Below are 56,005 nucleotides of genomic sequence, written 5' to 3' on the forward strand. Positions count from 1 at the left end.
TCGCAAGCTGCGCCGCGCTCGCCTGACTGTCGAGCTTCACCAGCTGATCGGCCTGTTCCTCGACGATCAGGTAAAAATTGATCGCGTAATAAAGTGCCGACCATGCCGCGAGGATCGTGAAATCAAGAAACAGCGTCCCGATGATCAGGCTCGTCGCAAATGGCGTGGTCGGCCGGTTGATCGTTGAAAACACCCAGGCATCGATCGTGGCATAGAGCAACGTCGCCAGCACGACCGCCGCCACCGATGCCCCCCAGGTCACGATCCGCGCCCGGTTGATCACCAGCCGGTACACCACCGCCAGCATCAGCGTCAGCGAATAGCCGGTGACGACATGGATCAGCAGCGGAACGAGGAATTCGAGCGGAAACCCGTTGGAAAAGCCCGAAATGGCGCGCAGGACGAGATACCCCGCCCAGCCCGCCGACTGGAGGTTCCAAAACGCCCTGTTCTTGTCGTCGAAGAACGGCTTCTGGGACAGCCCGATAATTGCCATGGCCACGCAATATGCGATTGTGATGGCTACGGGAAGCGCCCGATTGACCCGCCCATGGGGCTTTTTGTCACACTTGTCTCATCGCGGCCACACGCGCATAGCAACCACCTATGGGTGGGGTTCGGGCACGTCTGATGCGGGATAACAGGGCGGTGGCGCTCTGGATTTTCACCTGTGCGCTCCTCCTCCGCATCCTGATCCCCGCCGGGTGGATGCCCGATACCGGGATTGATGGCCGCGTACGGATCACCCTGTGTACATCCACCGGGCTGGTCGAAGCCTATATCGACCGAAACGGTACGCTCCACGACAAATCGTCGAAATCCGAACCGCGCACCGATCAGCCCTGCTCCTTCGCAGCACTCGGCATCCCGGTAGATCCGCCCATCCCGGCGGCAAGCGCGATACCGCTGCTGGTGCCCACGCATTTCGGCGTCATCCGCCCTTCGGCCGTCGCGGTCGGACGTGGCCTGGCAGCACCGCCCCCACCGGCGATCGGACCACCCAACCTCCTTTGAAACCCCGGTGGCGCCCGGCACGCGGGCGCACAGCTGTTTTCAAAGGAAATCATCCAATGTCGAAAATTGTCCGCGCGCTTTCGGGCGCGTCCGTTCTTGCGCTTGCCTGCGCCGCATCGCCCGTCCTTGCCGACGATGACCAGCCGATCATCGTCACTGCCCAATCGACTGAAACCGCCGAGCAGGAAATCACGCGCACGCCCGGTGGCGCGGATCTCGTATCTGCGGCCGCCTTCGAAAACCGGGTTGCCGTCACGCTGCGCGATGCTCTCGCCATGTCGCCCGGGGTCTATGCGCAGCCACGCTACGGGCAGGAAATTCGTCTTTCCATCCGGGGCTCGGGGCTCAGTCGCGGCTATCACATGCGCGGCATCACGCTGTTGCAAGACGGGGTTCCCATCAATCTGGCCGATAACAGCGCCGATTTTCAGGAACTTGATCCGCAGATCTTCCAGCATATTGCCGTCTATCGTGGATCGAACGCCCTGCGCTTCGGCAGCGCCACGCTTGGCGGCGGGATCAACGCGGTAACGCCAACCGGACGGACCAGCCCGGGCTACGAGCTGCGACTTGACGGCGGTAGCTTCAACACACTGGGCACCAAGGCTGCCGCAGGCTTTGCAGACGAGCATGCCGATGCCTGGCTCGCGATTACTGCGGACCGCTCCGATGGCGATCGTGCCCATTCGGATCGCTCCGCGCTCCGCTTCAACGGCAATGTCGGGCTTCGGCTGGGCGCGCGCGTCGAATCGCGCTTCTATGCCACGATCAATCATGTTCGGCAGGACATGCCCGGTGCTCTGACGCGCGAGGATGCCATCCACCATCCCGGCATGGCCCTGCCCAACGCTATCGCCATGGATCAGGCGCGCGACGTCGATTCTCTGCGCCTGCAAAACCGCACCACGGTCGCGCTCGGCGCCGGCACGCTGGAGGCGGGGCTGTTCTATAATGCCAAGCAGCTCCACCATCCGATCTTCCAGCTGATCGATCAGAAGTCGGAAGATTATGGTGCCTATGCCCGGCTAGCGCTCGCCGGCAATCTCGCCGGAATGGATGCGGAGGCCATCATCGGCGGCACCGCGCGTTTCGGCCATATCGATGCCCGCCAATATCTGAACCTTGCGGGCAAACGCGGCGCGCAAACGTCCGATGCCCGGCACGAGGCACAAACCCTCGACGGCTATTTTGAATTCCGTTTGAAGCCCGCCGCCACGCTCAGCCTGATTGCTGGCGGCGCCTATATCCACGGTGAACGCAACATCGCGAATTTCACCCGGCCGAATATGGGCGGCACCGCCAGTTTCGATCGCTTCGCACCGAAATTCGGTCTGCTTTACGAACCCGCACAGAATATTCAGTTCTACGCCAATTACAGCCGCTCGGTCGAACTGCCCGGGCTGACCGAACTCGCGCAGACGCAGGTCGGCGGGTTAACCGGTTTTGTCGATCTCGCCCCACAGCGTGGCTGGACCTTCGAATTCGGGACGCGCGGCGAAAGGGGGCTCGCACGCTGGGATATCACCGCCTATCGATCCGACCTTGAAGGCGAACTGCTCCAGTATAATCCTGATCCGATCAGCATTCCGGCGATCCCTTCGGCAACCTTCAACGCTGGCCGCACCCGGCATCAGGGTATTGAGGCGGCCTTGGCGCTCCAACTCGCGCCCTTTGCCCTCCTCACCCAAAGCTATCAGTTCAACGATTTCCGCTTTCGTGGGGACAGCCGATACGGGAACAACCGCCTGCCCGTTCTGCCCCAGCATCTCTACCGCGCAGAACTGCGTCTCTGCACGGCGGAGCTCGCGCTCACACCCCGGCTGGAATGGGTGCCGCGCGGCGCCTGGGCGGATTATGAAAATACGACCCGTACGCGCGGCTATGCGCTGATCGGCCTCGGCGCCGAGGCAGTGGTACGACCGGGCGTCACGCTGTTCGCCGATGCGCGCAATCTCACCAACAAACGGGCCATCGGCGATATTTCAGCCGTGGTGACGGCAACCGATGCATCCGCCATCTATTATCCCGTCGAACGGCGCGCGCTTTATGGCGGCGTGCGCATGCGCTTCTGAGCCTACCTGCCCGTCTGGTAGCCTTTTGCAACCGGACGGGCATCGGGCTATCTTCGGCGCAAACAGATCCGGAGAGGTGCCATGAACGACGCGTCGCATGATCGTGCCCGTTTTACCGCCATGACCGAAGGTACGCAGGCGGACTGGCAGATCATCGCCAGCCACTTCGTCCCCTTCGCGGCCTCAGGCGGCAAGCGCATTCTCGATCACCTCCGCCTGCTCGATGGCGATTTCGGTGGCTTCCCGGTAGACCGGCTCCAGCATTCGCTCCAGACCGCGACCCGCGCGCACCGCGATGGGCGGCCCGATGATTATGTGGTGATGGCGCTGATCCACGATATCGGCGACACGCTCGGCGCCTATAACCATCCCGATATCGCCGCCGCGATCATCAAGCCCTTCGTGTCGGAAGAACTCCACTGGATCACCGCGCAGCACGGCGTGTTCCAAGGATATTATTTCTTCCACCATCTCGGCATGGACCGCGACTTGCGCGAGAATTTCCGCGGCCATCCGCATTTCGAGGCCTGCGCCGAATTCTGCGAGAAATATGATCAGGCTGCCTTCGATCCGAGTTACGACAGCGCCCCCCTCAGCTTTTTCGAACCGATGGTGATGTCCCTCTTCGAACACCCCCAGCAAAGCCTTTACGCGCGCGTGGTCGACAACGCGGCCTGACCTGCCCAAAACAAAACCGCCGCCCCTTTCGGGACGGCGGCCTTGCTTGGTTCAGCCCTGATCGAGATCAGAAACCGACGACCAGCGACCCCATGAAGGTGCGCGGTGCGCCAATCTGCACGAACGGAACGCTCGAGTTGTTCAGATTGCCGTCGAAACCGCCGACATAGAGCTTGTCGAACACGTTCGAGAGGTTGAACTGGAAATAGGTCTTGTCGTTCAGGCCCACGAATTCCAGCGGAACGCGCATGTCGAGGTCGACCAGCGTATAAGCCGGCGCGGTTGCCGAGCCCCATGCCGGAAGAACAACGTTTTCGTCATTGATATAGCGCTTGCCGGTACGCTTTGCCTGAACGCCGAGTTCGACCGGACCAAGCTTGCCCTGAATGCGGCCACCCAGCGTATAAACAGGCGCACCCGATTCACGCTTGCCGGCGGTTTGCGCGAAGACCGGCGCGCCGTTGCTCACGCCCGTCTGAACGTTGTCCTGAATTTCCGATTCCAGATACGAACCAAAGACATAGATCGAGAGATCCTGGATCGGCTGGTACGAGATGCTGGCATCGATACCGTATTTCTCGACGGTGCCGAGGTTACGATAGATGTTGCGATCCAGTTCGGGATCATAGGCGGCAGCCAGGCGATCCTTGTACTTGGTGTACCACAGGGTCGCTTGCGCCTGCACCTTGCCCGCGCGATAACGCAGACCGAGGTCGAAATTGTCGGTGGTTTCAGGCGTCGGGTTCGCCTGATCCGTGTCGGCAGCATAGAAGAAGGAGTTGTACAGGTTGTCCGTGCCGGGAACTTGAACGCCCTTCGAATAGCTGGCAAATGCGCTCCAACGCGATGCGAAGTCATAGACGAGGCCAAAGTTCGGCAGCACATCGTCATATTTGAATACGCGGCGCTGCGGGCCCTGCACGGTCGGCTTGGCAGCAGCGTAAGCGTCGTCAGCAGCAGCGTTACCGCCGAAGCAATCAACAAAGCCGGTCACGCTGGTGGTGAAGCAATTGTTCGTCAGATCGCGCTTGAAGAACGGAATCCGGACGCCTGCCGTCACCGTCAGCGCATCGAAAAACTTGCCGCGATATTCACCCGAAGCCTGGTTCAGGATCGCATAGGACAGACGGTCACGCTTCTGGAGCGCATAACCGTTCACGTCGAGCAGCGGGTTGTTGACCGGGAAAACGTCATGCGGAACGCCGTTGGCGCGGTACAGCAGGCCGGTTTCACCGGTTTGACGGTGACGCGCACGGTCGAAGGTATAGGCCGCACGAATAGTGTGGTTATCGTTGATATCGTAACGCAGCGAAGCGATCACGCCGTAACGATGGGTCTGGGTCTGGCTGGGCGCCAGCACATTGACAGTGTCGAGCGTGTCGCCGTCACCATTCAGATCGACGCCGCCGAAATAGGGCTTGCCACCGATATAACCGACCGTCGGACCGCTTCCCGTTGCCGCGAATTCGCGTGCATCAACGGTGCCACCACCATTGGCCTTGGTATACTGGTAGCTGGGATCAACCGTCAGGATCAGGCCGTCGGTCAGTGTGAAGCGCGACGAACCCCGAATGTTGCCGGTGTTCGACGGGTTATAACGATAGTCGAAAGCCGTGCCGCACGAGCCAGCCGCGTCAGCTACGCCAGCGGTGCCGGCGGGTGCTTCACACTTCTCGAATTCGTAGAAACGCTCATCCTTGGTCAGCGGGAAGCGATCAGGAACGCCCAAATTCGCGTCGCGACGCAGGCGGACCGAGCCGAAGAAGTTGTTGCGGTTTTCGTTATAGTGGCCGGCAACCGAGACGAAGTCGCCATTGCTGCCGATCGGCTGATAGACGCGCGCGTTGTACTGCTGCTTGTCGATCTTGCCGATGTTGTTGAAAACGGTGTCGTTCTCTGCATGGCTCGCCGAGAAGAAGGCGCGCGTGCCGAACTTGGTGAAGGTGCCGGTATCGACAAGGCCGAACACGCGGAAGAAGCCATATTCACCGGCCGAACCGACCAGCTTCACGCCGAATTCTTCCGACGGGGTGCGCGTGCGGTAGTTGACGGTCGAGCCCGAAGCCGATGCGGTCGGGCTGTCAACGTCGGTCGAACCCAGGTTGACGTTGACCTGATCGATCAGTTCGGGGTCAAGCTGCTGGTTCGAATAGATCGAGTAACCACCCGAGTCATTGAGCGGAATGCCGTCAAAGGTCTGCGAGATACGCGTATCGTCGAAACCGCGGATCGTCATCGTGCCGCCGGCCGAACCGAACGGGTCGTTGTTCTGGAAGCTGACACCCGGGAGCTGGTTGATGATGTCGTTAACCGACTGGCCGGGTGCCTGACGCGCCAGGAATTCCTGGGTCAGCACTGCCTTGGCCTTGGCGGTATCGGGGGTAAGAACGCCCGCAACGCCCTTGTCCACGCTCGCACCGGTAACAACGATTTCATCCGAAAAATCGATCGAGCCCGTCGACTGCGCGAATACCGCGCTCGGCATGATCAGGGCAGCAACGGCCGCCCCGTAATAAAAGCTCTTTTTCATTTGCTTCCCTCTTTGCGAATCGAGTCGCTTGCAAAAAACGCAACAAAGTTCCGGGGCGCTGCACTGCAGCAATTCCGACACCCCTAGAAGCCCGAAAAAGTTTCAGTTCCATGACAATGAGAAGAATCTACAGAGGTGATGTATTATTGCCACATGGTGGAATATTATAATAATTGCCGTTTGAGCGGCCATCCTTGGAGAAATGTAAATTTATGAAAAACGCTGTTTTTTATGAATTTTAAATAAAAAGAGGCGCAAAATTGCGCCTCTAGAAAAACCCGCGAAATTTCCGTTCAAAAATCGACTGCGATGCCCTTTAGCTCCCAATCCCCGTAGCGAACCGGATTGATCCCCAACGGATCTTCTCCTTCCGCACCTGCGGGTTTCGGATCAGGCTCGGGCACCGGCGGACTCTTGGACAGATGGGCAGGCGGTTTTACATGCGGCGGGCGCTGTCCGGGTTTCATTTGACAATTCCTTCATGCGTGCAGAGCGAAGGCAGCACCGTTGAAGCGCGCCACCCTTTTCCCCACATTGGGCGGTGAAGGAGAAAAGGCAAGTGAACGGCTTCAAGACGACGATGCTGCTGGCGGCGATGACGGCGCTGTTCATGGCACTGGGCTTCACACTCGGCGGCAGTTCGGGTGCGGTGATCGCATTGGTCGTAGCCGCCGGCATGAACCTCTTTACCTTCTGGAATGCCGACAAGATCGTCCTGCGCATGCATGAAGCGCGTGAGGTAGATGGAGCGAGCGCTCCAGAATTTTACAACCTCGTCCAGCAACTTGCCGTCCGCGCGCAGTTGCCCATGCCCCGCGTCTATATCATCAACAGCCCACACCCCAACGCGTTCGCCACCGGCCGCAATCCCGAAAACGCCGCCGTTGCCGCAACCACCGGCCTGCTGAATATGCTCAGCCGAGATGAAGTGGCGGGCGTGATGGCGCACGAACTGGCGCATGTGAAAAATCGCGACACATTGATCATGACGATGGTCGCGACGATCGCCGGCGCTATCTCGATGCTCGCCAATTTCGGCATGTTCTTCCGCTCTGGCGACAATCGCGGCAATATGCTGGCTACACTTCTTGCCGTCTTTGTCGCGCCCTTCGCCGCAATGATCGTCCAGATGGCGATCAGCCGGACGCGCGAATATGGCGCGGATCGTGGTGGCGCCGAGATATCCGGCAATCCCCGCGCACTGGCTTCCGCACTCGCGAAGATATCGAACGGGGCCGCGCATATCCCGAACCCCGTGGTCGAGCGCAATCCCGCGGCCGCGCAACTCTATATCGTGCCCGCGCTTGCCGGACGGGGCGGAGACAGCCTCTTTTCCACGCACCCCGATACCGGGAATCGCATCGCCGCGCTGGAAGAGATCGCCCAGGAAATGGACCAGGTTTCTGGCGCTTCCAAAGCACGCTCCGCAAGTGCCGTCCCTTCCAGCCGCCCGGCCGCTCTGCGTCCCGGCGCCAGCGTTCCCCGATCGCACGGCAAGGCCGGCCCCCGCGATCCTTGGCGGCGTAGAAACGGCTAGCCTGACAGCGTTCGTTGCGGTGCTATCAATGAAAAAGGTTCACCCGCGTCCTGTTACCGGCTAGCAGGCAGCGATGTCTGACACGCCTCGCGCCCGAACCGCCCCCCGCAAGCCCGCTCGCCCCGGCGGTCAACCCGCCCGTGCGCCTGGCTTGCCGGCGCGGCGCGCCGCATTGCGCCTTCTCGACGCCGTCGTTCGCCGCGGGCTGCCGCTCGAAGCCGCGCTTAGTGCCGCGACGCAGGGCATCGACCGCCCCGAAGACCGCGCACTAGCCCATGCCATCGCGGCCGAAGCACTTCGCCGCCTCCCCGATCTCGACGCACTCATCGACAGCGCCACCAGCCGTCCGCTGCCCGACGATGCAAAAGCGCGTTTCGTGCTGCGCATCGCGCTGGTTCAGGCGCTTGCACTCGGCACCCCGGGCCATGCCGCCATCGCCACCGTGCTGCCGCTGGTCGATGGTGGCCTCCGGCGTCTTGTCCACGGCGTGTTCGGCAATTTGATCCGCAAGGGCGTGACGCTGCCCGAATTTCCGACCCTGCTGCCCGAGGTCGCCTTCCGCTGGGCAGAAAAATGGGGCGACGATTTCGTCACCGCAGCTGAGCGCGCCATTGCCAGCCCCCCGCCGCTCGACCTCACCCTCGCAGATCCGGACGAAACCGCACATTGGGAACAGGAACTGGGTGGTACCAGCCTGATGCCCGGCCATGTCCGCCTTTATGATGCCGGTCCGATCACCAGCCTGCCCGGCTTTGCCGAAGGCCGCTGGTGGGTTCAGGATATCGCCGCATCGCTCCCTGCCCGCCTGCTGGGCGCCGGTCGTGGCAAGGCGCTTGATCTGTGCGCGGCCCCCGGCGGCAAGGCACTTCAACTCGCGGCCGCAGGCTGGGATGTCGTCGCGCTCGATCGCAGCGCGGGGCGCCTTGCGCGCGTCCATGAAAATGCCGAACGCATGGGCCTCTCCCTCGATATTCGCGAAGGAGATGTGCTGCGCTGGGAACCCGAGGCCCCGGTGCCCGCTATTCTGCTCGACGCGCCATGCAGCGCCACCGGTATCTTCCGCCGCCATCCCGACGTGCTTCACCGCGTCCGTCAGCGCGACATCACCGAGATTGCCGAGCTTCAATCGGCCATGCTCGCGCGCGCGGTCGACTGGCTTCAGCCGGGCGGCACGATCATTTACGCCACCTGCTCGCTCGAACCCGAAGAAGGCGAACAACAGATCGAGAAGCTGTTGCATGACCGCAGCGACCTCGAAATCGTTCCGCCCCGCCCCGATGAACTGCCTGTGGGATGCGTTTCGGACACCCCCCATCTGCGGACCGGGCCGACCATGCTGGCGGATAAGGGTGGGCTTGACGGATTCTTTATCGCGCGGCTCGTGCGGAAGGGCTGAACAGACGTTCTGGCCGCTTGCTCCTTGCCTGCCCGGCGGGTAAGGCGAACGATCATGAGCACACCCATCCGCATCGCGCCGTCCATCCTCTCCGCTGATTTTGCCAAGCTTGGGGAGGAGGTTCGTGCGATCGATGCGGCAGGCTGCGACTGGATCCATATCGATGTGATGGACGGGCATTTCGTGCCCAACATCACCATCGGCCCCGCCGTGGTGAAGGCGCTTCGCCCGCACACCGACAAGCCCTTCGACGTCCATCTGATGATCTCACCGGTGGATCAGTTTCTTGAAGACTTCGCCAATGCCGGCGCAGACATCATCACCGTCCACCCCGAAGCCGGCCCGCACCTGCACCGCACGATCCAGCGGATCAAGGCGCTGGGCAAGAAGGCCGGCGTTTCGCTCAATCCTGCAACCCCTGCCAAGATGCTCGAATATGTGCTCGAGGATATCGACCTCGTCCTTGTGATGAGCGTGAACCCCGGTTTTGGCGGGCAGAGCTTCATCGACAGCCAACTCCGCAAGATCGAGGCAATCCGCAAGCAGATCGACAAGCTTGGCAAGGACATCCGCCTCGAAGTCGATGGCGGCATTGATGTGAATACCGCGCCCCGCGCCATTGCGGCGGGGGCAGATGTGCTCGTTGCCGGCACTGCCACCTTCCGCGGCGGCCCCGACAAATATGCAGCCAATATCGAGGCTCTGAGGGGCAAGTGAACCGCAAGTCGCCACTCGACGCGGCGGCCGACGGGATCGAGCAGGGAAAACGGCTTGTCAGAATTGGGGGGGACAGAGGCCTGTCGCTCGCCGAACGCATCGCCAATCGCCTGATGCGCCTCAGCTGGCGCTCGCCGCTTCACGCCTTTCGGCTGAAAGGCCGCTATCCGCTCAAGCTCGTTGCGGTCCCCGACGATCCGATGATGGGCGACATTCGCGCCGGCCAGTCGATCCTGTCCGGTCAGTTCCTCTGGCGCGACGAAACGCTCGATCTCGAAACCCTCGATTTCGGCAAGCTCGACTGCACCGAGGGGATGGCGCGCTATATCCACAGCTTCGAATGGCTGCGCGATCTGTCCACCGTCGCCACGCGGGAACAGGGCGCCCCCATCGCCGAATTTGTGATGCGCAAATGGATCGCGCGGCATGCGGAACAGGTCAGCGATCTCGCCTGGCGCCCCAGCCTCTGGGGCAAGCGCGTCCTCTTCTGGACCGCGCACGCCCCCCTCATCCTGTCGAGCAACGATCTCATCTACCGATCCGCCGTGCTGAACGCGCTGGCGCGCGGCGCGCGGCACCTCGATCGCGGCGCCGACAAGGCCGAACAAGGCGTGCCGCGTATCGCCGCATGGGCAGGGCTTGCCGCGGCCGGCCTGCTCATCCCCGGCACCGCCGCCCGCCGAACAACGGCCGAAGCCGGCCTTGCCCGTGCGCTCTCCACCGGCACGACCGGCGATGGCGGTGTCATCTGCCGCTCGCCTGCCGGGTTGTTCGATCTCGTCATGGTGCTCTCGATGCTGCGCGCGGTCTATGACGCCCGCAGACAGGAAATGCCCGAGGCAGCCGATGCCGCGCTCAACATGGCCGTTCCCGCGCTCTTGGGGGTCACCCATGGCGATGGCGGCCTGTGCAGTTGGCAGGGCAGCGCTCCCATTCCCGCAGACCGTGTCGCCGCGCTGGTCGAGGCCTCGGGCGTGCGCACCCGCCCGCTGCCGCAAGCCCGCGACTGGGGCTATCAACGCATGGCCTCGGGCAACACGGTATTGATCGTCGATGCCGCCCCGCCACCGCTAAGCCGGCTCAATGTTGGCGGTTGCGCCTCGACGCTCGCCTTCGAAATGTCGGACGGGCCGCACCGCCTTATCGTCAGCTGCGGCGGCTCGCGCCTCCCCTCGCGGCACTTGCCGCCGGTGATCGCCAACGGGTTGCGCTCCACCGCCGCCCATTCGGCACTGACGCTGGCCGACACCAACAGCACCGCCATCCACAATGACGGTACGCTTGGACGCGGCGTTTCGGAGGTGGAGCTCAACCGCCGCGAATCCGATCAGGTCAGCCGCCTCGTCGCCAGTCATGACGGCTATGCACGACGTTTCGGGCTGGTCCACAGCCGTACGATCGAAATGAACGCCACCGGCAAGGAAATCAGCGGCGAGGACGCGCTCATCCCCGCTGTCACCGGTCGGCGCAAGCCGCAACAAGTGCCCTTTGCGGTGCGGTTCCACCTTGCCCCGGGTATCCAGATTTCGAACACCGCCGACGGGCTGGGCGCGGTGCTGCGCCTGCCCGGCGGACCGATGTGGCAATTCCGGTGCCAGGGCGGCACTCTGTCGACCGAAGAGAGTTTGTGGGTGGACGCTGACGGCGTTCCCCATTCCGCATCACAGCTCGTGGTGTCGGGTGAAGCCGCCCCCGGCGGCGTGACATTGAGCTGGATGTTGAAGCGCGCCGGCTGATTTAGATTGGAAAAGGACTGACATGACGACCGATACCAAGCCCGTGAAGATCACGCGGGCGCTGCTTTCCGTATCCGACAAGTCGGGGCTTGTGGAACTGGGCCAGGCGCTCGCACGGCACGGCGTGGATCTGGTCTCCACCGGCGGCACCGCCAAGGCGCTGCGCGATGCCGGTCTTTCGGTGCGCGATATTTCGGACCTCACCGGCTTTCCCGAAATGATGGACGGCCGCGTGAAAACGCTGCACCCCAAGGTGCATGGCGGCCTGCTCGCGGTGCGCGACAATGCCGAACACATTGCTTCGATGAACGAGCATGAAATCGCACCGATCGATCTCGTCATCGTCAACCTCTACCCCTTCGCCGCGACCGTCGCCAAGGGCGCCGACCGTGACGAGATCATCGAGAATATCGACATTGGCGGCCCCTCGATGGTCCGCTCGGCCGCAAAGAACCACGACAGCGTCGCCATCGTCACCGATCCGGCCGATTATGCCGAACTGATCGAGGCGCTCGACGGCAGTGGCGGCGCAACCACGCTCGCCTTCCGCCGCCGTCTCGCCGCCAAGGCCTATGCCTCGACGGCTGCCTATGACTCGATGATCGCCAACTGGTTCGCCACCGTCGATCAGGGCCAGCAGCTGCCCGACACGCTTACGCTTTCGGCAAAACTTGGCGCAGAGCTGCGCTACGGCGAAAACCCGCACCAGAAGGCGGCTCTCTATGTGCCCACCGTGGTCGGCGCGCGCGGCATCGCGCAGGCCGAACAGCTTCAGGGCAAGGAACTGAGCTACAACAACTATAACGATGCCGACGCCGCGCTCGAACTCGTCAGCGAATTCCGCGACGGCCCGCCGACCGTCGTCATCGTCAAGCACGCCAACCCCTGCGGCGTCGCAACCGGCGAAACGCTCATTGAGGCGTATCAGGCCGCGCTTGCTTGCGACAGCGTCTCGGCATTTGGTGGCATCATCGCGGTCAACCGTCCGCTCGACGGGCCGACCGCAGAGGCCATTTCCGGCATCTTCACCGAAGTCGTTGCCGCCCCCGGCGCTGACGAGGAAGCCCGTGCCATCTTCGCCAAGAAGAAGAATCTACGCCTCCTCCTCACCGGCGAACTGCCCGATCCCAAGCGCGAAGGCCTAATGGCGAAGTCGATCGCCGGCGGCTATCTCGTCCAGTCGCGCGACAATGGCCAGGTCACGCGCGAAATGCTCAAGACCGTCACCAAGCGCCAGCCGACCGAGCAGGAACTGAAGGACTGCCTGTTCGCCTGGACCGTCGCCAAGCACGTCAAGTCGAACGCGATCGTCTATGCCAAGGACAATGCCACCGCCGGCATCGGCGCGGGGCAGATGAACCGCCTCGAATCCGCGCGCATCGCGGCCTGGAAGGCCAAGGACGCGGCTGACAAGGCCGGCTGGGCCGAACCGCGCACCATCGGCTCGGCGGTCGCCTCCGATGCGTTCTTCCCCTTTGCCGACGGCCTTCTGGCCGCTGTCGAAGCCGGTGCTACCGCAGTGATCCAGCCCGGCGGTTCGATCCGTGACGAGGAAGTGATCGCGGCGGCCGACGAAGCCGGCCTGGCAATGGTCTTCACCGGCATGCGACACTTCCGCCACTGATCGGAAAAGCCTCACCCATGAAAAAGGCCCCGTCCGGTGTTCGGACGGGGCCTTTTCTTTTTTGTCGAAACCTCGGAATCAGGTAACCGATACCGGTCCCTTCATCTTGAAAAGCGCCCGATCTTCCGGGCCAAAACCGCGCCGCCAGATCACCAGACCATAAACGCCGAGGATCACCGGAATCCCGATAAGCAGTTCCAGCCATTCGGGAACCTGCGTCGCCACATAACCGACAACGCCGGCAAGCATCGCTGCCCAGACGAGCGCCCACCGCCAGCCGCTGACCGGCGCGCCCAGCAGGCGCGACAGAAGCCGCGCCTTCAAGACAGACGCCAGCCCAAGCGCCACGCAGAGCGCTGCTGCTGGCCCGGCCGCGACATACATCGATCCCAGCCCCATATCCTGAAGCGCGACGATGAACCCCACACTTAGCAGTGCCTGCACGCCAATCATCGCAAAGGAGATCATGAGATTGCGGTGGCGGGCGATGTAAACCAGCGCGGACTCACTGACGACAGCCGTCGCCGCCACGACCTCCGCCGCGAGCAGGAACGCGAGCGCGCCATTGCCCTCGACAAAATTGGGGCCGACCAGACCCATCACGGCCTCGCCGGGGATGCCGAGCGCCAGCGCCACGCCAGCCTGCGCTGCAATAATCCAGAAGCCGACCTGGCTCACCTGCTTTGCCACGGCCACCTTGTCGCCCGCTTCCAGATTGCGTGTGATCACCGGGCCCAGAATCGGATCAAAGCTGGTCTTCAATTTTTGCGGAAGCGACGCCACCTGCTGCGCCACATAATAGATGCCCACCACGGCAGGCGACGCAAAAAGGCCAAGGATTGCCAGATCCAGTCGCCGCGATCCCCATTCAATCGCGTCAGCAGCCGCCAACGGCATATTCCGCCGCGCCATAGCATACAGGTCGGACGCTTTCGGTCGCCAGCCGACAGGCCGACCATAACTCCGGAAAAGCGGCCAAAGCGCCGCAATCATCGCGGCCACCATCGATACCGCATAGGACAGGATCAATCCGTCCCGCGTTGAATAAAACGCAAAAACGAAGGCGCCGATGCTGATCGTCCAGGGCTCAATAATCGCTCGCGCACGCACCGTCGCACCCACATCATAACGATAGGCGAGCGCGGCCAATGCCAATTCGGTGCTGACGATCGCAAAGATCACCAGTGGCAGCAACAGTTCGAGCCCATTGATCTGGCTATTCGGAAACATGGCCTGCGGAAACAGCATCAATATGCCCGCCGCCCCGCAGGACGCCGCTCCCGCCACCAGCATCGCATCCCAGACGACATGGACATGCGGTCGGTCGGTCTTGGATAATTGCTCCGCCAGCCCGCGCCGCAAGCCCAATGTTGCCAGCTGCGCGGCGAACTCCACCACCAGCACCGCATAGGCGAAGCGGCCAAGCGCCTCCTCGCCATACCAGCGACCGGCAATGAACAGAAACGGCAGCCGCGCCGCCAGCCTCAACAGAAAACCGAAAAAGTTGGTGCGCCCCCCCTTAGCAAGGGCAGCAATATCCTCGCTCTGGCCCTGTTCGGCTGCCATCGCTCCCCCCTTGTCAGACCCGTTCATCGTGCGGGCCTCAATGCGCGGCATCCCAACTCTGCCCGGTTCCTATCTCCACGCCAAGCGGAACCGTAAGTTTTACCACCGGTTCGGCAGCAGTCGCCATGACATGCTCGATGATCGGGCGCGCAGCCTCGACATCGCCCTCGGGCAGTTCGAAAACCAGTTCGTCGTGCACCTGCAGCAGCATGCGCACGTTGTGCAGGCCCGCCTCGGCCAGCGCAGGAACCATGCGCACCATTGCGCGCTTGATGATATCGGCAGAAGTACCCTGGATCGGCGCGTTTATAGCCGCGCGTTCGCTTCCTTGCCTCTCCGCCTGATTCTTCGAACCGATGCGAGGAAAATGCGTCTTGCGCCCGAACAACGTCGTCGTGAACCCGGTTTCACGCGCAGTGTGCAGCGTTTCCGCAATGTAATTGCGGATGCCCGGAAATCGTTCGAAATAGCGATCGATCATCGCCTGCGCTTCGTCGACCGGAATTTCGAGCCGCCCGGCAAGCCCCCAACGGGAAATGCCATAAAGGATCGAGAAGTTGATCGTCTTTGCGCGCGCGCGCGTATCGCGGTTCACTTCGCCGAACAGTTCCTGCGCGGTGCGTGCGTGAATATCCTCACCGCGTTCGAACGCGTCTTTCAGCGCAGGCACATCGGCCATGTGCGCAGCCAGCCGCAACTCGATCTGGCTATAGTCGGCCGACAACAGCACATTGCCCGGCTCCGCGACGAATGCGCCGCGGATCTGACGGCCCGCCTCGGTGCGCACCGGGATATTCTGAAGGTTCGGGTCGGTCGACGAAAGCCGTCCGGTCTGCGCCCCCACCAGGCTGTAACTCGTATGCACGCGCCCGCTCCCGGCACTGATCTGCTGTTGCAGCGTATCGGTATAGGTCGATTTCAGCTTGCTGATCTGGCGCCAGTCGAGCAGCTTGCGCGCAATCGGCACCCCCTCGCCCGCCAGACGCTCCAATTCATTGACGTCGGTCGAATAGGTCCCGGTCTTGCCCTTGCGCCCGCCCTTCAGGCCCATCCGGTCGAACAACACCTCACCCAGTTGCTTGGGACTGCCGATGGTGAAGGGCGTACCCGCCAGTTCGTGAATCTCCTTTTCCAGATCGGCAATCTGCCCGGCGAAATCGGCGGACATACGGGCAAGTGCTGCCCGGTCCACCTTGACACCTTCACGCTCCATCGCGGCGATCGCGGCGATCAGCGGCCGATCGACCATTTCATAGATGCGCGTTGCCTGTTCGGCGGACAGACGCGGCTTCAGCACCTGCCACAGGCGCAGCGTCACATCGGCGTCCTCAGCAGCATAGTGCGTCGCGCGGTCGAGCGACACCTCGGCGAAGCTCAGTTGCTTCTTGCCCGTACCCGCAACCTCCTTGAACGTGATGGGCTTGTGACCGAGATGGCGCTCGGCCTGCTCGTCCATCCCATGGCCCGCGCGCCCGGCATCAAGGTTGAAGCTCATCACCAGCGTGTCGTCAAACGGCGCCAGCGCGATGCCGTGCTGCGCAAGCACGTTGATGTCATATTTCAGATTTTGCCCGATCTTGAGCGTCGCCGGATCCTCCAGCAGCGGCTTCAAGTGTGCGATCACCGCCGCGATTGGCAATTGCTTCGGCGCGTCGGACAGGAGATCGCTGCCGCGATGCCCCACGGGAATATAACAAGCGCGCCCTGCCGCGGTTGCGAGGCTGATGCCGACAAGCTGCCCGTTAACGGAATCGAGGCTGTCGGTTTCGGTGTCGACCGCAACCCAGCCCTGCGCGGTCGCCTCGGCAACCCAGCGATCGAGCGCCTCCTCGGTCACCACCGTTTCATAGGCAGCATGATCGAACACATGCGGCACGGGGGCGACAGCTTCCGCCGAAACGCTTGTCGGTGCCGATGCGGGCGCAGTCGGCGCCGGTGCTGCCGCCGCTGCACCCGCACCGCCAACGCGCGCGAGCAATGAACGAAAACCATGATGCTCCAGAAAGGCCCGCAACGGCGCCTCGGGAATACCCTTCATCTCAAGGCTGTCGAGCGGCTCGGGCAGCGGCACGTCGGATTTCAGATCGACCAGCACGCGCGAAAGCCGCGCCATGTCGGCATGCGCAATCAGGTTCTCGCGCATCTTGGAAGCTTTCATGCCTCCGGTCGCCGCAAGCACGCCTTCCACCGTGCCATATTCGTTGATCAGCTTGGCGGCGGTCTTCGGCCCAATGCCGGGCACCCCGGGCACATTGTCGACGCTGTCGCCCATCAGCGCCAGCACTTCGCCCAGCTTCTCGGGGCCCACCCCAAATTTCTGGACGACATGTTCTGGACCAAGCCGCTCGTTCTTCATCGTGTCGAGCATGTCGAGGCCAGGCTCGATCAACTGCATCAGATCCTTGTCCGACGAAACGACCGTCACCTGCCAGCCTTCGGCCAGCGCCGCGCGCGCATAGGAAGCGATGATGTCATCGGCCTCGAACCCTTCCTCCTCGATGCACGGCAACGAAAAGGCACGCGTTGCATCACGGATCATCGGGAACTGCGGCACCAGATCCTCGGGCGCGGGCGGCCGGTGTGCCTTGTACTGGTCGTAGAGGTCGTTGCGGAACGACTTGGCCGACTTGTCGAGGATTACCGCAAGATGCGTTGGCCCATCCGCCTTGTGCAGCCCCTCGGCCAGCTTCCACAACATGGTGGTATAGCCATAGACCGCGCCCACCGGTTCGCCATGCTGGTTGGTGAGCGGCGGCAGCCGATGATAGGCCCGGAAAATATAGCCCGAACCGTCGACGAGATAGAGATGCTTCTGCGATGACATGGCCGGGGGATAGCAGGGGGCGGAGCACACCTAAAGGGCTCGTTTCATCTACCATCAGAATTGCGTCAACCCATAGCCCAACCCATATCCCACCTCATGTCATGGACGGTTCATACCTCGCCCGTTAAGGCGCGTCGCATGGCTGCCCCCTCCCTCTCCCGGCGCGAAATGCTTGGCACACTCGGCGCTGCTATACTCTGCGGCTATCACGCCCCGGCAATGGGTGCCGGTTTCAGCTCGCGCCGTATCTCGGTCACGGTCCGAGGAAATGGACAGGACGCAATCCTGATCCCCGGGCTCACCGCCACACGCGCTGTCTGGGGCGAAACGGTCCAGATGCTCCCCGGCTATCGGTACCATATGGTCCAGCTTGCAGGCTTCGCTGGCGATGCCGTGCTCGACAATGGCAAGGGCCCGGTCGTCGAGCCCGTTGCGCGGGAAATTGTCCGCTACATCATAGCCGCCGAATTGAAGGCACCCGCGCTGGTCGGCCATTCGATGGGGGGCCTCATTTCCCTGATGATCGCTGCCCGCTGGCCTACGCGCACCGGCCGTACCATGGTGGTCGACATGCTGCCGGCTCCCACCTCAGGGCTCGGCGGATCGGTGAGTGGGATGCGCCCGCTCGCCAACGGCCTGCGCGACGTGCTGACCGGGTCACCGGAGGGACGCCAACTCTTCGGGTCGCTCATGGGCATGTTCTCGCCGCCTGCGCAAACGAAAAGCGATCCTGACATGGTGGCGCGCACGCTCCACGACATTGCGCTCACGGACCTGCGCCCCGAACTGGGGCGCATCACCACCCCATTATCTGTCGTCTACGCAACAGTCCCAGGCGCACAATATGATGCCGCCACGGTCGACCGGATCTACCGCGATGCCTATCGCACCGCGCCCAAGGCGCAGTTGCACCGCATCGCCGGGGCCGGACACATGATCATGACTGATCAACCCCAGCGTTTCAGCGCCACGCTCAAAAGCTTTCTCGGCTAGAATCAAGGGAGACAACAATGGTTGCCTCTCCACGCCCAAGCGGTCACAGAGCATCCATGCTCACCAACAAGATCGCGCTTGTAACCGGTTCGGTTCAGGGCCTTGGCCGGGCCATTGCCGATGCACTCGCCGAGGCGGGTGCAACCGTCCTCGTCCATGGCCGCCGCATGACCGAGGTCGAAGCCGCCGCGCGGGCACTGCGCGATCGGGGACTTCAGGCGCGCGCCTGCGCGTTCGATCTCGCCGATCAGGAAGAACTTACCGCCGCACTTGCAACGATCGGTGCGGAATATGGCCGGCTCGATATATTGGTCAACAATGCCGGGATGCGCGATCGCCGCCCCTTGGCGCAACTCGACCGCGATGCCGTTCGCGCGCTTATTGAGATAGACCTGATCGCGCCATTCGAGCTGTCGCGCCAGGCGGTGGCGATCATGCCCAGTGGCGGGCGGATCATCAATATATGCTCGATTGCCGGCCCCATCGCGCGCGCCGGCGACGCGGCCTACACCGCCGCCAAAGGCGGCCTCGACGCGCTCACCCGCGCACTGGCGGCCGAACTCGGGGCACGCGCGATCACGGTCAACGCGGTTGCGCCTGGCTTTTTCGCAACCGACGCCAATGCGGCGATGGTCGCCGATCCTGATATCGCCTCATGGCTGGCGCAGCGCACCTCGCTGGGGCGCTGGGGCAAACCTGCTGAGATCGCGGGCGCAGTCCTTTTCTTTGCGTCACCCGGCGCAAGTTATGTCACCGGACAGACCCTCGCGGTCGATGGCGGCTACATGTCGCACTTCTAGAACAACACCGACTTTGTAAAATTACGTCAATAACACGGCGTTAAGCTGGCCTATTGGCGTTTTTTTTACCATCCCAGATCAATATCCAATAATATTGATTCGCATCGAGCGTCGGTGTGGGCGGTATCATTCGATAATGGATTGCACATGAAGCGGCGCTTGATCGCACAGATGGCATCTTCAGAGAGCGTCTCCAAACGCGCTGGTCGCCGCCCTTCAGGCACCAAGCCCGAATTCGACGGTCTTGCTATCGATCGCTATCGCTCGATCGTCTTCCCCAATCGCGTGCGGGAATATCGGAAGCGTCTGGGCATGGCGAAGCTGTTGGGCCTGTCCGCAGCTCTACCACAAATCCCCTATATCCGCCTGTCCAAGATTGAGCGGGGCGAGGTCGTCGCCAAGGCGCATGAAATCACCGCGATTGCCCGGGCGCTGAACATCACCCCCGCCGACCTGTTGATCGACATCGATATCTCCGACTTCGACATAGCCGAATGGGCCGCCGATCTGCAGGACTGGTTCGCGATCGATCTCGACGAGGATCGGTTCTCGGTCCTTCTGGCCGCTGCCATCCGCGCCCGACGGGAACGCGACAAAGCGCTCACCATCGCCCATATCGAGCGCGATTATGGGATCGCACCAGTCATCCTCTCGCGGCTGGAAAATGCGTTCAAGCCGCTATCGCGCTGGAATGACGCCACGGTCACCGCGCTATGCCACTTGTTCGACGTTCCGGATGCGGCGGCACTCCGGGGTCATGTGATGGTGCTCTGGGCTGAAGGCACGCTCACGCCGTTTCTCGGTTCGATCGCCAATCCCGAAACGCGCGAAGCGAAAACGCGTGCCCGCGTCGAGGCGCTGCGGCATGAACTGACGCTATCGAAAGATGCACCGCCCCGCAAAAATGGCGTTGCTGTTCCACCTCCCCCCACTGCACCTGCCGCGCCCAGCACGACGCATGAAGTGAGCGTTCGTCTGCTGCCCGTCCGTGGAACCCCGCTTGCAGATGGCCTAATTGCGCCCACAGAAACCGATGATCTGGTGGAAGCGCCGCGTATCGCTGGCCCCAACGCCTATGGCCTGCGCGTCTGCCGTCCGACGCTCGGCCCCGGCCTCCCCGCGCGCGCAACGCTGGTGGTCGACCCCGATCGCTTCCCTTCGGCCGGCGGGCTCGCGATCATCACCGAAAATGCCGGGTTGCGGCTCGTGATGGTCACTTTCGGGCGGAATGGGGAGATGCTCGGTATCAGTGTCCAGCCCGCGCTGGAGATCGATCTTGGCGGCATCGATCCGGCTTGTATCGCAACCGTCATAAGCGCGGTTTACGAATAGTAATTTTCCGCACGCACCACGATTTGGGCTGCATAGTCAGCCTATAATATAACCTGCATGTCTTTTGAGCAGGGTCCTGGAAAATACGGCACCGCCCTTCCTGCAGGAAGGTGGGGGCGCCTGTACGCCAGCGGGCGCAACCGGGCAGGTCAGATACTCCTGCGCGGCAGCCAATTGCTGTTCCGGGCAGCCTTGCCACTCAGTGGTGGCATTACCGGCCAGCCGCTGGCGCTGCTTGGGCGCCAACGCTTCCTGAACATGCTTGGCGAGGCGTTGAATACGCTGCCTTCGGACAAGTCGCTTGCGATCATGATGATCGATCTCAACCGCTTTCGGTTGCTCAACGCCATGTTCGGGCACGAAGCGGGCGACATGATGCTCGAACAAATCCACCTGCGCATCAGCGCAATTGTGGACGGCCTCATGGGCAGCACCGTTCATCTCGGCAATGACGGATTTGCCTGCCTGATCGTCCACCCAAGATGCGTCGACCAGACCGAGGCGATTGCCGAGCGTATCCTGCAGGCGATCGCCGAACCGATTTCCCATAACGGCAAACGCGCACTGCTGTCCGCATCGCTCGGCATCGCGTCCGACCGCGACGGCCAGACGCCAGACGAATTGCTGCGCGCGGCCAGCGTCGCCATGGTACGCGCCAAGCGCGATCACGGCCAGCAATGGTGCCGCTTCGACGCACAGATGGATGCGGTCATGCGCGACCGAGAGGCGCTGGGCGGCGATCTCTTTCTTGGCATCACGCGCGGAGAGATCCGGCCGCATTACCAGCCGATCATGCGCTTGGCGGACGGCGCACTGATCGGCTTCGAGAGCCTTGCCCGCTGGCACCATCCCTTGCGCGGCCTGCTCGATCCGGGACAGTTCATCCCGCTCGCCGAGGATCTCGATGCGATCGACGATCTCTGCTTCGCAATGCTCGGCCAATCCTGCCGCCATGCACGCGACTGGCCCAAACATGCCACGCTGTCGATCAACATTTCCCCCTTCCAGATCTGCGACCCCCAGCTTCCGCTCCGTCTTTTGCGGACGCTGCGTGCCGGGCGTTTCCCGCCCTCCCGCCTGATCGTCGAAATCACCGAAAGCGCGCTGGTGCGGGATCTTTCCGCTGCACGGTCGACGATCGAGTCCTTGCGCGCAGCCGGCATTCGCATCGCGCTCGACGATTTCGGCACCGGCTATTCCAGCCTGCATCGTCTGCGCGAACTTCAATTCGACCGCATCAAGGTCGATCGCTCGTTTATCGCCGCACTCGATGGATCATCGGGGGACAAGATCGTCCAGGCGATCATCTCGCTGGCAGACACGCTCAACATCGCGGTAACAGCCGAAGGGATCGAAACTCAGGAGCAGATCGACGCCCTTTCACGCCTCGGCTGCACCTTCGGTCAGGGCTACCTCCTGGGCCGCCCCATGCCAGCTGAAGACGCGGCGCGGATCGGCGCCGCGCAAACGCCCTTCGCTGGCGCGGCTGAATAATCGTCAGCTTCTAAACAAAAAAAGAGGGGCCCAGCTTTCGCCGCGCCCCCATGCCGTCCAATGGTTCGTCCCTTCAGATTTCGGAATTCACCGATATCGGGGTCGCCAGTTCGATCCGCGAGACATTGCCCTTCGCGCCGTAGATCTCCGCCCGATTGCCAGAGATGCGCTTCGCTTCGTTCGTCACCGCTTCCATCATTTCGATAGACAGTGTGATGTTGCGTTCAAGGATATCGGCATTGGCCGTCGATGCTTCGCCCAGCGCCACCAGCGCCTTGCCCAATGCTTCGCGCCCTTCCTCGTCCATCGCATCGACCCAGCCGGATTCCTCGCGATTGAGCCGCGCCAGCTCGGTTTCTAGCACGCCGACAAGGCGCACCTTGGCATTGGCCAGCTCGGCCAGGTCGCCTGCGCGCTCATGCGTCGTCAGCCGCTGCGTCTCTTCCTGCATGATCAGCGTGAGCGAGACCATGATGTCGATAATCTCACTGGCCATTGGCCGAACCTCCCTGCATCTTCAAAATCTGCTCGAGCACTGCGGGCGCAAGGCCAATACCGCCGCGTTTTGCCATTTCATTGCCCATCTGCTCGGCAAGAATGCCACGAAACATCTCTTCGCCCGCGCCGCCCGAAAATTCATCGCCGGTTTCCACCATCTCCATCATCATCTTGGTCATCTGACCAATGAAGACGGCTTCGAACTCCTGTGCGGTCCGCGCGGCGTCCGCCTTGGGTTTGGGCATCTGCGGCGCTGGCCCCATCGGTCGCTGCACCGTACTGATATCGCTCATGATTACTGCACCTCGATCTCAGCCTGCAGCGCACCCGCGGTACGCAGCGCCTGCAATATGGTGATCAGATCGCGCGGGCTGACGCCCAGCTTGTTGAGGCCGGCCACAAGCGACCGCAGCGACGCACCGTCCTCCAGCAACTGCAGCGTCCGGCCACTGCCATCGTCCACATCGATCCGCGTGCGCGGCAGCACCGTGGTCTTGCCGTCAGAGAAGGGTTCGGGCTGCGATGCCACCGGCGTTTCACTGACGCTGATCGTGAGGCCGCCCTGTGCGATAGCAACCGGACTGATCCGAACATCAGCGCCCATCACGACGGTGCCCGCCGCCTCATTGATGACAACCTTGGCCGGCTGATCGACCGCCACTGTCAGATTTTCGATCTGCGCCATAAGGTCGACAACCGAGCTGCCATGGCCAGAGATTTCGACGGTCGCAGGATCAAGCACCTCTGCGGTTCCGGGCGCATAGCCGTTGATCACCCGCGCGATCCGGTTGGCGGTCGTGAAATCGGGGTTCTTGAGCGCGAGCTTCAGGGTTGTCGCCGAGCGCAATGAATAGGGCACTTCGCGCTCGATAATCGCGCCGCCCGCGATCCGCGCGGTCGTCGGCACGCCCCGGGTCACGCTGGCGGCAGCCCCGGTTGCCTTGAATCCTGAAACAGCCACCGGCCCCTGCGCCACGGCATAGATTTCGCCGTCCAGCGCGCGGAGCGAGGATACAAGCAGCGTCCCGCCCTGCAGGCTGGTCGCGTCGCCGAGCGCAGAAACCTGCACGTCGATCTTCGATCCCGAACGGGCAAAAGGCGGCATCGTCGCCGTGACCGAGACGGCAGCCACATTCTGCGTGCGCATCGTCGTGCCGCGAATGTTCACGCCCATGCGCTCAAGCATCGCCTGCATGGTTTCTTCGGTGAACGGCGTGTTGCGGATACGGTCACCTGTGCCTGGCAAGCCGACGACAAGCCCGTAGCCGACAAGCTGGTTGCCGCGCACATTTTCGACGTCGACAATATCCTTGATCCGCGGCGCAGGCGCCGCATGCACGGGGACAAGCCCGATCGCGGCATAGGCAGCCATCGCCAGGAACAAGGGTCGCGCGCTGAATCTGCTGAAAGTACGCATCTTATTCCTTATAGGATAAAAGGGCGCGCACCACGGCGCGGCACCGGAATTTCGTTGGTCACAGGCCACGGCGCGCCAACCGCATCACATAGCCGATGACCTCGGCAACGGCGGCGTAGTGCTCCACCGGAACCGGATGATCGATATCGACCGCCGCGAACAGCGCACGCGCCAGCGGCGGGCTTTCGACGATCGGCACCTTGGCATCGGTCGCGATTTCACGGATGCGCAACGCCACCGCATCGACACCCTTAGCCACCACGATCGGCGCCGCCATCTCGCCATGATCATATTTCAGCGCCACCGCATAATGGGTGGGGTTGGTAACGATCACGCTGGCCGTGGGCACGGCCGCCATCATGCGCTTCTTGGCGCGCTGCACCTGAATCGATCGGATTTTAGCCTTGATCTTGGGATCACCCTCGGTGTTCTTGAATTCGTCCTTCACTTCCTGAAGCGTCATCCGCATCTTTTTCAGGAAGGCGCGCCGCTGATAAAAGAAGTCGGCTCCCGCGATCAGCAGCACCAACAGCCCCACCGCCTTCACCAGCCGATAGGCGAATTCACCGGTCACCGTGCCAATCATCTGCGGCCCGGCCCCGATCAACTGATCGAACGCCACCGCCTTGGGCCAGACGACAATCAGCGCAACCACGATGATCGCGGTGAACTTGGCGAGCGTCTTCAGGAACTCCACGAGCGCCCGTGTCCCAAAGAGTCGACCGAACCCCGAAATGGGCGAGAGCTTCGACCATTTGGGTTTGACTCGGCTCCACGACAATGTCGGCCGCCCCTGCAGGAAGGGAATAAGCAGCGCACAACCGCACAGGATCGCAGCAAGCGGCATCAGCGCGCGCCCAAATTCAAGCGTAACGCCCGTGATCAGCCCCTGCGCCCCCGCCGGGTCGAGCGGATAGGCATCCGCATTGCCCCATAGGCGGCCAAGCAACGCACTCAATCGTTCGACGGTCCAGGCGCCCATCCCCCCCATCACGATGATCGCGGCGACAAACATCGCCGCATGCTTCATCTCAGGGGCACTGGCGACCTCGCCCTTCTCCCGCGCATCGCTCAGCTTCTTGGCGGTGGGCTCTTCTGTCTTCTGATCCTTGTCGGTATCGGCCATATTACAGGCTCCAACCGCGCTGGATGAAGGTGCCCATCGCCTCGGTGAAGTACATCAGCGATCCACCGATCACGACCGAGAGCAGCGCCAGCCCAAGCAGGATGTTGAGCGGCTGGGAAATGAAGAAAACCTGGATCGCGGGCGCCATGCGTGCGGCAAGCCCCAAGGCGACGTTGAAGACGATGCCATAAACGATGAGCGGCGCGGCCATGCCAAGCGCCAGCAGCATCGCATGCGTGGTCGTTTCCACGGCCAGGCGGGCGAAATCATCGGCAGGTGGCAGCCCGCCTACCGGAAAAAGTGTATAGGAATGGACGATCGATGCGATCCAGAGATGATGCACCCCCATCGCCATGCACATGATCGCGGCAGCAATGCTCATCAGCTTGCCGATCTGTGTCGTGTGCCCACCGCCCGCCGGGTCCATGAAAAGCGCGGAGGACAGGCCAACCTGCAAGCTGATGATCCCGCCTGCCATCACCGCAGCGCTGAACAGGATGCGGATAATCATCCCCATCGCCAGCCCGACCATCATCTCGGCGATCACGATGCCGGGCAATGCGGCGTCGCTCTGCAAAACCGGCGTCACCTTGCCGTTGAGCAATCCGAACAGGCCCGCCGTAAACCCAAGCCCCATCAGCAGCCGGATACGGCCGGTGACGGCATCCTCCGAAAACACCGGCAGCAGCATCAGCACCGCCCCCACGCGCGCGAACAGGATCAGGAACGCCGTCGCATCAAAGGGCAGCTGCGCCATCGCCCGTCAGCCGGTAACGATAATATCCGCCACCCGCGCCATGAAGGCGGAGAGCGCCCGGCCGATCATCGGCAACGAAAGGAGCAGGACGCACCCGATCGTCACGATCTTGGGAACGAAGGTCAGCGTCATTTCCTGCACCTGGGTCAGCGATTGCAGCAAACCGATCACCACGCCGACGATCAGCGCAGTGAACAGCATGGGGCCGACAATCGTCAGCACCAGCAGCATGCCCGCCTTGGCGAGCTCCATCGCCTGGAACGAATCCATGGGCGTCAGATCTGCATGCGCATGATTTCAGTATAGGCGTTGACCACGCGGTCACGCACCGCAACTACCGTGTCGAGCGCGGTTTCGGCTGCGCCAATCGCAGTCACCACGTCGATCAGGTCGCCCTTGCCAGCCACCTGGTTAACGCTCGCGGTTTCGGCCGCGCGCAGGTTCTGCGACGCGTCGGTTACGAGCTGTTCGATCATCGAACCGAAGCCCGCGGTCGATCCGCTGCCCGCCGGTGCGGCGGGTTCGGGCATTTCGGCGCGTGCCGAAACGGTGTTCATCACGCGGCCATAGGCCGATGCAGCATCAAGGGCGCCGAGAGACATCGTGGTAATCCTTATTTGAGGAGATCGATCGTGCGCATCGTCATGTTGCGCGCCGATTCAATGGCGTTGAGATTGGCTTCGTACGAACGCTGCGCCGCCTTCATGTCGGCGGTTTCAATCAAGCTGTTCACATTGGGCTTCAGCACATAACCCTGCGCATCAGCAGCGGGGTTGCCCGGCTGATAGGTGCGGTTGAATGCCGACTTGTCGGTGGTAATTGCATCGACATTGACGTTCGTCGCCCCCGTCGCGCGGTCCAGTTCGGCGCGAAACGTCGCCACGCGGCGGCGATACGGATCACCACCCGGCGTGCGCGATAAGGAATCGGCATTGGCCAGATTTTCGGCGATCACGCGCATCCGCAACGACTGAGCCCTGAGGCCAGACGCGGAAACGCCGATCGACGATTTCAGGTCCGAGGTTAAGTCCATGGTGTCTCCCGCCCGCTGAATGCGTTTTCTTCCTTATAGGCATTTTTTGCCTAGTGCCGGCGGTTCCCATAAAATTAATCCTATAACGCCCTAGGAAGGAGACGCGCATGTCAGTCGTCGAGGGCATACCTATTGAACTGTCGATCGTTCTCGGATCGACCCAAATCCCAATCCGCCAGGTGCTGAAGATGAGCCGCGGCGCGATGATCCCGCTGGATTGCGGGCATAATGATCCGACGCTTGTCTATGTGAACAACCAGCTCGTGGCGAAGGGCAAGGTGCTGGTCGACGGTGAACATATGTCGCTCGAAATCACCGAAGTGATCGAGCGACCGCGCTGATGGACTTCCTGACGCTCCTGCGCACCTTCGCGGCGCTGGCGGTCACGCTCGGCCTGCTCGTTGGTGCGCTATGGGTGGTGCGTCGTTACGATCTGAAACTGCCCGCTGGCCTCATCGGCGGTCTAGGCGCGGCCAGCGACCGTCGCATTCAGATGGTTGAGCGCCTGCCCCTCGACACGCGCCGTTCGGTTGCACTCATCCGCCGTGATGATATCGAGCATCTGGTGCTGATCGGCCCCGAAGGCGCCGTCGTGATCGAAAGCGGTATTCAGCCTCCCCAATCCACGCCTCCTAAATCCACGGTAGAAACCGATGCGTAAACTCTTCCTGCTCGCAGCAGTCGCAGGGCTTGCCGCCCTTCCCGACGTGGCGCTGGCGCAAAACGTGTCTGCGAATCTTGGCGAGGGCTCGATCTCCGGACGGGCCATCCAGCTGGTCCTGATGCTCACGGTGCTCAGCCTTGCGCCGGGCATCCTGATGACGGTCACGTCCTTCACCCGCATCGTGGTCGCGCTCTCGCTGCTGCGCACCGGCATCGGCGCGCCGGGCGTTCCGCCCAACCCCGTCGTCATCAGCCTTGCGCTGTTCCTGTCCTTCTTCGTCATGTCCCCCACCTTCGACGCCGCGTGGAAGCAGGGTATCGCCCCCTATAATGAGGGCCGGATCAACGAGGCCCAGGCCTTCGAGCGGGCGTCCAAACCGTTTCACAGCTTCATGCTCAAACATGTACGCGAAGACGATGTGAAACTGTTCGTCGAACTTTCGGGGAAGAAGCCGGTTCCGGCCGCCGAATTGCCGATGACGACGCTGATGCCCGCCTTCATGATTTCCGAATTACGACGCGCGTTCGAGATCGGCTTCCTGCTGCTCCTGCCGTTTCTCGTCATCGATCTGGCGGTGGCGGCCGTGCTCATGGCCATGGGCATGATGATGCTGCCGCCGGCGACCATTTCATTGCCAATGAAGATCATCTTCTTCGTACTCGTGGACGGCTGGGCACTGGTTGCAGGGTCATTGGTCAAAAGCTTCGGCGCTCCGGGATAGACGCGAAGCGCAGGCTGGTTCAGCAATATCCGGGCCGGTTCCCTTGCGGGGGCCGGCCCTTTTTGCTGGCTGGCGCGCATCACACGGGCGATGCCTGGGTCACCACCGCGCGGGTGACGATATCCCTCCCATAGGTTTCAACCGCCGCGTCAAGCAGCAGCTTGCGAAAGCTTTCCACATTGGGAAGCATGCCATCCGGCCCGCTCGTCATGGGCGTCCGAAATGTGCGCATATTGACCGCATTCAGAAGGATCGGCAGTCGCTTGGTGACGTCTTCCGTCTGGCTGGATGGCACCTCGATCTGTCCTTCGATCTTCACATAGCCCGCAAGGCGACCATCGGGGAAAACCAGCGGCGTCAGAATTTCGCCTGTGGAAACGAAAGCCATGTCGGGCGCGAACATCGTCGCATCGCCCGAGATAGCCATGCTGGTGCCGATCGCAGCACCGCCGCCCACGGCAATGCCAGCCGACAGAACCAGTGCCGAAACCAGAATTTTCTTCACCACAGTCCTCCGGGAACGATCAGAATTTGAAGCTCGTGTCCTTCGGCAATGCCGAAGGCTCCGCGAGGATCACGATGGTGATGCGGCGGTTTTCGGGACGGTCCGGGCGATCGGGATAGATCGGCTCGGAACCCGCCTTGGCCACCACTTCGGAAAAACGATCGGCTGTCAGGCCCGCAGCCACCATCGCCGCGCGGGCCGCCAGCGCCCGCTCGCTCGACAAGCGCCAGTTCGCATCGCTCTGACCGCCGGTGGAATCGGTGTGCCCCTCGATCGCCACCTGCGCGCCGGTTTTCACCAGCTTCTGCGCGATCCGAGTCAGAAGCGTGCGCGCATAATCGTTGAGCTGCGCGGTCGGGCCGATGAACATCGACCGGTTCGCGCTGTCCATCAGATGCACGCGCACGCCTTCGCGCGTCTTTTCGACGGTCGCGCGGTTACGCGCGCCGGGTGTTTCGTTCGGCGGCTGGATCGCGATCATCATTTCATCGGCAAGCACACGCAGTGCCGCCTCAGGAATTTCCGCAGTACCGCCGCGCGCGGCCCCTGCGGTACCCGCTTCAGCCGAAATCTGACCAATGCTGCGATCATCGCTGCCCTGGGCGCGGCGGCTGCGGCCGCCCAGCCCCGGCTGGCTGCCCGGATCATTGGTCATCGTCGTTGCCGGCGCGCTGCGCGCCGTATCGCTCGAAAAATATTCAGCCAACCCACGCAACTGCGCCTTGTTCTGGTTGGCCAGCAGCCACAACAGCATGAAGAACGCCATCATCGCGGTCACGAAGTCGGCATAGGCCACCTTCCATGCTCCGCCGTGATGCACCGTCGCCTGATGGCGACGGACACGGCGAATGACGATCGGCTGTTCTTCGTTGCGGTTCATTTTACGCCCCTGTCGATGGCGGCTCGTAACCGATCCTGCACCACGGTCAGCCGCACATGGCCCAACGCCTCCGGAATGCTGAGGCCGCTCGACACACGTTCGAGCAGATCGGCGCTTTCATCGGCGCACTGGATGATCAGGTCGAACACCTGAAGCTGATCGAGATAGTCTGTCGCAAAGCGCTCGTCGGAGACGATCGTCTCGGCCAGTTGCTCGATATGCGAACGTACGGAGCGGATTTCGTCCGCAACAGCCGCGCACAGTGCCGCCTGAGCCGTTTCGGTCGGATGGATGAGGATATCACCGGTGGTCATGCTGGCCCTGTTCAGAAAAGTTCGACCTCGCCGCCATGGGCAGCCGGCCTGGGTGAAATGACGGGCGGTGGTGCATCGGCGACAAGCGTGGACCGCACACGCCCCTCATAGGGCATGAACTCCACCTTGCGCGCACGCGTGCCGCCCAGTTCGCAACGACCGATCGGGATGCCTTCGGTTTCCATGAAGTTCCGCGCGAACGCGGCATTGTTCGACCCGATCTGGCCCAACCCCGCAATGATGTTCGCCCCTCCGTACAGATGGGCGCGCAGGCGACCACGCACCGCGCCGCGTTGCATCATCGCGTTAATCAGCAATTCCATCGCATGAATCCCGTAGCGCTGCGGCTGCGCCGCATCGACGACGGCCGAAGCAGCGGGCTCGGACAGCAGAAAATGGTTCATACCGCCGACGCGCGCCACCGGATCCTGCAGGCAAACGGCGACGCACGAGCCGAGCAACGTCGATATGACGACACCCGGTTCGCCGACGACGCGATGTTCGCCCTGAACGATGGGAATGCGCTTCATGAGATCAGGTAAGCTCGCCGAATACCCGTTCGATCTTTTCCTTGAGCGCCGCAGGCGCAAAAGGCTTCACGACATAGTTGTTGACGCCCAGTTCCGCCGCCTTCTGCACCAGTTCCCGGTCGGCAGATCCGGTCAGCATGATGAAAACGGTCTTGCCGATAACGGGATCGGCACGGACCGCTTCCAGAAACTGAAGCCCGTCCATGTCGGGCATGTTGTAATCCGAAATCACGAGATGCACGCGATCGGTCTTGATCGCAGGTAGCGCCTCAACCGCGCTCGCCTTGTCGCGTACGTCCTTGAAGCCAAGATCCTGCAGGGTGCGCCGGATCATCGCACGCATACTCGTCTGGTCGTCTACTACCATTACCTTGATTGCAGCCGCTGAGGGCATTTCAGACTCCCAATATCAATTCGATGTACGGCATACGCCGAGGATGGCCTCGGGCATGGCCGACAAGTTCAGTTCGCGTTCGACCGCACCCATTTCGAATGCGGCGCGCGGCATTCCATAAATCACGCAGCTTGCCTGGCTTTGGCCGAAGGTGTGCGCCCCGCCCAGGCGCATCGCCTTCAAGCCGGCCGCGCCGTCATTGCCCATGCCGGTTAAAATGACGCCCACCGCCTTGGCACCGAGCGCCGCGACGGAATTGAACAGCACATCCACCGATGGGCGGTGACCGCCCACGGGTTCAGAGGGGCGCAACCGGATATGGCCGTGCGTGCCGCCCACCAGCTCCATATGGTTCTCACCGCCAGGCGCGATATAAACCTTGCCGCGTTCCAGCAGCATGCCCGACTTTGCCTCGACCACGCTCACACGGCTTTCGCGGTCGAGCCGCGCGGCGAAGCCCTGGGTAAAGCTTGCCGGCATGTGCTGAACAACCAGCACCGGCGGCGTATCGGGTGGCAATGCACCGATCAGCGAGAAGAGAGCTTCGACCCCGCCGGTCGAGGCGCCAATGGCGATCACCATATCGCGCATCTGGCCCGGCGCGGACGCGGTTACCGGCGCCACGCGGTGCGGCGTCTGCCGTACCGACGAGCGCGCGGCCGCCTTCACCATCCGGCACAGCTTCGCACCGTCCTGGACGATCTCCAGCGGATTGCCCACCGGCTTGGCGATGCAGTCTACGGCGCCCAGCCGCAAAGCTTCGATCGTCACCTCGGCGCCCCGCGCGGTCAGCGTCGAGCACATGACCACCGGCATCGGGCGCAGGCGCATGATCTTTTCAAGGAAGGACAGGCCGTCCATCCCCGGCATCTCGACGTCCAACGTCACGACATCGGGGTTGAGTTCCTTGATCATCGCACGTGCCGCATGGGGCTCGGGTGCCATGCCCACCACCTCGATTTCGGGGTCGGCGGACAGGATTCGGTTCAGCATCGCGCGCATCGACGCGCTGTCATCGACGATAAGCGCGCGAACGGGGCCGCTCATTGGCCTCCTCCCGATTTGCGGTAGATGGTCTGCCCAACGGCTTCCATCCGCGTCGCGGCCGCGCCGATCAGGCGTTCGGAGTGGCCAATATACAGATGGCCGCCCGGCGCCAGCATGTCGACCAGCCGCTCCTCAAGCTCCGCCTTTGCCCGGTCATCGAAATAGATCATGACGTTGCGGCAGAAGATCGCATCATATTTCTGGCGCATCGGCCAGGACGCGAAGAGATTGAGCACGCGGGCGGTGACAAGCGCGCGCAGTTCGTCGGCAATCACGAAATTGTCGCCGTTAGGACGAAGCCATTTCGCGCGGTAGGTCTGGGGGATCGGCTCGACGGTCGCCGCCGAATAGGTCGCCCGGCGCACAGCGTCCACCACAGGCGGCGAAATGTCGGTCGCCAGCAGCTTGACGTCGCTCGTCTTCAGCCAGTTGGCGCTCGCCTGCGCGTCACCCGCAAGGCACATCGCAATCGAATAGACTTCCTCGCCGCTCGAGCAGCCTGCCGACCAGATACGTACCGGCTGGCCAACGCGCGCGCGCCCCTGCAGCACGGGAAGAACCTGCCCGCGGAAATGATCGAAATGATGCGCCTCGCGAAAGAAATGCGTGTGGTTGGTGGTCAGTGCAACCACCATGGCACGGCGTTCTTCCTCGTCTTCGTTGACGAGCGCGACATAGTCCTTGAACCGCGTCAGCCCCCGCTCACGCAACCGGCGCGCCAGCCGGGAATGGACGAGCGTGATCTTGGTTTCGACCAGGTGGATACGGGCCTCGGCCTGCATGATGGCCGCGATCTGACGAAATTCGTCGATCCCGAGTTCGGCGCTGGCGACAAGCGCAGACGCGCCGCCCCGCTCCGCATCGGCAGGGAAGACCTCGTGTTTCACGCGGCCATGTCCGTCAGGTGCCGGGTCAGGCTCAACGCATCGAGGTCGAGGAGGAGCACCATCGTCTCGGCATTTTCGGTGTCGGTCGTGCGACGTTCGATCTTGACGAGACCGGCGATCACGCTTTCCTCGTTCACCTCCACTTCGGGTGCGGGCTGGATGTCGGCACCGTTGATCACGACGATGTCGGCAACTTCATCGACCAGGAAACCGGCCTGCTTGTTGGCGATGCTGACGACGAGGATGCACGAGCGCGAATGGATCTTGCTCGGTTCCCAGCCCAGTCGTTCGGAAAGGCCGACCACCGGCACCACCGACCCCCGCAGGTTAGTCACACCCTTGATGAACGAGGGCACGCTCGGCAGCGGGGTAGGCTCTTCCCATTCGCGGATTTCGATCAGCGAGCGCATGTCGATGCCGAACATTTGTTCGCCCAGCGTGAAGGTGACGATCTTGCGTTCGTCGGTTTTCTGCTCTTCGACAATGTTCATGCCGCGATTCCTTTCAGCGCGAATTTGTTCTGGTTTCCGGACGCGACGAGCGCGTCGATATCGAGAATGAGCGCGATCGATCCATCGCCAAGGATGGTGGCGCCGCCCAAACCGCGAATGGGGTGAAGATTGTCCTCCAGGCTCTTGATCACCACCTCGCGGCGGTTGTCGATCGTATCGACCATCAGGCCGACATTGCCGGTCGCTTCGCTCTCGACGATGATCACAACCGATTCCTCGGGGTTGCGACGATCATTGGCACCAAACCCGAAGAGTTCATCGACGCGCTTCACCGGCAGATACTGGCCGCGCAGCTCGATCACCTCGGCGGTGGGCGACGTCGGCTTGACCTGCCCTGCCTCGGGCCGGACGGTTTCGATCACATTGGCGAGCGGCAGAACATAGCGCTGGTCGCCCAGGCGCACGATCATGCCGTCGAGAATGGCGAGCGTCAGCGGCAGCGCCATGATGAAGGTCGTCCCTTCGCCCGGCACCGAATGGATTTCGACGCGGCCGCCCAGCGCTTCGACGTTGCTGCGCACCACATCCATGCCCACACCGCGTCCCGACACGTCCGAAATCGTTTCGGCGGTCGAGAAACCGGGGGCACAGATCAGCCCGTCAATCTCCTCGTCGGACAGTTGCGCATCGGCGCTGATGATACCCTTTTCCACGGCCTTGGCACGCACACGCACCCGGTCGATACCCTTGCCGTCGTCGCTGACGCGCACGACGATGCGTGCGCCCTTCTGCTCGGCGGACAGGCGGATCGTCCCTTCGGGCGACTTGCCTGCGGCGATGCGCTCCTCGGCGGATTCGATCCCATGGTCCACGGCGTTGCGGATCATGTGGGTCAGCGGATCGCCGATCTTTTCGAGCACGCCCTTGTCGACTTCGGTCGTCTCGCCGGTCATCTCCAACTGCACCGTCTTACCGGTCTTGGCGGCAAGATCGCGCAGCATGCGCGGCACGCGGGAAAAGGCCTGGCGGATGGGCTGCGCGCGCAGCGACATCACATTGTCCTGAATCTGCCGCGTCAGACGCGACAATTCGGGCAGCTCGACACGCTCCTGATCCGCCGGAGACAGCCGATCGGCAAGGATTGATCCCCGGATCACCAGTTCGCCGACAAGATTGAGCAACTGGTCAAGCTTGGACAGGTCGACACGGATGGTCTGGGCCGCGGGTTCAGCACCGCCCCGTCCCTCACCGGCCGCCGGAGCAGCGATTGCTGCTACAGGTGCCGCCACGCTTGCAACGGGAGAAATTTCTTCGGGTATTACCGGCAGAGACAGGTCTTCAAGGTCGACGACGACCGGAACGAACCCGGCTTCATCGGCTTCACCCAATGTCTCGGCGGGAAGCTCCACAGGCGCGGCACCGGATGCTTGTTCCTGAGTCACGTCGATCACCGAGTCCGGCGACACGAAGTCGAAACATTCGCGAATATCGGCTTCGGATACTTCGGCGGGGACGCTCAGCGTCCACCCGAAATAGCTATCCTCGGGGTCCAGATCGCGCAGATCGGGCAGGGCACTTGTGTCGACCGCCGTCACCACACCGCCCAGCGCCTCAAGCTCGCGCAGGATCAGCAGCGGTTCACCGCCATTGGCAAGTGCCGCGCGCGACGGCTTGAACACGACCGTCCAGGGCAGAGGCCCCTCGGGCACGGCCGGCGCATCGAAATCGTCAAGTGCCACCACAACCGGTTCGAAACCGAAGGGATCAAACTCCTCGACCGGAGCCGCAACGGGCACGAATCCAAGCGGATCGATTTCCTCGGCAACCTCGGCGACAGCGGATGCAGCAGCCGGGGCCGACACGTCACCTGCCCCCTTGTTTTCGAGCACAGCGTCGAGTTGCACGATCATCGCGGCGTCGTCGGGCGCGGCCGATCCGGTCTGCGCCGAGCTGACATGGTCCGACAAAAGGTCGAATGCGTTGAGCAGAATTTGCGTGACCCCCGGGGTCGCCGGGATCTTGCCGCCACGCACTTCGTCGAGGACATTTTCGAAACGGTGCGAAAAGGTCAAAAGCGCCATGTGCCCGAACGCGCCCGAGCCACCCTTGATCGAGTGGACGGCCCGAAACACGCCAGCAATCACTTCGGCAGAGGCATCGCCCGCCGCCATCGCGGACAGCCCCTCTTCGGCGATCACGAGGCCTTCGGCGCATTCCTCGAAAAAGATGCCCTGGATTTCGTCCAGCTCATCATTGCCGGTGCTCATGGGCAAACCTTGCGAATGGCGGCGGCCAGCTTGGCGGCATCGAACGGCTTGGTGATCCAGCCGGTCGCGCCTGCCGTGCGCGCACGCGTTTTCTTCTCGTCCGAAAACTCGGTCGACAGCACCAGGATCGGCGTGCCGCGAAATGCGGGAACCGCACGGACGGCCTCGATCAGTTCGAACCCGTCCATCTTGGGCATGTTGATGTCGGTGATCAGCAGGTCGGGCTTCACTTCGTGCATGCGCTCAAGACCGTGTTCGCCGTCATTGGCGCCCTCGATCCGATAGCCCTGCGCGGTGAGCGACGTCTTGAGCAGCATGCGCATGCTCGCAGAATCGTCGACGGTGAGGATAAGCTTGCTCACTGAATGATGTCCTCTTCAGCAGAAATTCCGATCGCGTCGCCCAGACGGCACGCGTTTACGCGGTCAACAAAGGCCTGGCTCGGATGGTCGATCCGGAAGGTTTGACCTGCACGCTCGGCCTCTGCGCGCGCTGCCACCAGCAATTGGAGAACGGCCTGGCCCACGCTTTCCACCTCGCTGGCGTCGATCGCCATTTCGCCGTCGAAATCGGCGGCAAGGACAAGCCTGACGCGCAGATCTTCTGCGGTGGTGGTGGAGCCGTGCGGCGGCAGACGAAGCGAACGATCGTCGGAAACGTCAGACGGGTGTTGCATTGAGCTGGTCCTTGACTTCATCAAGCGCAGCTTCGAGCTGCACGAAGGACGGCGCGTAGCTGGACGGGGTCATCCGTCGCGCCAGTTCGATGGCCACCTGGGTCGGCAACCCTTGGGCATGAGCGATAATCGCGGTCTTGACGATCGCGAAGGGCTTGCAATCGCTTTCGATCGTCTGCTGCAACTTAGATGCGATCGGACCGACAAAGCAGTAGGACAGCAACACGCCCAGGAACGTGCCCACAAGCGCGCCGCCGATCATCGCGCCCAGCACGTCGGTCGGCTGATCGATCGAACTCATCGTCTTGATCACGCCCAGAACGGCCGCGACGATCCCCAGCGCCGGCAAACCGTCTGCCATAATCTGCAGCGAATGCTGCGGCTGCATTTCCTCATGGAAATGCCGCTCGATATCGTTCTCCATCGCCTCGGCGATCTGATACGGATCCTCGAAATTCACCGTCATCATGCGCAGATAGTCGCAGATGAAATCGACCAGCGCGCGATCTGCCGAAAGCCGGGGATAACGGGTGAAGATGCTGCTCGTCTCGGGCGCATCCAGATGGCTCTCGATCGCCGTCGCCCCACCCTTGCGGAAAGTGCTCAGCAGCGTGAACATCAGCGCCAGCAAGTCGCGATAATCGGCCTCGGTCCAACGCGGTCCCTTGAACACGCGCACCACGCCATTCCACGCCTTTTTCACCGTTGGCATCGAATTGCCGAGGATGAAGGCGCCCACCGCTGCGCCGCCAATCGCCATCATTTCATGCGGCAAGGCATGGAGAATGACCATGACATTGCCACCGGAAATAAGGAAACTGCCGAAGACGCAGACCAGAATGACGACGAGACCGATACCGTTAAGCATGGATGAGTCCAGAAAATGATGTGGCCGCAGCCGGTTTCCTGATTATAGGATGAAGATCGCATGAGTGGCGCGGTGCGCGCCCATTTTCGAACGGGTTTGGCTTCAACCCGGAAAATAATCGGCCAAGGTCCCCACACCCGATGGTGTCGTCCTAAAATGGAGATACCATTTGAGGGAGATACCATGTCACTCGACGCCTATCGCCGCGTGCAAAAGATCGCAGCGAGCCCGCGCGGCACTGAATATCGACTGATGAGCCAGATCACCGGGGAAATGATCGATGCGCGCGATGCGGGACTGACCGGCGCCGGGCTGATGCCCGCCCTGCACCGCAATCGCGAGGTCTGGACCGTTTTCTCGAGCCTGTGTGCCCTGCCGGGCAACCAGCTTCCCGATGCGCTGCGCGCCGGGATCATCTCGCTTGCGCTCTGGGTCGATCGTCACACTACGGCGGTCGTGCGCGGCCAGGAATCAATCGACGATCTGATCGACATCAACCGCTCAATCATCGACGGGCTGGCAAACGAGAACGTCGCCGCTGCCTGACCAAACATACCTTTTTCTGTCGTCGCCGCGCCGCCATGCCGATGGCGGCAGGCGGATGCCGAACCGCGCATTTTCGATACACCGTTATCCTATACTCTTTCGCCTAACCCCACATTGAGCTAGCCCGTTCGAGGGGGCTGACGTGGCATGGAAAATGGGATGCGATATTTTACACGTCAGCCGGGGCGTTCTTCCGGACGGGCGGACGTTACGACCATTCCGTATCTGTGGAGCGCGCTCGCGCTCGCCTTTTGCGGAGCGGTCATCGCGGGTTGGCTGTCCGGCGATCTAAAAATCGCAAGCCTGGGCCTTCCCTTGAGCCCGATGCGGCCGCTCACTGCGGTCGCCTTTGCAGCGATTGCCCTTTCCCTGATCGCGATGATGCAGGGTTGGCGCCAATCAGGATACGGCCTGCTATTTCCCGCCGTCGCGGTCATCACGCTCGGAGCTTTCGAGTTGCTGACAGGGCACGACGTCAGCCCCGCGCTGTGGCCAGTGACGGCGGGGATCGCGCGCCCGTCTCCCTATAGCGCCTCTCCGCCAGCGCTGTTTCCGCTGCTCTCCGTGGCGCTGCTTGCCACCGCTACCGCCCTGTCTCCGATGCCAGGAGCCCGCCCATGCCGCGCTATCGTGGCACTGCCCTCTGCGGTGCTTGGTATCGCGGCACTGTCCAGCGCCCTTTCGACGATCGACATGGGTTCTCTCCAGCCACATGCGTTCCCAGGGCTTCTGATGACGCTACCCACCGTCGTCCCCACGGCGGCTTTGGCGATGGCGCTTATCAGTTGGCACGTCCCGGTGCGCGCAGGCCCATCAACCATTCGCGAACCCGAAAGCCGCGTGCTCCGCACAACCTTTGTGCTCTGTCTCGCCATGCCGATCGCTTCGGCCTATCTCAGCCTCAGCGCCGACGCCTATGGCATACCGGCCGTGATGCGCGGCGCACTGCAGATGCTGATCCAGATCCTCGTATCCGGGAGCATTCTCGCCTGGGTGTGGATAGGCTTCACGCGCGAGCGCGAGGCGCGTCAGGAACTGCTCGTCGCGCTCGATTCAGCACCCATCGCGCTGATGTCTGCAGACGGCACCATCCGCCGCTGGTCAAAAGGCTGCGAACGCCTGTTCGGCTGGTCCGCCGCCGAGGCCGTTTCCCAGCCCCATGAAATATTGCTCCATACCGGCCGGACCGATCAGTGGAGCGCCGTCACCATCCGCTTGCACGCAGGCGAAACCGTCGAGAACGAGGTCACCGCACGCCACCGCGATGGCCGTGAACTCTATCTGCTTGAACAGCTTCGCGCCGTAAAAACGGGCCCGGGGCGAGAGCGCGTGATCGCACTTTCGATGACTGACATCACCGATCGCAAGCGCGCAGAAAAGGCATTGCATGCCGCCGATGCACGGCTGGCACTCGCGGTTGAGGCGCACGAGATCGGGATTTTCGAATGGGATGTGGCTACCGACACCATGTCCCTTTCCCCCCATGCAGAACAGTTGCTGGCGCTTGCGCCCAAGACCTTTCAGGGTGGGATGAAGCGATGGCGCGAGCATGTCCTGAGCGTTTACAGTGCGGGGATCTTCCCCGACCAGGACGAGGTTGTCGCGCGCCGCCTACCGCGCTTTGGTTTCCGTCTTCGCTCATCGCCCACCGAGGGGCAGCGCACCATCGAAGGCTCCTCGCGCTGCCTTTATGCTCCAGACGGCAGACTCCTCTCGATGATCGGCGTGATTTTCGACGCATCCGAACGCGAAGAGCGCGCCTCGATGCTCGAAGCACGGGAAGCGGAATTGCGCTCGATCCTTGAGACCATCCCGGACGCAATGGTCACTGTTGATGAAGCTGGGCACATTCGCTCGTTCAGCACCACTGCGGAACGCCTTTTCGGCTATGACGCCGAAGAACTTCTCGGCATGCCGGTCACAGCGCTCGTCCCCGACCCCCTGAAGCCGCGGATCGATCAGTTGCTCGACGAGTATAGACGAACGGCCAGCCTCGATTTCATCGGACAAACCCATAATACCGTGGCGCTACACCGCAACGGCGCAGAAATCCCCGTCGAACTCGCCATCAGCGAAGCGCGGATCGGGCACCAGCGCATCCTTATCGGCTTTGTCCGTGACATGAGCGAGCGCCTCGCCTCACAGGCGCGACTTGCCGAAATGCGCGATGAACTGCTCCATGTCTCGCGCCTCAGCGCCATGGGTGAAATGGCGGCCGGGCTCGCGCACGAACTCAACCAGCCGCTCGCCGCGACGACCAATTTTCTGGGGGCTGCGGACATGTTGCTCGCGGACGAGAATGTCAGCCCGACGCAGGTCCGCAATCTTGTTCAGCTCGCTTCCAGCCAGGCGCTGCGCGCGGGCAACATCATCCAGCGCGTCCGCACCTTTGCGGCCCGCGGTGAGGTCGAAACCGGGGTCGAGCAGGTTTCCGAGATCGTTCTGGACGCCGTCTCCCTCGTCTTCAGCAGCGCCGAGCGCCGCACCGTCAATGTCCGATATGATCTTGACGCCAATGCCGCGTCGGTCCTTGTCGATCGGGTCCAGATCCAGCAGGTGCTCGTCAATCTCATCCGCAACGCGGTTGAGGCGCTCGATGACATGCAGTCGGATTTCCGAGAAATAGTGCTTGCCACCCGCAATGTCGGTAACGGGATGGTCGAATTCATGGTATCCGACAACGGACCTGGGATTGTGCCGGAGATCATAGCACGGTCGCACGAACCCTTTATATCGACCAAGGCGCATGGCATGGGAGTGGGGCTATCGATCTGTCGCAGGATCGTGGAGGCTCATGGTGGCGCATTGATTATTGAAAATCAGGCCGCTGGGGGAACGATGGTCCGGTTTACTGTCCATTGCATGAGTGAATTGGAGATGGCGGCGCAATGAACGCGCGCAATCTCTTCATCGTCGACGATGACGACGTGGTGCGCGCGTCGTTGCAAAGCCTGATGTCGGTCCGTTCCGGCCTGTCGATCCGCAGCTTCCGTTCTGGTGATGCATTTCTTGCTGAATTGCCGATGCTCGATCCCGGCTGCATTCTGCTCGACCTCCACATGCCCGGCGCCTCCGGCTTAGATGTGCTCAAGACGCTGGCACGCCAGGGTGAAAAACATGTCGCGATCATCCTGACCGGTCAGGGAGACGTGATCCGCGCAGTACAAGCGATGAAGGCGGGTGCCAGCGACTTTCTGGAAAAGCCTTGCGACCATCTGAGCCTGCTGGCGGCGGTCGATCACGCCTTCGAGCAACTGCGCCAGTCCACGGCAGAAAACGATCGGATACGCGCGGCGCAAGACAAGCTCGCCTCGCTTTCCTCGCGCGAACTCGATGTTCTGAAAGGGTTGATCGACGGACGCTCGAACAAGATCATCGCCTATGATCTCGATATCAGCCCACGCACCGTCGAAATCTACCGCGCGAAACTCATGGAAAAACTGGGCGTGAAAAGCCTGTCCGAGGCGCTACGCATCGCCTTTGCCGGTGGGTTGATACCCAATCCCGATTAAGCGCGGCGCTGGCGCCACATTTGCAGGATCGCGGCCACCGAAACGCTCGGCGCATCATGCGGCAGATAGGCAATCCGTTCGCCGGCCTGTTTCACCGGGTTCGCGCTCAGGATGATCAGGCCGTCGCCCCAGCCTTCGCCGCGTAGCATTGCGACAACATCGCCTTCGTGATCGCTGGCGTCGACGATTAGGATCGCATTCGCGCGAGCGTCGTCCGGAACGCGGATACTGGCGACGCCGTCCGCGACGACAAGCGTTTCACCCGAAGCGCCCAGCCATGCCGCCAGCGCGCTGCGAATACCCGCATCGTGAATTGCGATGATCACCAGTTGCTGGCTACTCGTCAAAAATAGGCACTCCCAAGTTTACAAAGCCGGATGAGCGAGAACGCGCACGGCTGTTCCGATATCCGATTCTGCTTTTTCCGCACGTAGTGACCCTGCGGCTGCACCGTTCTGACGAGCGCGAACCACGCGAAAAACCGCGGCCTCACCCTCTCCTTCCCCTTCTATAGAATGAAATTGCCATCAAAGGACAAAATCAGAACACCGCATGCCTGGGCACAAAAATTTTCTGCACTAAGCAGTTCATTTGAAAAGCTTAAAAGTTTTCCTCAAAACTTTTAAGCCGCAGACATCCCGACCGCTGCGGACGGCACTTCTATAATGGCTATGGCCGGCGCTTCCCTCGGAAATGCGCGGCTTTCACAAATCATAAGTGTCACGCGCGGGCGCCGAAGCGTTTCGCCCAAGGAACGATATCAAGGACAGCAGAATGCTTGATTCATTGAACAACTGGCGCCTGCCAAGGAAAATGCTGGTCGCCTTCTCCTTCATCGCGGTGTTGACCGCGCTGCTGGTGACGGTGGCCGTGCTATCCACCAACCGTATTGCGGATATCGCCGACGAACATGTTGCAGTGGGCCTCACCGCAACCGCCGATCTCGGCGATCTGCGCGCGCTCGGCCGTCAGTCCCGATCGTTGCTCTACAACCATGTCGTCGAGCGCGAGGCCGCAGCCATGGCCAAGGTCGAAGAGCGCGTCACGACGAACCAAGAGGCGATCAATGAAACAATCGATCGCTTCTCCTCGGTTGCCCGCCCCGATCTCGCGACCGACATCGCGAACCTGAAAGCCTCGTTCCAGCGCCTTGATGCGATAAATGCGCGCATCATGGAAAGCAGCCGGCAAGGCGATGACGCCGCAATCCATATGCTCCAGACCGAAGGCCGCGCCGCGAACAACGAAGCCAATGATCTGGCCGAGGCGCTGTCCAACAAGGTTATCGAACGCGCCAAGGCGCGCGGTGTCGCCGGGCGCGAAAGCGCCGACACTGCACTCCTCATCATTTACGCGGTCGCTGCGTTATCCGCCGGCATTCTGATCCTCGTCTGGCAGCTGCTCAACCGCGGTGTCACCCGTCCGCTTGGCGAACTCGTCTCGGTCACCACCGGTCTTGCCGAGGGGCGCGACGCCCATGTTCCGCACCGCGAGCGCGACGATGAACTGGGTGACATCGCCAAGGCAGTCGAGCTTTTCCGTCTGGCCGCCGTGGCGCGCCAGGAAGCCGATGCCGAAATCGCCCGGGTCCAGCAACTGGTCACCTCCAAGGTCGGTGAAGGCCTGTCCGCAATTGCCGAGGGTGATCTCACCGCCGAGATCACGACCGAATTCCCGCCCGAAGTCGCCTCGCTCCGCACCGACTTCAACGCGGCAATCGCGCGTCTGCGTGAAATGATCGCTGCTGCCAATGCCAGCACGCAGGGCATCCGTACCGGTTCGCAGGAAATCGCGCAGGCGGCCGAGGATCTCGCCCGCCGTACCGAAAGCAACGCCGCCAGCCTTGAAGAAACCTCGGCCGCCGTCGCGCAGATTGACGAACGGCTGAAGGCAACCGCCAGCTCCGCCTCGCGCACCGTCACGCGTGCGGACGAAGCGATCGAAACGGTCAGCACCGGCCGCAACATCGCCGAGGAAGCGGTGCAGGCGATGGACCGCGTCAGCGAAAGCGCCAAGGGCATCGATCAGGTGATCGAAGGCGTCGACAAGATCGCGTTCCAGACGCGTGTCCTCGCCATGAACGCAGCCGTCGAAGCCGGCCGCGCGGGTGATGCGGGCCGTGGCTTCGCGGTCGTCGCCGATCTCGTCTCGGCGCTCGCAATGCGTGCCGAGGAAGAAGCCAAGCGCGCCCGCGATCAGTTGACCGTCACGCAGAGCGACATTGTCACCGCCGTCAACGCCGTGCAGCGTGTCGACGGCGCGCTCGAAACCATCTCGGGCGGCGTGGGCGAAGTCCATACGCTGCTCGGCCAGATGGCCGAGGACAATCAGGCGCAATCGGCCGCCATCACGCAGATCAGCGCCGCCATCGGTTCGATGGACCAGTCGACCCAGCAGAACGCCGCGATGGTCGAGGAAGCATCGGCAGCCGCCCGCAACCTCACCGAAGAAGCTGCCCTGCTCGCCACCCAGGCCGGCATGTTCAAGACCGGTCAGGTCGTGCAGGCTACGGCAACGGTCACGCCGATCCGTACCCAGCCCGCGCCGGCCAAATATGTCTCGCCGGTCAAGGCGCTCCCGGTGGCGTCGGCCAATGCGGCCACCGCCGAAGACTGGTCGGATTTCTGACCTGATCCCTCAATATCCCGCACCCGGCGCTTATCTCGCCGGGTGCCCTTCCCTGCTTTACAGGCGGATGGCTGCAGCAGTTTTGCGCAATCACGGCCATTCCTTCCACGCCATCCTATAATGATTGCGTGGGGACGGCTTATCGCGCCCCTCTGTCGAGGGAGACGCCTATGCCCGTTCCATCCAACATGATCCATCGATCAGTCGGGTTTGCGGACAGGGGTCCGCACTTCCATTCGTCGGGACCGTGCCGCGCGGCCTCAGGAGGGCCTGCGCGTCATCCGGCCTGACTATCTGTAAAACATAGGATCCTGAACCGGTCGGGGGACGTTTGGGCGCCTTGCCAAGAGCAAAAGGATTGGGAAATGCTTGAGGTGTTCAACAACTGGCGCTTGCCACGCAAGTTGTTACTTTCATTCGTTTTGATGGCTGGCTTTGTGGCGGCTCTCGGCGCTGCCTCGGTGGTTTCGAGCAACCGGCTCACCGATGTCGGCCGCGAACATGTCACGGTCAGCATGCCCGCGATCAAGTCGCTTGCCGATATTCTGGGGCGTCTGCGCGAATATCGCATTCTCATGTACTCGCACATGACTGCGGTCGAAGCCGAGGAGATCACCGGGCTTGAAGAGCGCATCACCACCAACAAGGAAAACCTCGCCGACGATATTCTCGGCCTGCGCGACGTTGCGCGGCCCGATATCGTTCCCGAAATCGATGCCCTCGACGAAAAGGTGAAGACGCTCGAAGAGGTCAACGCCCGCATCGTCGAACTCAGCCATAACCAGCAGGACGCCGAAACGCTCGCGCTCATCAAGGGCGAAGGCAAGGAAGCATCGCACGCCGCGCTTGAACAGGCGACCAAGCTGATCGACATGGTCCAGGAACGCGCCGTCGCACGCGGCGAGAATGCGGATTCGATCGGTGAACAGACAATGCTGTTCATGGCGATCATGGCCGCGCTCTCGGTCGCTTTCCTGACGCTTGTCTGGTTCATCCTGCACAAGACCGTAACGCGCCCGATGACGGAGCTTTCAGAAACGACGGCGTCGCTGGCCCGTGGCGAGCATGTCACGGTCCCCTCGCTCGAGCGTGAGGACGAACTGGGCGACATCGCCAAGGCCGTCGAACAATTCCGCCTGGCCGCCGTGGCGCGTCAGGAAGCCGATGCCGAACTCGCCAAGGTGCAGCAACTCGTCACCTCCAAGGTCGGCGAAGGGCTGTCGGCGATTGCCGAAGGCGATCTCACCGCCGAGATCACCGTCGACTTCCCGCCCGAGGTCGCCTCGCTCAAAACCGACTTCAACGACGCAATCGCGCGTCTGCGTGAGATGATCTCGGCCGCCAATGCCAGCACCATGGGCATCCGCACCGGCTCGCAGGAAATCGCGCAGGCAGCCGAGGATCTGGCTCGACGGACCGAAGGCAATGCCGCCAGCCTTGAGGAAACCTCAGCCGCCGTCGCGCAGATTGACGAGCGCCTGAAGGCAACCGCCGGTTCGGCCTCGCGCACCGTGGCCCGCGCTGACGAAGCGATCGAAACCGTCAGCAGCGGCCGCAACATCGCAGAAGAAGCCGTTCAGGCGATGGACCGCGTCAGCGAAAGCGCCAAGGGCATCGATCAGGTGATCGAAGGCGTCGACAAGATCGCGTTCCAGACGCGCGTTCTTGCGATGAACGCGGCGGTCGAAGCCGGCCGTGCGGGCGATGCGGGTCGCGGTTTCGCGGTCGTCGCCGATCTCGTCTCGGCGCTCGCGATGCGTGCCGAGGAAGAGGCCAAGCGCGCGCGCGATCAGCTCACCGTGACGCAGACCGACATCGTCACCGCAGTCGATGCCGTCCAGCGTGTCGACGGCGCGCTCGCCACCATCTCGGGCGGGGTGTCCGAAGTGCACACGCTGCTCGGTGAAATGGCGCAGGACAATCAGGCGCAGTCGGCGGCGATCACGCAGATCAGCGCTGCGATCAACGCGATGGACCAATCGACCCAGCAGAACGCCGCGATGGTCGAGGAAGCATCGGCAGCCGCCCGCAACCTCACCGAGGAAGCCGCCCTGCTTGCCAGCCAGGCCAGCATGTTCAAGACCGGTCAGGCCGTGCAGGCAGCCGCCGTCTCGGCCGCCCCCTTGCGCGCCGTTGCCGGTGGCCGCCCGGTGGCCGCCAAGCCCTATGTGTCGCCGGTGAAGCCCTTGCCGGTGCCGCAGCCTCTTGCGGTAAACAGCGCCTCCAACGACGTCGCTCCCGGCGATCTGGATGACTGGTCCGACTTCTGATCGAACCATCATCTTAAAAAAGAGCGCCCGGCGGTCCTCCGTCGGGCGTTTTTTTGTCATTACTGCCGTTGCCTGTGGATAACTTCATGCCTTGTGGGTGTGATGGCGAACGCCGAAAGAAGCTGTTACACGCCGCGCCCAGTCAATTCAGCAATTCGGGAAATACGGGCGATGATTCAAGCCGGCGCAACCTTCAAAGATAACCTCCAGCAATTGCCGCCGATCGATGGCGTACAGCGTATCGACCTTGTCGACCCGGCAGGCGCGGTGGTCGCCCGCATCGAAAACCAGCCTGGCAAGCAAGGCTCGCTCGCCGTCTACCAATATCTGTATCAGGTCTTTGGTGCGCTGGACGCGAAAGCGGCCGAACATGGCCTGTCCGTGTTTGCCGAGCACACCGCAGATGCGCGCAACCGTCCGGGCGCGCACCCCAATGTCGATCGCCTGCTCACGATCGTCGCTGGTGGCGATCCGCTCAGCATCGAGGTGATCGCCAGCGAAAGCTGATCCAGAACTATGTTCTAGAGAAGCCCCTCGGCCATCAGGTCGAGGGGGTCGCGCCAGTCGACGGCGCCCAGAAAGCCACCATTGGCCGCGATCCCGTCATGCAGCGCATAGCCGAGCATCGCCTGCTGATCGCGCGGCAAGCTGCGCACCAGATCGATCGGCGCGGTCAGGTAATTATTGTCCTCGGTGCGCAGCCAGCCCAGGCAATAGCTCAGATGCATCCCGCGCCGCCGGGCGTTGCTGATATTGGCACCACCGGCATGCAGCGTGGAGCCCAGATAGAAGACGGCATCACCGGGATTCAGCGCCGCAACGACGATCTCCTCTGCCAAGGGCTGTCGGTCGGCGGGCCATATATGGCTTCCCGGCACGATCCGCGTGGCCCCCATTTCGGAGGTGAAGGGCCCCAGCGCGATCATCGACGCGAATTCGAGCGGGAATCCCAACCGGGGCAAATAAGGCCAAATGCCATCGTCGCGGTGCAGTATCTGCATCTCCGCCCCCGCCCCCCGGTCCATCACATCGGCAAAGTTCAGCTGGTAGGTCGCGCAATTCGGGCGCAGCACGCGCTCGCACATCGCTACCAGCAACGGGTGGCACAATATCTCGCTGCGGAACACCGCCGATTTCCCCGATAGCCCGGCCATATGGCGGGTCTGCGCACCATAAAAGGCGGCGATGGTCGGATTCATATAGCTGCGCTGTGCGGGGTCGTGTCTGGCAAGATGATCGTCAATCTCGTCATTGAAGCGATCGAGCGTCTCCGCCGCGATCACGCCGCGAACGATCACGACGCCATTGTCCAGCAAATGCCGGGCGATGGCGTCGGGGCAATCGCTTGCCTCCATCTCCGCTATACGTACCCGATCGTTGACGTCCGCCATTGTCTTTCGCTCCCTCGATCCCCTTGATGATCCAAGGCTAGCTGTGGTTGCGCAGGGGTTCAGCCCTTCGAAACCCGTCGGTCCGCAGGCTGGCCAAGAAGCGTCCCCGCATGCGATGGATGGTCGCGATATGTCATTTGACGATGCCCGCTGGATAAGACTGATCCATCATGCCGCCCGCATCTTCATCGCACGCGGCTATGACGCGGCGAGCGTGGAAGACATTGCGGACGCCGCCGGTATCGGCAAGGCCACGGTTTACCGGCTAGTCGGTGGAAAGGCGGAGTTGCTCGACGCGGTGATGCGCCACGCCACCCAGCACATGCTATCAGCGTGCAGCCTGCCGCTCGACCCGGCACGCCCCGCCGAGGAAATGCTGACGGCGTTCGCCACCGATTATATCGACGCGATGTACCGGCCCTTTGCGGGCGGCCTGCCCTTCTACCATGTCGCCCGCTTGATGATCTCAACCAGCTTCACGCGCCCCGACGATATGCGCGCCTTCATCGCGGCCTATGCCAAGGGCGGTGTGAAACCGCTGACCGCCTATCTTGCGGCGCGGGTTGATGCGGGAGAATTGCCGGCGCCGGTTACCGAGGATGACGCCCAGACCTTCTTCCAGCTCATCTTCTACACCGACCGGGCGATAGCCTTTGATGAGCCGCGACCTTCCACCCATGAGGTCGCAGACATGGCACAGCGCCAGGTCCGCCGCTTTCTCTATGGTTGTGTCGGCCCCCGCTGACCGCAAGGCTTTCCTTCATAAACAAAAAGGCCGGCCAGCCTTTCGACTGGTCCGGCCCTTTCGGATCGGGAAGATATGTGCGGTCAGTGCCGCAGCGTGCTCTCGGGCAACTCAAGATGCATCTCGCGCACCGGATCATTGCCCATGAAATCGGCGGATGCCGCTGCTGCGAAGCGTTCATCGCCACAGGGCGCTACTGCGATGATTTCCTTGTCGGCACGCGGCTTGCGCGCCTTGGGGCGGGCCGCGCCGGGCTGGCGATATTCGACCATCATCGCAAATTTCGGCTGGCTGCCGGCGAGTTCGGCGATCGTCTTGGCGGCGCGCTTGGTAATCTGGCGGACGCGCTCCTTGGTAACGCCGGCGTCGTCACCCAGCACCTCGGGGGCAGCGACTTCGAACAAGCGACGCTCGACGATCTCGCGGTTGCGCTTCAGGCGCGTCTCGAGCGTGTCGAGGTCCTCCTGCTCGATACCATAGGTCTTCGAACGCAGCGCGATCGCGGCTTCGCCCGAGCGGGCCAGAGCGCGCTTCTTCGGGCGTGCACGGCGGCGCAGCTGTTCCAGCGCGGTATCGCGCAGATGGTCGATATAGCTGTCGATAAGCGATGCGGTCGCGTTCTGCGCCAGATAATCCGACGCGGCGGCTTCGGTTGCGGCGAGCGCGTCCTCGTCCTCGATCACCGCTTCCAGCGTGGTTTCCTCGCCATCCATGCCATAAGCGACCGCGTTGATCGAAACGGTGGTGGCATCAACCTTCTTGGCCGAAGGGCGCTGATCGGTCATCAGGCGGAAGCGCAGGCTCTGCAGTTCGCCGCGGATCTGCCAGTTCACGAAAGTGGTGAACTGCGCCTTGTCCGGATCATAAGCCTGGATCGCGCGGTGGACGGCGATGCCACAGACCTGTTCGGCGTCGTCCCAGTGGCCAACAAGGCCGTACTGGCGGATGAAATGGCGAATGCGCGGCGCGATCAGACGCAGGATACGGGCAAAAGCCTTGTCCACTGCGGCGCGCTGGCGCGCGGTCTGGCGGACATCCTCCGCCGGGGTATTTTCTATGACGGAGGCGACAGCAGCCTCCAGAGCGAGCGTAATCTTCGACATGTTGAGCCCTCCCGATAGTTGGAAGCTGAACACATCATGCGTTCTGCCCCCCTCAACGAGGGTCAAACTCGCTCAAAGATATTAACGACTAATTACTCCCATAACATATTCCTATTTTTATCCTATAAATGTCCGGAAACCGGGATCCGCAGCATGGCTGTCGCGCTTGATCGGGGTAATCAGCCGCGCTGCGACTCGGTGAATCGATCCGGTCGGATGTTACGGTCGACATAAGCCAGCAACCATTGGCGGTGCGCCGTCACCGCATTGCCGGCCTCCGCGATCCGGCGGCGCGCCTGCTGCCCGCCCACCTGCGCGGTCAACAACGTCTGCGCGCGGCCCGCCGACAATCCTTCCTTCAGGAACTTCGCCGCATCGCCGACACCCAGATGATGGCCAAGATAGGCCATCTGCGCCGTCCGCTCGGCCCCGCCATCGATGCGCACCCCCGCACGCGCCAGCGCATCGAGGTTCGCGCGCGCATAATCGGCGGTCGCATGGATCGACGCCTCGCCATTGTACCGCAGCGCCAGCAATTCGGACTTGGCCTCCGCGCGCACGCGGCCGCGTCCATCCAGCCAGCCGCGTGCCGATGCCAGCTGGTTCAGCCAGCTGCCCGGCCGTTCGGCCTCGCCGCGCCATGTACTGCTCAAAAACTGTCCCAGCCCGGCTGCGCTCGAACGCGGATTGCGCGAATAAGCGAGCCAGCGCCCATCCGCCCCCTTGGCTGCCTCGGCATTGATGATCGCGGCCAGCGCCGGCGCGGCGATACCCGTCCGCTGCGCCGCGGCTTCCAGCGCCGGGCGATAACCGGCATTTACTCCCAGCCCCGCGCTCGATGCGCCTGCGGGCGGCTCGATATCGTCGTGCGCGCGCGGTTGCTGCCCTTCTCCGCCCCCGCGCCGTGCATCGGGGTCCACGGTCACCTTGGGTGGTTCGGCCGGAACCGCCGCCTTTGGCGTTCCGCGCGTCATATCCTCGGTCAGCATCGCGAGCAGCGTATCGAGCCGCGTATCGCCGCCTTCACGCAGCGCGGTGGCCGAAGCCCTTTCGCCCTCGCCCGACGATCCGGTGCCCAATGCCGCCTGCCACAGGCGGTTGGACAGCTCCGCACGCGCCTGCGCATAGATCAGGTTTGCACGGTGCTGCGGGCTGACGGCGGTGGGGAGGACGGGTTTCATCACTGCGCGTTCCGTCGCATCCCGGCCTGACGGCGCACAAAGGCCGTCGCGGCGAAATCGTCGCTCCGCGTCTGTTCGGCACGTGCCAGTTCGGATTCGGCCTCGGCGCGAAAGCTGTCGGCGGCGGTCTCGATCGCGCGCAGCGCGCCATAAGCGGCGACCGCCTCGGTGCGCAGCTGCCCCAGCCGCGTATCGGCCTTCACCTTGTCGCTGTTCAGCCGGGCGCGTTCGGCGCGCATCCGCTGGACAAAGGCAAAGGACGACATCAGCGCATCGCCTGCCGCGATCTCAGTTTCGCGCTGGATGCGGGTTTCGACGACCGCCTTGCTGTTCTCGATCTGCGTGAGCTGGTTCACCTGAACGCTGATGGCGACCCGAACATCGTCAATCTCGCTCTGGCGGATACGAAGCGCACTGTCATACGGCGTCTTCATCGGGTTTCTCCAGAATCGCGGCGAGTGCGTCAAAGCTCTGCGCCGCAAAGGTTCGTTCATTCTTGCCCTGCGTCAACAGGGTCTCGATCTGCGGGGCCAGGCGCATGGCTTCGTCCACCTCGACGTTCGAGCCCGCCTTATAGGCGCCAAGCCGGATCATCTCCTCCATGTCACCATAGGTAGAAAGCACGCGGCGCGCGCCGATCCGGATCAAATTTTCCGCCTCGCTGTGCGCATGCGGCAGCGTGCGCGAAACCGATTTCAAAACGTCGATCGCGGGATAGCGCCCACGCTCGGCAATCCGGCGGGTGATGACGATATGCCCGTCCAAAATGCCGCGCACGGCATCGGCCACCGGCTCGTTATGATCATCGCCGTCCACCAGCACGGTGAACAGGCCGGTAATCGCCCCCTGCCCGGCCAGCCCGGGGCCCGCGCGTTCCAGCAGGCGCGGCAGTTCGGCAAAGACGGTGGGCGTATAGCCCTTGGTGGCGGGCGGCTCCCCGCTCGCCAGCCCGATCTCGCGCTGCGCCATGGCAAAGCGCGTCACCGAATCCATCAGGCACAGCACGTTCAAGCCCTGATCGCGGAAATGTTCGGCCACGGCGAGCGTGGTCCACGCCGCCTGCCGCCGCATCAGCGCAGGCTCGTCGGACGTTGCGACCACGACGACGCTGCGCGCCAGCCCCTCGACACCCAGATCGTCTTCGATGAATTCCTGCACCTCGCGGCCGCGTTCGCCGATCAGTCCGATCACCGCGATGTCGCATTCGGTCCAGCGCGCGAGCATCGAGAGCAGCGTCGACTTGCCGACGCCCGACCCCGCGAACAGCCCCAGACGCTGCCCGCGACAGAGCGGCGCAAAGATATCGAGCGAACGGACGCCGGTTTCCAGCTTTTGCCCAACGCGGGCGCGGGCGGAGGCAAGCGGTGGGCTGCCCTTGATCGCACGGGGGATGGCACCGGGTTCCAGCGGTCCCTTGCCATCGATCGGGCGGCCCAGCCCGTCGATCGTCCGGCCCAGCCAGCCATCCGACGGCCGCAGCGAAAACTGCCCCGCCACAAGATCGGCCCGCGCGCCCGAGGCCACACCCTGCGGATCGCTGAACGGCAAGCAATGCGCGATGCTCCGGTCCAGCCCGGTCACTTCGGCTTCTACAGCGCCGTCGGGCGTGTGAACGCGCACGCGCGATCCGATCCGCGCAGCCCCCACCAGCCCTTCAACTTCGATCAATGCGCCGCGCACGGCCACCACCCGGCCATAACGCCGGTCAGGCGAAAGCGCGCGCAGCCCCGTGGCCACGGATGCCAGCGTCAGCATGGCGAGCGCTCCCCTGTTAAGCGGTCACCGGAACCTGGCCGTGGCGCGCCAGCGCCTCGGCCTCGTAATTCATCAGCCAGCGGCAATCGGCAAGCGCGCGGTAAAATTGGCCCGCCGCCACCTTTTCGGCAAAGGCGATACAGGTGGCCCGCGCATCGGCGGTGGCGATCGCCCCCAGCAGCTGGCGCACGATCTCGACGATCGTATTCTGGTGGCGTTCGCTGTCCTTGGGGTCGATATAGGCCATCATGCACGCGAAATAGAGCTGACGTGCGGGCGTTGTCGCCTCCTCGGGCGCCATCACATCGCGGCCCTTCAGCAGCGTCACATTATTCTCGACGCACAGGCTGGTACGCCCCACGGCCCGCAGCACGGCACCGTTCACGATCACCTTCTCGCCATCGCGCAGCGAAATCCGGAGCGACATCTCAAACCTCGAAAAAGCAGTAATTGCGTAACCAGCATTATAGGATGCCGTCGCCGGGCGAGATGTTTTTCACTAGGAAAATTTTGCCTATATTTGGTCCACCTCTCGCGCCTCCTACAATGGAGATTGACCTTGCCAGCGATTTTTTTCGCGCTGTGCCGGTCGCTACGCATGGGAGAATTTCGTGAGCCTTTATTCAGCTCTTTATGCCGGTGTATCCGGCCTTGGCGCGCAGTCGACCGCCATGGCGACCGTTGCGGACAATATCACCAATGTGAACACCATCGGGTATAAGGGCACTACCGCCCAGTTCAGCACGCTCGTCACCAACAGCGGCTCGGCCAACAGCTATTCGGCCGGTGGCGTCGCGGCGCGCCCGCAGGCGATGATCTCGGCACAGGGCCTCCTCCAGTCGTCGAGCAGCCTCACCGATCTCGGCATCGACGGCGCCGGCTTCTTCGTCGTGCGCGGCAACAACACCGCCGGCGGCAGCATCGCCTATACGCGCGCGGGCACCTTCGCCCCCGACAAGCAGGGCCTGCTGGTCAACGCCAATGGCTATTACCTTCAGGGCTGGCCGATCGATCAGAATGGCAACTATGCCGATAATGGCAGCCTCAACGATCTCCAGCCGGTCGACATCAACGGCCTGAGCGGCGCCGCACAGGCGACGACGCAGATCGAACTGCGCGCCAACCTGCAATCGACCCAGCCGGTCGTCACCCCCTACACCGCCGGCGACATGGAAAGCGGCACCGTCACGCCGCAATTCTCGCGTTCGGTTCAGGTCTATGACGCGCAGGGCAACGCCCACAACGTCACCTTCGGCTTCGTGAAGACCGGCACCAACAGCTGGGCGACCGAAATCTATTCGGAAGATCTGCCGGGCACAGTGATCTCGAGCGGCACGCTCGCCTTCAATGGGGACGGCAGCCTTGATGTCACCAACTCGACCGCAGGCCTGTTCAACGATCTCAACATCAACTGGGGCAATGGCGCAGGTTCCTCGCCGATCTCGCTGTCGCTCGGCACCAATGGTGCGCTTGACGGCCTGACCCAGTTCAGCACCGAATCCGCGCTGCTCGCCTCGAGTGTCAACGGCGGCGTGCTCGGTGCGGTAACCGGCGTCAACATCGCCGAAAACGGCCTTGTCAGCGCCATTTTCGAAGACGGTTCGACCCGCGCCATCTATCAGCTGCCGATCGCCACCTTCCAGAATCCGAACGGCCTCACCGCGATTTCGGGCAATGCCTACACCGTCTCGCAGGAATCGGGCAGCGTCGCGATCAACCGCGCCGGCTCGCTCGGCTCGGGCACGATCTCGGCGGGCACGCTTGAGGCGTCGACCGTCGATCTGGCGGGTGAATTCACCAACATGATCCGTTTCCAGCGCGCCTATAGCTCGGCGTCCAAGATCATCACGACCGTGGACGACATGCTGCAGGAACTCAGCAATCTGAAGCGCTGATCCGTTCTTTCCCGTCCCCTGACGCTATTCGTATTTGAAGGAAATCCGCCGCGTGTCTCTGAACGATATCCTCGGAACTGCCCGCACCGGCCTTATGGCCTCGCAGGCCATGATGCGATCGGTTTCCAGCAATATCGCGAATGCGAACACCCCCGGCTATGCCCGCGAAGTCACGCAGGTCTATACCGGCGTGGCCGGGGGACGGGTAAATGGCGTTATCGTCGGCGAGCCTTCACGGGTCGCCGACAAATTTCTCGAGAACACGGTCTACAACCGTTCGGCGGCGGCCGGCTGGTCGCAATCGGCCACCTCCTATCTTGGCCAGCTCCAGTCGCTGCTCGGCGCGGTCGGTTCCGAATCGGGCCTGGCGGCACGCCTCAATGCGCTCAGCAGCTCGGCCACCCAGATGACCAGCCTGCCCACCTCGCCTCAAACGGTGGCGCAGTTCACGGGCAATGTGAATGATGCGATCTCGCTGCTGAACCAGCTCGACAGCGAAGCCGGTGCGCTTCAGGCCAATGTCGCGAGCGAGGTCAGCGGCACGGTCGAACGCGCCAACACGCTGCTCTCCCAGATTCACGATCTCAACGGCACGATCGCGCAGCGCAAGGCGATCGGCCAGAGCATTTCCGGTCTCGAAAACGAGCGCAGCACCGCGCTTGCCGAACTCGGCGGACTGATGAAGGTCACGGTGCGCGAACAGGCGGACGGCCGCGTCACGATCGATTCCGGCTCGGGGCAGGTACTGCTCGATCGCCGTTTGCGCGTGCTCAGCTATCCGATCGGCGCGGGCGCGCAGCAACCGCTCTACCCATCGATCGATATCCGTTTCGCCAATGCCGACGGCACCCCCGGTGCGGCGACCGGCGACAAGATCGATTCCTCGTCCGTTGGCGGCAAATTGGGCGCGCTCATCGACCTGCGCGACAATATACTGCCCGGCTTTTCCGATCAGCTCGGCACGGTGTTTGCGGCACTGGCTGAATCGCTCAACGCTGCATCCAACGGCGGCACCACCGTTCCCGCCCCCAATGCGCTCGAAGGGCGTTCCAGCGGGCTGGTTGCCACCGATCGGCTCGGATTCACCGGCAAGACAACCGTCGGGATCACCTCGGCAGATGGCACGCTCATCGCCAAATCGACGCTCGATTTCGATGCCATGGGCCCCGGTGCTACGGTTCAGGACGCACTCGATGCGCTGAACGCCGATCTCGCGCCCCATGGCACCGCAACGCTCGTCGACGGCAAGCTGACGCTCACCGCAACCGACAGTGCCAACGGCGTTGCCATAGGCGATGACGAAGCCACCCCCAGCAACCGGGCCGGTGTCGGTTTCTCGCAATTCTTCGGGTTGAACGATGTCGTGCGCAGCGAAGGCGCACCGCTCGTTCCCTCCGGCTTCAACGCCGCCGACCCGATGGGTTTTACCGCCGGCGAAACCTCGCAGATCGTTCTGCGCGATGCCGGTGGCCGTACGCTCGGCATTTATAATTTCACCGCCACGGGTACCGAAACCTATGGTGACATGGTGAACCAGCTCAATGGCAGCCCGCTCGGCGCGCATGGCAGTTTCTCGATCGACGATCGCGGCCGGATGCAGTTCGCACCCAATACCGCAAGCCTGGGCGCC

56 protein-coding genes (2 of these 56 running past the window's edge) are annotated in these 56,005 nt (G+C 62.6%); 24 read left to right on the top strand and 32 right to left on the bottom strand.

Annotated features, from left to right (window positions below):
- A protein-coding gene (locus QYC26_RS05785; protein WP_317514449.1) for a sensor histidine kinase crosses the window boundary here: on the bottom strand, positions 1–496 show its beginning. The gene continues 602 nt to the left of window position 1, outside the view; only the first 496 of its 1,098 coding nucleotides appear in the window; its start codon is at positions 494–496; its stop codon lies off the left edge, out of view.
- Positions 497–630: 134 nt separating this feature from the next.
- Between QYC26_RS05785 and QYC26_RS05790 the strand changes: the two genes are divergently transcribed.
- The 3 genes from QYC26_RS05790 to QYC26_RS05800 all read left to right on the top strand — a co-directional run bounded on the left by QYC26_RS05790 (position 631) and on the right by QYC26_RS05800 (position 3,764).
- The gene (locus tag QYC26_RS05790) at positions 631–1,014 is read left to right on the top strand and encodes a hypothetical protein (protein ID WP_317514450.1); all 384 of its coding nucleotides are present in this window, start codon (positions 631–633) and stop codon (positions 1,012–1,014) included.
- Positions 1,015–1,070: 56 nt separating this feature from the next.
- Positions 1,071–3,086 (top strand): TonB-dependent receptor, encoded by a 2,016-nt coding sequence (locus tag QYC26_RS05795; RefSeq protein WP_317514451.1) that lies wholly within the window; start codon positions 1,071–1,073, stop codon positions 3,084–3,086.
- A gap of 81 nt (positions 3,087–3,167) precedes the next feature.
- The gene (locus QYC26_RS05800; protein ID WP_317514452.1) at positions 3,168–3,764 is read left to right on the top strand and encodes a phosphohydrolase; all 597 of its coding nucleotides are present in this window, start codon (positions 3,168–3,170) and stop codon (positions 3,762–3,764) included.
- Positions 3,765–3,831: 67 nt separating this feature from the next.
- On the opposite strand, the gene QYC26_RS05805 is transcribed toward QYC26_RS05800, so the two are convergent.
- A complete protein-coding gene (locus QYC26_RS05805; protein WP_317514453.1) occupies positions 3,832–6,294 on the bottom strand; it encodes a TonB-dependent receptor in 2,463 nt (820 codons plus the stop codon).
- Positions 6,295–6,587: 293 nt separating this feature from the next.
- Complete coding sequence (locus QYC26_RS05810; RefSeq protein ID WP_317514454.1) at positions 6,588–6,761, bottom strand: DUF1674 domain-containing protein; 174 nt, start codon at positions 6,759–6,761, stop codon at positions 6,588–6,590.
- 92 nt (positions 6,762–6,853) lie between these two features.
- Here QYC26_RS05810 and htpX point away from each other — a divergent pair, with 92 nt between their 5' ends.
- From htpX to purH, 5 genes are all read left to right on the top strand, one after another.
- On the top strand, positions 6,854–7,831 hold the full coding sequence (gene htpX, locus QYC26_RS05815) for a zinc metalloprotease HtpX (protein ID WP_317514455.1): 978 nt from the start codon (positions 6,854–6,856) through the stop codon (positions 7,829–7,831).
- Positions 7,832–7,904: 73 nt separating this feature from the next.
- Positions 7,905–9,227: an RsmB/NOP family class I SAM-dependent RNA methyltransferase gene (locus tag QYC26_RS05820; RefSeq protein ID WP_317514456.1), complete on the top strand. Its 1,323-nt coding sequence runs from the start codon at positions 7,905–7,907 to the stop codon at positions 9,225–9,227.
- Between the two features lie 54 nt (positions 9,228–9,281).
- Positions 9,282–9,944 (top strand): ribulose-phosphate 3-epimerase, encoded by a 663-nt coding sequence (rpe, locus tag QYC26_RS05825; RefSeq protein ID WP_317514457.1) that lies wholly within the window; start codon positions 9,282–9,284, stop codon positions 9,942–9,944.
- Entirely contained in the window at positions 9,941–11,680 is a 1,740-nt protein-coding gene (locus QYC26_RS05830; RefSeq protein WP_317514458.1) for a heparinase II/III family protein, read from the top strand. The genes rpe and QYC26_RS05830 overlap by 4 nt, the downstream gene beginning before the upstream one ends.
- A 22-nt stretch (positions 11,681–11,702) precedes the next feature.
- Positions 11,703–13,304, top strand: a complete 1,602-nt coding sequence (purH, locus tag QYC26_RS05835) for a bifunctional phosphoribosylaminoimidazolecarboxamide formyltransferase/IMP cyclohydrolase (protein ID WP_317514459.1) — start codon at positions 11,703–11,705, stop codon at positions 13,302–13,304.
- A gap of 78 nt (positions 13,305–13,382) precedes the next feature.
- Here the strand turns inward: purH and QYC26_RS05840 are convergent, their stop codons facing one another.
- The gene (locus QYC26_RS05840) at positions 13,383–14,870 is read right to left on the bottom strand and encodes a lipopolysaccharide biosynthesis protein (protein ID WP_317514460.1); all 1,488 of its coding nucleotides are present in this window, start codon (positions 14,868–14,870) and stop codon (positions 13,383–13,385) included.
- Between the two features lie 37 nt (positions 14,871–14,907).
- Positions 14,908–17,694: a DNA polymerase I gene (gene polA, locus QYC26_RS05845; RefSeq protein WP_317514461.1), complete on the bottom strand. Its 2,787-nt coding sequence runs from the start codon at positions 17,692–17,694 to the stop codon at positions 14,908–14,910.
- A 138-nt stretch (positions 17,695–17,832) separates the two neighbouring features.
- Between polA and QYC26_RS05850 the strand changes: the two genes are divergently transcribed.
- The 4 genes from QYC26_RS05850 to QYC26_RS05865 all read left to right on the top strand — a co-directional run bounded on the left by QYC26_RS05850 (position 17,833) and on the right by QYC26_RS05865 (position 22,313).
- Entirely contained in the window at positions 17,833–18,687 is an 855-nt protein-coding gene (locus QYC26_RS05850; RefSeq protein WP_317514462.1) for an alpha/beta hydrolase, read from the top strand.
- 56 nt (positions 18,688–18,743) lie between these two features.
- Entirely contained in the window at positions 18,744–19,487 is a 744-nt protein-coding gene (locus QYC26_RS05855; protein ID WP_317514463.1) for an SDR family oxidoreductase, read from the top strand.
- 147 nt (positions 19,488–19,634) lie between these two features.
- Positions 19,635–20,819, top strand: a complete 1,185-nt coding sequence (locus QYC26_RS05860) for a helix-turn-helix transcriptional regulator (protein ID WP_317514464.1) — start codon at positions 19,635–19,637, stop codon at positions 20,817–20,819.
- A 57-nt stretch (positions 20,820–20,876) separates the two neighbouring features.
- Positions 20,877–22,313, top strand: coding sequence for a bifunctional diguanylate cyclase/phosphodiesterase (locus QYC26_RS05865; RefSeq protein ID WP_317514465.1), 1,437 nt, complete (start codon positions 20,877–20,879; stop codon positions 22,311–22,313).
- A 73-nt stretch (positions 22,314–22,386) separates the two neighbouring features.
- Here QYC26_RS05865 and QYC26_RS05870 read toward each other — a convergent pair whose 3' ends face one another.
- The 8 genes from QYC26_RS05870 to flgC form a co-directional block, all read right to left on the bottom strand.
- Positions 22,387–22,809: a flagellar biosynthesis protein FlgN gene (locus tag QYC26_RS05870; protein WP_317514466.1), complete on the bottom strand. Its 423-nt coding sequence runs from the start codon at positions 22,807–22,809 to the stop codon at positions 22,387–22,389.
- Positions 22,799–23,104 (bottom strand): rod-binding protein, encoded by a 306-nt coding sequence (locus QYC26_RS05875; RefSeq protein ID WP_317514467.1) that lies wholly within the window; start codon positions 23,102–23,104, stop codon positions 22,799–22,801. The genes QYC26_RS05870 and QYC26_RS05875 overlap by 11 nt, the downstream gene beginning before the upstream one ends.
- A gap of 2 nt (positions 23,105–23,106) precedes the next feature.
- On the bottom strand, positions 23,107–24,183 hold the full coding sequence (locus QYC26_RS05880; protein WP_317515002.1) for a flagellar basal body P-ring protein FlgI: 1,077 nt from the start codon (positions 24,181–24,183) through the stop codon (positions 23,107–23,109).
- A 103-nt stretch (positions 24,184–24,286) separates the two neighbouring features.
- The gene (gene flhB / locus QYC26_RS05885) at positions 24,287–25,354 is read right to left on the bottom strand and encodes a flagellar biosynthesis protein FlhB (RefSeq protein ID WP_317514468.1); all 1,068 of its coding nucleotides are present in this window, start codon (positions 25,352–25,354) and stop codon (positions 24,287–24,289) included.
- 1 nt (position 25,355) lies between these two features.
- Positions 25,356–26,111, bottom strand: coding sequence for a flagellar biosynthetic protein FliR (fliR, locus tag QYC26_RS05890; protein WP_317514469.1), 756 nt, complete (start codon positions 26,109–26,111; stop codon positions 25,356–25,358).
- 6 nt (positions 26,112–26,117) lie between these two features.
- Entirely contained in the window at positions 26,118–26,381 is a 264-nt protein-coding gene (locus QYC26_RS05895; RefSeq protein ID WP_317514470.1) for a flagellar biosynthetic protein FliQ, read from the bottom strand.
- A 5-nt stretch (positions 26,382–26,386) separates the two neighbouring features.
- Positions 26,387–26,713 carry a flagellar hook-basal body complex protein FliE gene (locus QYC26_RS05900; protein WP_317514471.1) on the bottom strand — a complete coding sequence of 109 codons (327 nt, stop codon included), beginning with the start codon at positions 26,711–26,713 and terminating at the stop codon, positions 26,387–26,389.
- A gap of 11 nt (positions 26,714–26,724) precedes the next feature.
- Entirely contained in the window at positions 26,725–27,144 is a 420-nt protein-coding gene (flgC, locus tag QYC26_RS05905; protein ID WP_317514472.1) for a flagellar basal body rod protein FlgC, read from the bottom strand.
- Positions 27,145–27,251: 107 nt separating this feature from the next.
- On the opposite strand from flgC, the gene QYC26_RS05910 reads away from it, so the two are divergent.
- From QYC26_RS05910 to fliP, 3 genes are read left to right on the top strand one after another with little or no spacing between them, the layout of a single operon-like run.
- Positions 27,252–27,485, top strand: coding sequence for a FliM/FliN family flagellar motor switch protein (locus tag QYC26_RS05910; RefSeq protein ID WP_317514473.1), 234 nt, complete (start codon positions 27,252–27,254; stop codon positions 27,483–27,485).
- Entirely contained in the window at positions 27,485–27,805 is a 321-nt protein-coding gene (locus QYC26_RS05915) for a flagellar biosynthetic protein FliO (protein WP_317514474.1), read from the top strand. The genes QYC26_RS05910 and QYC26_RS05915 overlap by 1 nt, the downstream gene beginning before the upstream one ends.
- Positions 27,798–28,529 carry a flagellar type III secretion system pore protein FliP gene (fliP, locus tag QYC26_RS05920; RefSeq protein ID WP_317514475.1) on the top strand — a complete coding sequence of 244 codons (732 nt, stop codon included), beginning with the start codon at positions 27,798–27,800 and terminating at the stop codon, positions 28,527–28,529. Before QYC26_RS05915 ends, fliP begins: the two co-directional genes overlap by 8 nt.
- Before the next feature lie 79 nt (positions 28,530–28,608).
- On the opposite strand, the gene QYC26_RS05925 is transcribed toward fliP, so the two are convergent.
- The 12 genes from QYC26_RS05925 to motA are packed head-to-tail and all read right to left on the bottom strand — an operon-like array spanning position 28,609 to position 37,349.
- Positions 28,609–29,034, bottom strand: coding sequence for a hypothetical protein (locus tag QYC26_RS05925; RefSeq protein ID WP_317514476.1), 426 nt, complete (start codon positions 29,032–29,034; stop codon positions 28,609–28,611).
- A 19-nt stretch (positions 29,035–29,053) separates the two neighbouring features.
- Positions 29,054–29,914, bottom strand: coding sequence for a flagellar motor protein MotB (locus tag QYC26_RS05930; RefSeq protein WP_317514477.1), 861 nt, complete (start codon positions 29,912–29,914; stop codon positions 29,054–29,056).
- Positions 29,911–30,228 (bottom strand): hypothetical protein, encoded by a 318-nt coding sequence (locus QYC26_RS05935; protein ID WP_317514478.1) that lies wholly within the window; start codon positions 30,226–30,228, stop codon positions 29,911–29,913. Before QYC26_RS05935 ends, QYC26_RS05930 begins: the two co-directional genes overlap by 4 nt.
- Before the next feature lie 11 nt (positions 30,229–30,239).
- Positions 30,240–30,758 (bottom strand): chemotaxis protein CheD, encoded by a 519-nt coding sequence (locus QYC26_RS05940; RefSeq protein WP_317514479.1) that lies wholly within the window; start codon positions 30,756–30,758, stop codon positions 30,240–30,242.
- 4 nt (positions 30,759–30,762) lie between these two features.
- The gene (locus QYC26_RS05945; RefSeq protein WP_317514480.1) at positions 30,763–31,152 is read right to left on the bottom strand and encodes a response regulator; all 390 of its coding nucleotides are present in this window, start codon (positions 31,150–31,152) and stop codon (positions 30,763–30,765) included.
- Between the two features lie 15 nt (positions 31,153–31,167).
- Positions 31,168–32,199, bottom strand: a complete 1,032-nt coding sequence (locus QYC26_RS05950; protein ID WP_317514481.1) for a chemotaxis response regulator protein-glutamate methylesterase — start codon at positions 32,197–32,199, stop codon at positions 31,168–31,170.
- Complete coding sequence (locus QYC26_RS05955; protein ID WP_317514482.1) at positions 32,196–33,086, bottom strand: CheR family methyltransferase; 891 nt, start codon at positions 33,084–33,086, stop codon at positions 32,196–32,198. Before QYC26_RS05955 ends, QYC26_RS05950 begins: the two co-directional genes overlap by 4 nt.
- Complete coding sequence (locus QYC26_RS05960; RefSeq protein WP_317514483.1) at positions 33,083–33,577, bottom strand: chemotaxis protein CheW; 495 nt, start codon at positions 33,575–33,577, stop codon at positions 33,083–33,085. Before QYC26_RS05960 ends, QYC26_RS05955 begins: the two co-directional genes overlap by 4 nt.
- A complete protein-coding gene (locus tag QYC26_RS05965) occupies positions 33,574–35,805 on the bottom strand; it encodes a chemotaxis protein CheA (RefSeq protein ID WP_317514484.1) in 2,232 nt (743 codons plus the stop codon). The genes QYC26_RS05960 and QYC26_RS05965 overlap by 4 nt, the downstream gene beginning before the upstream one ends.
- Complete coding sequence (locus QYC26_RS05970; RefSeq protein WP_317514485.1) at positions 35,802–36,167, bottom strand: response regulator; 366 nt, start codon at positions 36,165–36,167, stop codon at positions 35,802–35,804. The genes QYC26_RS05965 and QYC26_RS05970 overlap by 4 nt, the downstream gene beginning before the upstream one ends.
- Positions 36,164–36,481, bottom strand: coding sequence for an STAS domain-containing protein (locus QYC26_RS05975; RefSeq protein ID WP_317514486.1), 318 nt, complete (start codon positions 36,479–36,481; stop codon positions 36,164–36,166). The genes QYC26_RS05970 and QYC26_RS05975 overlap by 4 nt, the downstream gene beginning before the upstream one ends.
- Entirely contained in the window at positions 36,465–37,349 is an 885-nt protein-coding gene (motA, locus tag QYC26_RS05980) for a flagellar motor stator protein MotA (protein ID WP_317514487.1), read from the bottom strand. The genes QYC26_RS05975 and motA overlap by 17 nt, the downstream gene beginning before the upstream one ends.
- Positions 37,350–37,532: 183 nt before the next feature.
- Here motA and flaF point away from each other — a divergent pair, with 183 nt between their 5' ends.
- The 3 genes from flaF (at position 37,533) to QYC26_RS05995 (ending at position 41,407) form a co-directional block, all read left to right on the top strand.
- A complete protein-coding gene (gene flaF / locus QYC26_RS05985; protein WP_317514488.1) occupies positions 37,533–37,895 on the top strand; it encodes a flagellar biosynthesis regulator FlaF in 363 nt (120 codons plus the stop codon).
- 159 nt (positions 37,896–38,054) lie between these two features.
- A complete protein-coding gene (locus QYC26_RS05990; RefSeq protein WP_317514489.1) occupies positions 38,055–40,787 on the top strand; it encodes a PAS domain S-box protein in 2,733 nt (910 codons plus the stop codon).
- On the top strand, positions 40,784–41,407 hold the full coding sequence (locus QYC26_RS05995) for a response regulator transcription factor (RefSeq protein WP_317514490.1): 624 nt from the start codon (positions 40,784–40,786) through the stop codon (positions 41,405–41,407). The genes QYC26_RS05990 and QYC26_RS05995 overlap by 4 nt, the downstream gene beginning before the upstream one ends.
- On the opposite strand, the gene QYC26_RS06000 is transcribed toward QYC26_RS05995, so the two are convergent.
- Positions 41,404–41,754, bottom strand: coding sequence for a hypothetical protein (locus QYC26_RS06000; RefSeq protein ID WP_317514491.1), 351 nt, complete (start codon positions 41,752–41,754; stop codon positions 41,404–41,406). The two genes, QYC26_RS05995 and QYC26_RS06000, sit on opposite strands and share 4 nt — an antisense overlap.
- A 427-nt stretch (positions 41,755–42,181) precedes the next feature.
- Here QYC26_RS06000 and QYC26_RS06005 point away from each other — a divergent pair, with 427 nt between their 5' ends.
- From QYC26_RS06005 to QYC26_RS06015, 3 genes are all read left to right on the top strand, one after another.
- Positions 42,182–44,035 (top strand): methyl-accepting chemotaxis protein, encoded by a 1,854-nt coding sequence (locus QYC26_RS06005; protein WP_317514492.1) that lies wholly within the window; start codon positions 42,182–42,184, stop codon positions 44,033–44,035.
- Between the two features lie 365 nt (positions 44,036–44,400).
- Positions 44,401–46,305, top strand: coding sequence for a methyl-accepting chemotaxis protein (locus QYC26_RS06010; protein WP_317514493.1), 1,905 nt, complete (start codon positions 44,401–44,403; stop codon positions 46,303–46,305).
- A 171-nt stretch (positions 46,306–46,476) separates the two neighbouring features.
- Positions 46,477–46,812 (top strand): DUF2322 family protein, encoded by a 336-nt coding sequence (locus QYC26_RS06015; protein WP_317514494.1) that lies wholly within the window; start codon positions 46,477–46,479, stop codon positions 46,810–46,812.
- A 14-nt stretch (positions 46,813–46,826) separates the two neighbouring features.
- On the opposite strand, the gene QYC26_RS06020 is transcribed toward QYC26_RS06015, so the two are convergent.
- Positions 46,827–47,696, bottom strand: coding sequence for a phytanoyl-CoA dioxygenase family protein (locus QYC26_RS06020; RefSeq protein ID WP_317514495.1), 870 nt, complete (start codon positions 47,694–47,696; stop codon positions 46,827–46,829).
- 130 nt (positions 47,697–47,826) lie between these two features.
- Here QYC26_RS06020 and QYC26_RS06025 point away from each other — a divergent pair, with 130 nt between their 5' ends.
- On the top strand, positions 47,827–48,441 hold the full coding sequence (locus QYC26_RS06025; protein WP_317514496.1) for a TetR/AcrR family transcriptional regulator: 615 nt from the start codon (positions 47,827–47,829) through the stop codon (positions 48,439–48,441).
- A gap of 83 nt (positions 48,442–48,524) precedes the next feature.
- Here the strand turns inward: QYC26_RS06025 and QYC26_RS06030 are convergent, their stop codons facing one another.
- From QYC26_RS06030 to QYC26_RS06050, 5 genes are all read right to left on the bottom strand, one after another.
- Positions 48,525–49,544, bottom strand: coding sequence for a sigma-70 family RNA polymerase sigma factor (locus QYC26_RS06030; RefSeq protein WP_317514497.1), 1,020 nt, complete (start codon positions 49,542–49,544; stop codon positions 48,525–48,527).
- A 179-nt stretch (positions 49,545–49,723) separates the two neighbouring features.
- Complete coding sequence (locus tag QYC26_RS06035) at positions 49,724–50,725, bottom strand: peptidoglycan-binding protein (protein ID WP_317515003.1); 1,002 nt, start codon at positions 50,723–50,725, stop codon at positions 49,724–49,726.
- Entirely contained in the window at positions 50,725–51,159 is a 435-nt protein-coding gene (locus QYC26_RS06040; protein WP_317514498.1) for a hypothetical protein, read from the bottom strand. Before QYC26_RS06040 ends, QYC26_RS06035 begins: the two co-directional genes overlap by 1 nt.
- The gene (gene fliI / locus QYC26_RS06045; RefSeq protein WP_317514499.1) at positions 51,143–52,480 is read right to left on the bottom strand and encodes a flagellar protein export ATPase FliI; all 1,338 of its coding nucleotides are present in this window, start codon (positions 52,478–52,480) and stop codon (positions 51,143–51,145) included. Before fliI ends, QYC26_RS06040 begins: the two co-directional genes overlap by 17 nt.
- 16 nt (positions 52,481–52,496) lie before the next feature.
- Positions 52,497–52,907 carry a flagellar biosynthesis repressor FlbT gene (locus QYC26_RS06050; RefSeq protein ID WP_317514500.1) on the bottom strand — a complete coding sequence of 137 codons (411 nt, stop codon included), beginning with the start codon at positions 52,905–52,907 and terminating at the stop codon, positions 52,497–52,499.
- A 184-nt stretch (positions 52,908–53,091) separates the two neighbouring features.
- On the opposite strand from QYC26_RS06050, the gene flgE reads away from it, so the two are divergent.
- Together flgE and flgK are read left to right on the top strand one after the other, a co-directional pair.
- Complete coding sequence (gene flgE / locus QYC26_RS06055; RefSeq protein WP_317514501.1) at positions 53,092–54,375, top strand: flagellar hook protein FlgE; 1,284 nt, start codon at positions 53,092–53,094, stop codon at positions 54,373–54,375.
- A gap of 52 nt (positions 54,376–54,427) precedes the next feature.
- On the top strand, positions 54,428–56,005 hold the 5' portion of the coding sequence (gene flgK / locus QYC26_RS06060) for a flagellar hook-associated protein FlgK (protein ID WP_317514502.1). 519 nt of this gene lie beyond the right edge of the window; the window shows 1,578 of its 2,097 coding nt (coding positions 1–1,578); its start codon is at positions 54,428–54,430; the stop codon falls past the right edge of the window.

The sequence above is a fragment of the Sphingomonas sp. C3-2 genome, from assembly GCF_033025475.1.
Lineage (GTDB): Bacteria > Pseudomonadota > Alphaproteobacteria > Sphingomonadales > Sphingomonadaceae > Sphingobium_A.

What these genes read in the sequence shown, in the direction of transcription:
- QYC26_RS05975 (WP_317514486.1), bottom strand. Translation starts at nt 36,481, where the DNA reads ATGCAACACCCGTCTGACGTTTCCGACGATCGTTCGCTTCGTCTGCCG.
- QYC26_RS06025 (WP_317514496.1), top strand. Translation starts at nt 47,827, where the DNA reads ATGTCATTTGACGATGCCCGCTGGATAAGACTGATCCATCATGCCGCC.
- QYC26_RS06040 (WP_317514498.1), bottom strand. Translation starts at nt 51,159, where the DNA reads ATGAAGACGCCGTATGACAGTGCGCTTCGTATCCGCCAGAGCGAGATT.
- flgC (WP_317514472.1), bottom strand. Translation starts at nt 27,144, where the DNA reads ATGGACTTAACCTCGGACCTGAAATCGTCGATCGGCGTTTCCGCGTCT.
- QYC26_RS05945 (WP_317514480.1), bottom strand. Translation starts at nt 31,152, where the DNA reads ATGCCCTCAGCGGCTGCAATCAAGGTAATGGTAGTAGACGACCAGACG.
- fliP (WP_317514475.1), top strand. Translation starts at nt 27,798, where the DNA reads ATGCGTAAACTCTTCCTGCTCGCAGCAGTCGCAGGGCTTGCCGCCCTT.
- QYC26_RS05850 (WP_317514462.1), top strand. Translation starts at nt 17,833, where the DNA reads ATGGCTGCCCCCTCCCTCTCCCGGCGCGAAATGCTTGGCACACTCGGC.
- QYC26_RS05800 (WP_317514452.1), top strand. Translation starts at nt 3,168, where the DNA reads ATGAACGACGCGTCGCATGATCGTGCCCGTTTTACCGCCATGACCGAA.
- QYC26_RS05865 (WP_317514465.1), top strand. Translation starts at nt 20,877, where the DNA reads ATGTCTTTTGAGCAGGGTCCTGGAAAATACGGCACCGCCCTTCCTGCA.
- rpe (WP_317514457.1), top strand. Translation starts at nt 9,282, where the DNA reads ATGAGCACACCCATCCGCATCGCGCCGTCCATCCTCTCCGCTGATTTT.
- QYC26_RS05820 (WP_317514456.1), top strand. Translation starts at nt 7,905, where the DNA reads ATGTCTGACACGCCTCGCGCCCGAACCGCCCCCCGCAAGCCCGCTCGC.
- QYC26_RS05910 (WP_317514473.1), top strand. Translation starts at nt 27,252, where the DNA reads ATGTCAGTCGTCGAGGGCATACCTATTGAACTGTCGATCGTTCTCGGA.
- QYC26_RS05965 (WP_317514484.1), bottom strand. Translation starts at nt 35,805, where the DNA reads ATGAGCACCGGCAATGATGAGCTGGACGAAATCCAGGGCATCTTTTTC.
- QYC26_RS05810 (WP_317514454.1), bottom strand. Translation starts at nt 6,761, where the DNA reads ATGAAACCCGGACAGCGCCCGCCGCATGTAAAACCGCCTGCCCATCTG.
- flaF (WP_317514488.1), top strand. Translation starts at nt 37,533, where the DNA reads ATGTCACTCGACGCCTATCGCCGCGTGCAAAAGATCGCAGCGAGCCCG.
- QYC26_RS05795 (WP_317514451.1), top strand. Translation starts at nt 1,071, where the DNA reads ATGTCGAAAATTGTCCGCGCGCTTTCGGGCGCGTCCGTTCTTGCGCTT.
- fliI (WP_317514499.1), bottom strand. Translation starts at nt 52,480, where the DNA reads ATGCTGACGCTGGCATCCGTGGCCACGGGGCTGCGCGCGCTTTCGCCT.
- QYC26_RS06035 (WP_317515003.1), bottom strand. Translation starts at nt 50,725, where the DNA reads ATGAAACCCGTCCTCCCCACCGCCGTCAGCCCGCAGCACCGTGCAAAC.
- motA (WP_317514487.1), bottom strand. Translation starts at nt 37,349, where the DNA reads ATGCTTAACGGTATCGGTCTCGTCGTCATTCTGGTCTGCGTCTTCGGC.
- flhB (WP_317514468.1), bottom strand. Translation starts at nt 25,354, where the DNA reads ATGGCCGATACCGACAAGGATCAGAAGACAGAAGAGCCCACCGCCAAG.
- QYC26_RS06030 (WP_317514497.1), bottom strand. Translation starts at nt 49,544, where the DNA reads ATGTCGAAGATTACGCTCGCTCTGGAGGCTGCTGTCGCCTCCGTCATA.
- QYC26_RS05935 (WP_317514478.1), bottom strand. Translation starts at nt 30,228, where the DNA reads ATGACCACCGGTGATATCCTCATCCATCCGACCGAAACGGCTCAGGCG.
- purH (WP_317514459.1), top strand. Translation starts at nt 11,703, where the DNA reads ATGACGACCGATACCAAGCCCGTGAAGATCACGCGGGCGCTGCTTTCC.
- QYC26_RS05900 (WP_317514471.1), bottom strand. Translation starts at nt 26,713, where the DNA reads ATGTCTCTCGGCGCCCTTGATGCTGCATCGGCCTATGGCCGCGTGATG.
- QYC26_RS05805 (WP_317514453.1), bottom strand. Translation starts at nt 6,294, where the DNA reads ATGAAAAAGAGCTTTTATTACGGGGCGGCCGTTGCTGCCCTGATCATG.
- QYC26_RS06050 (WP_317514500.1), bottom strand. Translation starts at nt 52,907, where the DNA reads ATGTCGCTCCGGATTTCGCTGCGCGATGGCGAGAAGGTGATCGTGAAC.
- QYC26_RS05870 (WP_317514466.1), bottom strand. Translation starts at nt 22,809, where the DNA reads ATGGCCAGTGAGATTATCGACATCATGGTCTCGCTCACGCTGATCATG.
- QYC26_RS05995 (WP_317514490.1), top strand. Translation starts at nt 40,784, where the DNA reads ATGAACGCGCGCAATCTCTTCATCGTCGACGATGACGACGTGGTGCGC.
- QYC26_RS05950 (WP_317514481.1), bottom strand. Translation starts at nt 32,199, where the DNA reads ATGAGCGGCCCCGTTCGCGCGCTTATCGTCGATGACAGCGCGTCGATG.
- QYC26_RS05790 (WP_317514450.1), top strand. Translation starts at nt 631, where the DNA reads ATGCGGGATAACAGGGCGGTGGCGCTCTGGATTTTCACCTGTGCGCTC.
- QYC26_RS05930 (WP_317514477.1), bottom strand. Translation starts at nt 29,914, where the DNA reads ATGAACCGCAACGAAGAACAGCCGATCGTCATTCGCCGTGTCCGTCGC.
- QYC26_RS05875 (WP_317514467.1), bottom strand. Translation starts at nt 23,104, where the DNA reads ATGAGCGATATCAGTACGGTGCAGCGACCGATGGGGCCAGCGCCGCAG.
- QYC26_RS06010 (WP_317514493.1), top strand. Translation starts at nt 44,401, where the DNA reads ATGCTTGAGGTGTTCAACAACTGGCGCTTGCCACGCAAGTTGTTACTT.
- QYC26_RS06020 (WP_317514495.1), bottom strand. Translation starts at nt 47,696, where the DNA reads ATGGCGGACGTCAACGATCGGGTACGTATAGCGGAGATGGAGGCAAGC.
- polA (WP_317514461.1), bottom strand. Translation starts at nt 17,694, where the DNA reads ATGTCATCGCAGAAGCATCTCTATCTCGTCGACGGTTCGGGCTATATT.
- QYC26_RS05940 (WP_317514479.1), bottom strand. Translation starts at nt 30,758, where the DNA reads ATGAAGCGCATTCCCATCGTTCAGGGCGAACATCGCGTCGTCGGCGAA.
- QYC26_RS05860 (WP_317514464.1), top strand. Translation starts at nt 19,635, where the DNA reads ATGAAGCGGCGCTTGATCGCACAGATGGCATCTTCAGAGAGCGTCTCC.
- QYC26_RS05895 (WP_317514470.1), bottom strand. Translation starts at nt 26,381, where the DNA reads ATGGATTCGTTCCAGGCGATGGAGCTCGCCAAGGCGGGCATGCTGCTG.
- fliR (WP_317514469.1), bottom strand. Translation starts at nt 26,111, where the DNA reads ATGGCGCAGCTGCCCTTTGATGCGACGGCGTTCCTGATCCTGTTCGCG.
- QYC26_RS06005 (WP_317514492.1), top strand. Translation starts at nt 42,182, where the DNA reads ATGCTTGATTCATTGAACAACTGGCGCCTGCCAAGGAAAATGCTGGTC.
- QYC26_RS05855 (WP_317514463.1), top strand. Translation starts at nt 18,744, where the DNA reads ATGCTCACCAACAAGATCGCGCTTGTAACCGGTTCGGTTCAGGGCCTT.
- QYC26_RS06015 (WP_317514494.1), top strand. Translation starts at nt 46,477, where the DNA reads ATGATTCAAGCCGGCGCAACCTTCAAAGATAACCTCCAGCAATTGCCG.
- QYC26_RS05880 (WP_317515002.1), bottom strand. Translation starts at nt 24,183, where the DNA reads ATGGCTGCCTATGCCGCGATCGGGCTTGTCCCCGTGCATGCGGCGCCT.
- QYC26_RS05960 (WP_317514483.1), bottom strand. Translation starts at nt 33,577, where the DNA reads ATGAACATTGTCGAAGAGCAGAAAACCGACGAACGCAAGATCGTCACC.
- QYC26_RS05990 (WP_317514489.1), top strand. Translation starts at nt 38,055, where the DNA reads ATGCGATATTTTACACGTCAGCCGGGGCGTTCTTCCGGACGGGCGGAC.
- QYC26_RS05915 (WP_317514474.1), top strand. Translation starts at nt 27,485, where the DNA reads ATGGACTTCCTGACGCTCCTGCGCACCTTCGCGGCGCTGGCGGTCACG.
- QYC26_RS05840 (WP_317514460.1), bottom strand. Translation starts at nt 14,870, where the DNA reads ATGGCAGCCGAACAGGGCCAGAGCGAGGATATTGCTGCCCTTGCTAAG.